42 protein-coding genes (2 of these 42 running past the window's edge) are annotated in these 57671 nt (G+C 66.0%); 13 read left to right on the forward strand and 29 right to left on the reverse strand.

Annotated features, from left to right (window positions below; all coding sequences use genetic code 11):
* Positions 1 to 167 carry the final stretch of an MFS transporter gene (locus ACW170_RS13035; RefSeq protein WP_492087072.1) on the forward strand. Its footprint begins 1186 nt before the window's first position, so the window shows 167 of its 1353 coding nt (coding positions 1187–1353); the start codon falls outside the window, past its left edge; the stop codon is at positions 165 to 167.
* Positions 168 to 315: 148 nt separating this feature from the next.
* On the opposite strand, the gene ACW170_RS13040 is transcribed toward ACW170_RS13035, so the two are convergent.
* Positions 316 to 2865, reverse strand: coding sequence for a glycoside hydrolase family 3 protein (locus ACW170_RS13040; protein ID WP_492087073.1), 2550 nt, complete (start codon positions 2863 to 2865; stop codon positions 316 to 318).
* 281 nt (positions 2866 to 3146) lie between these two features.
* Here ACW170_RS13040 and ACW170_RS13045 point away from each other — a divergent pair, with 281 nt between their 5' ends.
* On the forward strand, positions 3147 to 5420 hold the full coding sequence (locus ACW170_RS13045) for a WD40/YVTN/BNR-like repeat-containing protein (protein WP_492087074.1): 2274 nt from the start codon (positions 3147 to 3149) through the stop codon (positions 5418 to 5420).
* Complete coding sequence (locus ACW170_RS13050) at positions 5417 to 7036, forward strand: alpha-L-fucosidase (protein WP_492087075.1); 1620 nt, start codon at positions 5417 to 5419, stop codon at positions 7034 to 7036. The genes ACW170_RS13045 and ACW170_RS13050 overlap by 4 nt, the downstream gene beginning before the upstream one ends.
* A 15-nt stretch (positions 7037 to 7051) precedes the next feature.
* Here the strand turns inward: ACW170_RS13050 and ACW170_RS13055 are convergent, their stop codons facing one another.
* The 4 genes from ACW170_RS13055 to ACW170_RS13070 all read right to left on the reverse strand — a co-directional run bounded on the left by ACW170_RS13055 (position 7052) and on the right by ACW170_RS13070 (position 16842).
* A complete protein-coding gene (locus ACW170_RS13055) occupies positions 7052 to 9001 on the reverse strand; it encodes a sialate O-acetylesterase (protein ID WP_492087076.1) in 1950 nt (649 codons plus the stop codon).
* 241 nt (positions 9002 to 9242) lie between these two features.
* The gene (locus ACW170_RS13060) at positions 9243 to 12173 is read right to left on the reverse strand and encodes a TIM-barrel domain-containing protein (protein WP_492087077.1); all 2931 of its coding nucleotides are present in this window, start codon (positions 12171 to 12173) and stop codon (positions 9243 to 9245) included.
* A gap of 29 nt (positions 12174 to 12202) precedes the next feature.
* Positions 12203 to 13849 carry a DUF5597 domain-containing protein gene (locus ACW170_RS13065; protein WP_492087078.1) on the reverse strand — a complete coding sequence of 549 codons (1647 nt, stop codon included), beginning with the start codon at positions 13847 to 13849 and terminating at the stop codon, positions 12203 to 12205.
* Between the two features lie 74 nt (positions 13850 to 13923).
* Positions 13924 to 16842, reverse strand: coding sequence for a TonB-dependent receptor (locus ACW170_RS13070; protein WP_492087079.1), 2919 nt, complete (start codon positions 16840 to 16842; stop codon positions 13924 to 13926).
* Between the two features lie 237 nt (positions 16843 to 17079).
* Here ACW170_RS13070 and ACW170_RS13075 point away from each other — a divergent pair, with 237 nt between their 5' ends.
* Entirely contained in the window at positions 17080 to 18591 is a 1512-nt protein-coding gene (locus tag ACW170_RS13075) for a tryptophan halogenase family protein (protein ID WP_492087080.1), read from the forward strand.
* The gene (locus tag ACW170_RS13080) at positions 18591 to 20102 is read left to right on the forward strand and encodes a tryptophan halogenase family protein (protein ID WP_492087081.1); all 1512 of its coding nucleotides are present in this window, start codon (positions 18591 to 18593) and stop codon (positions 20100 to 20102) included. The genes ACW170_RS13075 and ACW170_RS13080 overlap by 1 nt, the downstream gene beginning before the upstream one ends.
* Before the next feature lie 38 nt (positions 20103 to 20140).
* Here ACW170_RS13080 and ACW170_RS13085 read toward each other — a convergent pair whose 3' ends face one another.
* From ACW170_RS13085 to ACW170_RS13095, 3 genes are all read right to left on the reverse strand, one after another.
* Complete coding sequence (locus tag ACW170_RS13085; RefSeq protein ID WP_492087082.1) at positions 20141 to 21943, reverse strand: IlvD/Edd family dehydratase; 1803 nt, start codon at positions 21941 to 21943, stop codon at positions 20141 to 20143.
* Position 21944: 1 nt separating this feature from the next.
* Positions 21945 to 22694, reverse strand: a complete 750-nt coding sequence (locus tag ACW170_RS13090) for an SDR family NAD(P)-dependent oxidoreductase (RefSeq protein ID WP_492087083.1) — start codon at positions 22692 to 22694, stop codon at positions 21945 to 21947.
* A 131-nt stretch (positions 22695 to 22825) separates the two neighbouring features.
* On the reverse strand, positions 22826 to 23599 hold the full coding sequence (locus ACW170_RS13095; protein WP_492087084.1) for an IclR family transcriptional regulator: 774 nt from the start codon (positions 23597 to 23599) through the stop codon (positions 22826 to 22828).
* A 201-nt stretch (positions 23600 to 23800) separates the two neighbouring features.
* Here ACW170_RS13095 and ACW170_RS13100 point away from each other — a divergent pair, with 201 nt between their 5' ends.
* From ACW170_RS13100 to pelA, 6 genes are all read left to right on the forward strand, one after another.
* Positions 23801 to 25375 (forward strand): sodium/sugar symporter, encoded by a 1575-nt coding sequence (locus tag ACW170_RS13100; protein ID WP_492087085.1) that lies wholly within the window; start codon positions 23801 to 23803, stop codon positions 25373 to 25375.
* A gap of 1 nt (position 25376) precedes the next feature.
* Positions 25377 to 26282 carry a 2-dehydro-3-deoxygalactonokinase gene (locus ACW170_RS13105; protein ID WP_492087086.1) on the forward strand — a complete coding sequence of 302 codons (906 nt, stop codon included), beginning with the start codon at positions 25377 to 25379 and terminating at the stop codon, positions 26280 to 26282.
* A complete protein-coding gene (locus tag ACW170_RS13110) occupies positions 26279 to 26917 on the forward strand; it encodes a 2-dehydro-3-deoxy-6-phosphogalactonate aldolase (RefSeq protein ID WP_492087087.1) in 639 nt (212 codons plus the stop codon). Before ACW170_RS13105 ends, ACW170_RS13110 begins: the two co-directional genes overlap by 4 nt.
* Positions 26918 to 27063: 146 nt before the next feature.
* Positions 27064 to 28692, forward strand: coding sequence for a family 43 glycosylhydrolase (locus tag ACW170_RS13115; RefSeq protein WP_492087088.1), 1629 nt, complete (start codon positions 27064 to 27066; stop codon positions 28690 to 28692).
* 240 nt (positions 28693 to 28932) lie between these two features.
* Positions 28933 to 32334, forward strand: coding sequence for a TonB-dependent receptor domain-containing protein (locus tag ACW170_RS13120; RefSeq protein WP_492087089.1), 3402 nt, complete (start codon positions 28933 to 28935; stop codon positions 32332 to 32334).
* An 89-nt stretch (positions 32335 to 32423) separates the two neighbouring features.
* A complete protein-coding gene (gene pelA / locus ACW170_RS13125; protein ID WP_492087090.1) occupies positions 32424 to 33503 on the forward strand; it encodes a pectate lyase in 1080 nt (359 codons plus the stop codon).
* On the opposite strand, the gene ACW170_RS13130 is transcribed toward pelA, so the two are convergent.
* The 13 genes from ACW170_RS13130 to ACW170_RS13190 form a co-directional block, all read right to left on the reverse strand.
* Positions 33500 to 34381, reverse strand: coding sequence for an aldose 1-epimerase (locus tag ACW170_RS13130; RefSeq protein WP_492087091.1), 882 nt, complete (start codon positions 34379 to 34381; stop codon positions 33500 to 33502). The two genes, pelA and ACW170_RS13130, sit on opposite strands and share 4 nt — an antisense overlap.
* Positions 34378 to 35229, reverse strand: coding sequence for an SMP-30/gluconolactonase/LRE family protein (locus ACW170_RS13135; RefSeq protein WP_492087092.1), 852 nt, complete (start codon positions 35227 to 35229; stop codon positions 34378 to 34380). The genes ACW170_RS13130 and ACW170_RS13135 overlap by 4 nt, the downstream gene beginning before the upstream one ends.
* A 3-nt stretch (positions 35230 to 35232) precedes the next feature.
* Positions 35233 to 36675 carry an aldehyde dehydrogenase family protein gene (locus ACW170_RS13140; protein WP_492087094.1) on the reverse strand — a complete coding sequence of 481 codons (1443 nt, stop codon included), beginning with the start codon at positions 36673 to 36675 and terminating at the stop codon, positions 35233 to 35235.
* Positions 36676 to 36755: 80 nt separating this feature from the next.
* Positions 36756 to 38189, reverse strand: coding sequence for a sugar porter family MFS transporter (locus ACW170_RS13145; protein ID WP_492087095.1), 1434 nt, complete (start codon positions 38187 to 38189; stop codon positions 36756 to 36758).
* A gap of 56 nt (positions 38190 to 38245) precedes the next feature.
* On the reverse strand, positions 38246 to 39004 hold the full coding sequence (gene xylB, locus ACW170_RS13150) for a D-xylose 1-dehydrogenase (RefSeq protein ID WP_492087096.1): 759 nt from the start codon (positions 39002 to 39004) through the stop codon (positions 38246 to 38248).
* A complete protein-coding gene (locus ACW170_RS13155; protein ID WP_492087097.1) occupies positions 39001 to 40155 on the reverse strand; it encodes a fumarylacetoacetate hydrolase family protein in 1155 nt (384 codons plus the stop codon). The genes xylB and ACW170_RS13155 overlap by 4 nt, the downstream gene beginning before the upstream one ends.
* Positions 40156 to 40219: 64 nt before the next feature.
* The gene (locus tag ACW170_RS13160) at positions 40220 to 41233 is read right to left on the reverse strand and encodes a LacI family DNA-binding transcriptional regulator (RefSeq protein WP_492087098.1); all 1014 of its coding nucleotides are present in this window, start codon (positions 41231 to 41233) and stop codon (positions 40220 to 40222) included.
* 67 nt (positions 41234 to 41300) lie between these two features.
* On the reverse strand, positions 41301 to 42455 hold the full coding sequence (gene rodA / locus ACW170_RS13165; protein ID WP_492087099.1) for a rod shape-determining protein RodA: 1155 nt from the start codon (positions 42453 to 42455) through the stop codon (positions 41301 to 41303).
* Complete coding sequence (mrdA, locus tag ACW170_RS13170) at positions 42455 to 44455, reverse strand: penicillin-binding protein 2 (RefSeq protein WP_492087100.1); 2001 nt, start codon at positions 44453 to 44455, stop codon at positions 42455 to 42457. The genes rodA and mrdA overlap by 1 nt, the downstream gene beginning before the upstream one ends.
* Positions 44452 to 44970 (reverse strand): hypothetical protein, encoded by a 519-nt coding sequence (locus ACW170_RS13175; RefSeq protein WP_492087102.1) that lies wholly within the window; start codon positions 44968 to 44970, stop codon positions 44452 to 44454. Before ACW170_RS13175 ends, mrdA begins: the two co-directional genes overlap by 4 nt.
* A complete protein-coding gene (gene mreC, locus ACW170_RS13180) occupies positions 44967 to 46061 on the reverse strand; it encodes a rod shape-determining protein MreC (protein WP_492087103.1) in 1095 nt (364 codons plus the stop codon). Before mreC ends, ACW170_RS13175 begins: the two co-directional genes overlap by 4 nt.
* A 149-nt stretch (positions 46062 to 46210) precedes the next feature.
* A complete protein-coding gene (locus ACW170_RS13185) occupies positions 46211 to 47251 on the reverse strand; it encodes a rod shape-determining protein (protein ID WP_008260883.1) in 1041 nt (346 codons plus the stop codon).
* Between the two features lie 282 nt (positions 47252 to 47533).
* On the reverse strand, positions 47534 to 48247 hold the full coding sequence (locus ACW170_RS13190) for a TVP38/TMEM64 family protein (RefSeq protein WP_492087104.1): 714 nt from the start codon (positions 48245 to 48247) through the stop codon (positions 47534 to 47536).
* 124 nt (positions 48248 to 48371) lie between these two features.
* Between ACW170_RS13190 and ACW170_RS13195 the strand changes: the two genes are divergently transcribed.
* Together ACW170_RS13195 and ACW170_RS13200 are read left to right on the forward strand one after the other, a co-directional pair.
* Positions 48372 to 49577 (forward strand): pyridoxal phosphate-dependent aminotransferase, encoded by a 1206-nt coding sequence (locus ACW170_RS13195; RefSeq protein WP_492087105.1) that lies wholly within the window; start codon positions 48372 to 48374, stop codon positions 49575 to 49577.
* Positions 49578 to 49681: 104 nt separating this feature from the next.
* Positions 49682 to 50728 (forward strand): alpha/beta hydrolase, encoded by a 1047-nt coding sequence (locus tag ACW170_RS13200; RefSeq protein WP_492087106.1) that lies wholly within the window; start codon positions 49682 to 49684, stop codon positions 50726 to 50728.
* A gap of 71 nt (positions 50729 to 50799) precedes the next feature.
* On the opposite strand, the gene ACW170_RS13205 is transcribed toward ACW170_RS13200, so the two are convergent.
* The 8 genes from ACW170_RS13205 to serS all read right to left on the reverse strand — a co-directional run.
* Positions 50800 to 51183, reverse strand: coding sequence for a hypothetical protein (locus tag ACW170_RS13205; RefSeq protein WP_492087107.1), 384 nt, complete (start codon positions 51181 to 51183; stop codon positions 50800 to 50802).
* A 36-nt stretch (positions 51184 to 51219) separates the two neighbouring features.
* A complete protein-coding gene (gene secF / locus ACW170_RS13210) occupies positions 51220 to 52209 on the reverse strand; it encodes a protein translocase subunit SecF (protein ID WP_492087108.1) in 990 nt (329 codons plus the stop codon).
* The gene (gene secD, locus ACW170_RS13215; RefSeq protein WP_492087109.1) at positions 52209 to 53801 is read right to left on the reverse strand and encodes a protein translocase subunit SecD; all 1593 of its coding nucleotides are present in this window, start codon (positions 53799 to 53801) and stop codon (positions 52209 to 52211) included. The genes secF and secD overlap by 1 nt, the downstream gene beginning before the upstream one ends.
* 34 nt (positions 53802 to 53835) lie before the next feature.
* A complete protein-coding gene (gene yajC / locus ACW170_RS13220; RefSeq protein WP_271166406.1) occupies positions 53836 to 54153 on the reverse strand; it encodes a preprotein translocase subunit YajC in 318 nt (105 codons plus the stop codon).
* Positions 54154 to 54333: 180 nt separating this feature from the next.
* Positions 54334 to 55380 carry a peptidoglycan DD-metalloendopeptidase family protein gene (locus ACW170_RS13225; RefSeq protein WP_492087110.1) on the reverse strand — a complete coding sequence of 349 codons (1047 nt, stop codon included), beginning with the start codon at positions 55378 to 55380 and terminating at the stop codon, positions 54334 to 54336.
* A 192-nt stretch (positions 55381 to 55572) separates the two neighbouring features.
* Positions 55573 to 56217: a protein-L-isoaspartate(D-aspartate) O-methyltransferase gene (locus tag ACW170_RS13230; RefSeq protein ID WP_492087111.1), complete on the reverse strand. Its 645-nt coding sequence runs from the start codon at positions 56215 to 56217 to the stop codon at positions 55573 to 55575.
* Positions 56214 to 57005 (reverse strand): 5'/3'-nucleotidase SurE, encoded by a 792-nt coding sequence (gene surE, locus ACW170_RS13235; protein WP_492087112.1) that lies wholly within the window; start codon positions 57003 to 57005, stop codon positions 56214 to 56216. Before surE ends, ACW170_RS13230 begins: the two co-directional genes overlap by 4 nt.
* Before the next feature lie 126 nt (positions 57006 to 57131).
* Positions 57132 to 57671, reverse strand: the 3' portion of a protein-coding gene (serS, locus tag ACW170_RS13240; RefSeq protein ID WP_492087113.1) for a serine--tRNA ligase. The gene runs 858 nt beyond the window's last position; the window shows 540 of its 1398 coding nt (coding positions 859–1398); its start codon lies off the right edge, out of view; the stop codon is at positions 57132 to 57134.

Genomic DNA, 57671 nt, shown 5'->3' on the forward strand with positions numbered 1-57671 from the left:
GCGCGGGCTTCGCCCCCCTCGTCGCCCTGTGGATCTCCAGCCAGTTCGGCTTGATCGCCGCCGGCGCCTATCTCTTGTCCGGCGCCGTCCTGACCCTTGTCGCCCTGTGGCTGAACCGGGAACTGGCGCGCAGCGCCTCGGATAGGACCCGCGTCGCCAAGACCTGACACGGGCTTCGTCCTGACCATCCGCCCCCGGTCTCGCCGCCAGCGAGGCCGGGGCTTTTCTTTGTCCCGATCACAATGAAAGACGAGCCGTGCTTGGCGCACGACCCGTCTCGGCCTCGTAAGTTTAGCGAGGCTCACGCCATGCCAATCACCCCGCGGGGCAGATGGCGTCGCCCTCGTTGGACCCCAGCTGAATGTCCTCGACCGTCACGCCAAATCCGCCGGCGGCGCTCAGCCCCCAGGGTTGATCGACAGCCGCCAGGTTCGCCCCAGCGTCGCGAAGGCACGAAAGCCGGACCTTCAAGACGCCCCACTGGCCGAGCGGCGCCGCATTGAACAGGGCGGTCACATCCACCCTGCCCTCGCCCAGGGTAAGCATGACGGGGCCCGACGGCCGCGCATCAACGCGATAACGGAAGACAAGAGCCATTTCTCCATTGGCCTGACGGGTCAGGTCCACCGGCTTGGCGGCAATCAAAGCATGGCCGCCGACCGAGCCGAACGTCAGGGCGCGGGCCGACTCCTGAGCTGCGCCGTCGGCGGACCGAACACTGACGCCCCCGCGCGGGCTGGAGCCGCTGCTCTCGTTTCCGAGGCGGAATTCACCGCCTGCGTCGCGCAGCATCAGCGACCAGGGCGCAACGAAACGGCCATCGACGAAATAGCGATCGATGCTGCCGATCTCGCCCGCAACCCCGCTCTCTTCCGACAGCGGGCCCACACGTCCGCCCTGAGCATAAGTCAGGCCGTAACCGTAGGCGAACTGGGGATCATAGCCGGGCTGCCCGACGTTCAGCGGTTCGCCCTTGGCGTTCTTGGGCCAGCTGAACGACAGCTTGCCATTGAAGTCGGTGCGAGGCTTGCCCGCAGCGTCGCCGATCAGGACGTCGGCCACGCCGCCGCCTTCCGTGCCCGGCAGCCAGGCGGCGACAAAGGCGTCAGAGGCGTTGATCTCAGGATTGGTCCACATCGGACGGCCGGACAGGAAGACCGACACGGTCGGAATCCCAGCAGCCTTGAGGCGCTTCAGCGTTTCCAGCGGCTCGGTCGGCAGGAAGTCCAGCGTATCGACGTCGCCCTGAAACTCGGCATAGGGGGTCTCGCCGAAGACGACGATGGCGACATCGGGCTTTTGCGTGAAGGCGCCGTCAGGGCTGAGCGTCGCCTGACCACCGCCCGCGGCGACCGCCTCTTGAATGCCGCCCCAGATCGACTGGCCGTTGGGGAAGTCGGCGTTGGTGTTGCCCGTCCCCTGCCAGGTCAGGGTCCAGCCCCCAGACGCCTGGCCGATGTCATCCGCATGACCGGCCACCAGAACCCGCGCGCCGGATCTGATCGGCAGGACTGAGCCTTCGTTCTTCAGCAGGACCAGCGACTTGCGCACCGCCTCGCGCGCAATGGCGCGGTGGGCCGGAGAGCCCAGCTCGTTCAGTCGGCCCTCAACCGGCCGGCTATCGACGAACAGGCCGGTCTTGACCTTGACCCGCAGAATCCGGCGCACCGCCTCATCCAGTCGCGCCATTGGAATCTCGCCCGACCGCACCTGGGCCAGGGTGTTCTGATAGAGCGGCTTCCAGCTGTCGGGCGCCATGAACATGTCGATCCCGGCATTGAAGGCCAGGGCGCAGCTTTCGTTCGAACAGCCCGGCAATTGCCCATGGGCGTTCCAGTCGGACACGACAAAACCGTCAAAGCCCAGGGGCCCACGGAGCACGTCGGTCAGGATGGTCTCATTGCCGGAGTGTTTGACGCCATTCCAGCTGGAGAAGCTGGCCATGATCGAAAGCACGCCTGCGTCGATCGCCTGGGGATAGCCGGACAGGTGGGTGTCGATCAGTTCCTGTTCAATCCCCAGGAAGTCGCCCTGGTCCTTGCCTTCTGCGGTGCCGCCGTCGGCAAGGAAATGTTTGGCCGATCCGGCGATATGGCCCGGCGTCAGCGGATGATCGGCGGAAAGCGAGCCTTGCAGGCCCAGGGTCATCGGCCCTGCATAGCTCTGGGCGATCTCGGGGTTTTCACCATAACCTTCATAGGCGCGGCCCCAGCGGTCGTCCTGCGGCACAGCCAGGGTCGGACCGAAGGTCCAGTCCGCGCCGGTCACGGCGACTTCCAGCGCCGTCGCCGCGCCGATGCGCCGGATCAGATCGGGGTCCCGCATGGTGCCCAGGCCGCTGTTGTGCGGGAAGATGGTCGCGCCGACGATGTTGTTGTGCCCGTGAACGGCGTCGATGCCGTAGATCATCGGGATCTTGGCGCCCGGACGCTGGGCCACCGCCTCGCGGAAGGCCTTGGCCAACTCGACCCACTTCTGGGCCGAGGCGCGCTCGTCTCCGCCAGGAGAGGAGTTGCCGCCAGCCAGGATCGACCCCAGCGGATAGGTCAGCAGGTCCTCGGGCTTGATCGAGGCGATGTCTGCCTGGATCGTCTGACCGACCTTCTCCTCCAGCGTCATCTTCGCCATCAGTTCGGTGACGAAGGCCTCGGTGGCGGCGTCCGTCATGGCGGCGGGGGATGCGGCATGTGGCCACAGCTCGGGATGGGCGCGGCTGGCGTCGGTGACGATGGTATCCGACGGCTTCACATAGTTGATCGGCGTCGATTGCGAGGTCGTCGTCGCGCAAGCGCCCGACGCCAGAGCAAGGCTCAACGCCATGATCGACACGGCGTTGCGGCGAGAATTCAGGAAGCGCGAGGTCATATCGAGTCCGTCCATTCGGCGGGCGAGAAACTGGGCGCGAAAAGTCCGGTGCGGTCCTTAGACCGCACCGGAAGTTCGCTCAGGGTGCAAAAGATCAGGCGTCTCAGACGCGCGAGGCGGGGCGAAATCCATTGGAACTCTAGCCTCACTCCCGCACGTCGTTGACCGACGTTGATTTTCACCAGCGCAACTTGATGCACCCATGACAATGCTGTCAACTGGAATAAGTTAGCGCTACCACAAACGGGCCGACAGATGTCCGACTTCAAGGGAGAAACGGCATGAAGAACGGAATCACGAGGCGCGCGGCCGGCGTCCTGACTCTAGGACTTGCAACCGCTTTCCCCTCCATGACGGCAATCGCGCAATCCGAACCGAAGGCCGAGACCTACAGGTGGCGCAATGTGAAGGTCGGCGCCGGCGGCTTCATACCCGGCATCGTGTTCAGCCGTGTCGAGCAAGGCCTGGCCTACGCTCGGTCGGACATGGGCGGAGCCTATCGTTTCGACGCCGCCGCTGGACAGTGGCGGCCGTTACAGGATTCCAGTCCCCTGTCCGCCGATTTCGGCGTCGAAAGCATAGCCGCTGACCCCGTCGATGCGGACGTGGTCCATATGGCCGTAGGGGTCCATCGGGGCGATCCAGGCGCGATTCTGCGTTCTAATGATCGGGGCGAAACCTGGTCACGGGTCGAGGTTCCCTTCCGAATGGGCGGCAATGAGGACGGGAGAGGACTCGGCGAGCGGCTGGCGATCGATCCGAACGATAACCGGATCCTCTATTTCGGCTCGCGCCACGACGGTTTGCAGACGTCGAGCGACGGCGGGCGGACCTGGAGCAAGGTCGACAGCTTCCCACTGAAAGGCCTGGGTCTACCGACCGGACGTGAGACGCACGGCGGTCTCAGCTTCGTGATCTTCGATCCCCGCACGGGGTCCGAGGGACAGCGGTCCCAGACCCTGTTCGTCGGCGTCGCCGATCCGCACGAGCACGCGCTTTATCGCTCCGACGATGCGGGCCAAACCTGGCGGCCGGTCGAGGGCGGGCCCCGCGCCGAACTGTCGGCGGCCAAGGCTGAGCTCGATGACCGAGGGGTGCTGTACGTCACCTGCACCCTTGGGATAGGCCCCAACGGCGTCACTGACGGCGCAGTTTGGCGGCTGGACACGAACACCCGCGAATGGACCGACATCACCCCGCCTCGCCCTCTCGGCGGTTTCATGGGGGTGGCGGTGGACCGCAAGCGGCCGGGCGTGCTGATGGTTTCAACCCTGAACCGGTGGCGGCCCGGCGATACGATCTGGCGCAGCACCGACGACGGCAAGACCTGGATCAGCCTTCGGGAGGCCGCCCGTCACGACGTCAGCGCCACCCCTTATCTGAACTGGGGCAACGACAAGCCTGACTTCGGCTGGTGGATCGCCGCCCTGGCGCTGGATCCGTTCGACAGCGACCGGCTGGTCTATGCGACCGGGGCCACCGTCTATGAAACGCGCAATTTGTCGGCGGCCGACGCCGAGCGGCCGACTGACTGGGCCCCCTGGGTCGAGGGCATTGAGCAGACGGCGGTGATCACCCTGATCAGCCCGCCGGTCGGGCCGCAGCTTCTGACAGGATTCGGCGACATCTCCGGCTTCGCCCACGAGGACCTGGCCCGGTCGCCGGATTTGCAGTTCACCACCCCCGTCTTCGCCAACACCAACCAGATCGACTACGCCGGCATGGCGCCCAATGTGGTGGTGCGCAGCGGCACGCCGCACGAAGGCGTCGGCTCCGAAGGCCACGACGGCTCCACCCTGGCCTGGTCAGCCGATGCGGGGCGCAGCTGGAAACCCCTGGGTCGCCCCCGTCCGGTCTCCGGCGCAGCTGCGGCGTCACCGGACAATCCGCGCATGGACCTGTACCGCGACGCGCCCATCACCGTCTCGGCGGACGGATCGGCCTTCGTGCTGGCGACGCCGCAAGCCGCCTGGTCGGACGACCGGGGCGCGACCTGGCGACCTTGCCTCGGTCTGCCGCCGCTTCTGCGTCCGGTCGCGGACCGCAAGGACCCTGGACTGTTCTACGCCCTGGATTTCCGAACCGGCGAATGGCTGGTCAGCGTGGACCAGGCGCGCAGTTTTGCGCCCGTGCCGTCGCGCGGCCTGCCCGACGTCTCGGCTGACCGGCCGACCTGGCGCGAGCAGGCCTTCCCGCTGAAGGCTACACCCGGCCATGACGGCGACCTGTGGTTCGTCTCCCGCTCCGGGCTTTACAACAGCCGGGACGGCGGCCAGAATTTCGCAAGGATCGACGGAGGACTGGCGGTGGAGATGCTGGACTTCGGCAAGCCCCCCGAAGGTTCAGCCTATCCTGCCCTGTTCGCCATAGGGACACAGGGCGCGACCCGGGGCGTCTTCCGCTCTGACGACCGAGGCCGGTCGTGGGTCAGGGTCAATGACGACCGCCACGAATATGGTCGCCGCTATCGCGCAATAGCCGGCGATCCCAGAGTGTTTGGCCGCGTCTATGTGGCCACGGACGGACGCGGCGTCGTCTATGGAGAACCGGCATGAACCTGTCACGACGCGGACTTTTGGGAGCGGGCGCCTCAGCCTACATGCTGGGCGCCTGCGCCACGACGTCCGTCCAAGTCACGTCGGGTCCGTTCAAGCCCACCTGGGACAGCTTGATTGACGGCTACAAGACCCCTGACTGGTTCCGCGACGCCAAGTTCGGGATCTGGTCGCACTGGGGGCCGCAGTGCGTGCCCGAGTTCGGCGACTGGTACGGCCGCCAGATGTATATCCAGGGCAACCCCTTCTACGAGCACCACGTCGCCACCTACGACCACCCCAGCCGGTTCGGCTTCATGGAGTTCATCAACCAGTGGAAAGCCGACCAGTGGGATCCCGAGGGTCTGCTGGATCTCTATCAGGCAGCGGGCGCCCGCTACATCATGTCGATGGCCAACCACCACGACAATCTGGACCTGTTCGATAGCGCCCACCACGACTGGAACGTCATGCGGGTCGGCCCCAAACGCGACATCGTCGGGACGTGGGAGAAGGCGGTTCGGGCGCGAGGACTTCGGTTCGCCGTGTCAAACCACGCGGCCCACGCCTGGCACTGGTGGCAGACGGCCTATGGCTATGACGCCGAGGGGCCGATGAAGGGCGTCCGCTACGACGCCGCCCGCCTGACAAAAGCCGACGGCGCCGGCAAATGGTGGGACGGGCTGGACCCGCAAGAGCTCTACACCGGCCCGACCTTCGCCCCACCCGACGGGATCGGCTCCATCGCCGAGATGAATGCCTGGCACGACGCCCGCGACGGCCAGTGGATCGAGACCCCGCCGGCGAACAACCCGGCCTTCGTCCGGTCCTGGGTGGCGCGCCAACGCGACCTGATTACGAAATACCGGCCGGACATGGTCTATTTCGACAACTATGAACTGCCGCTGGGGCGGTACGGGCTGGAGGCGACGGCCGAGTTCTACAACGCCTCCCTTCAATGGCGCGGCGAACTGCCGGTCGTGAACGGAAAGCGCCTGGATGAACGCAAGCGCAAGGGCATTGTCGAGACGGTGGAGCGCGGCTTCTCGGACAGTCTGAAGCCCGAGCCGTGGCAGACCGACACCTGTATCGGCGACTGGCACTACAACCGCGCCCGCTACACCAGCCACTACTATGTGCCTGCCCACAGCGTGATCCAGCGCCTTGTCGATGTGGTGTCGAAGAACGGCAATCTGATGCTGAACATCCCGCAGCGCGGCGACGGATCCATCGACAGCGACGAACGCCAGATCCTGACTGACATCGCCGCCTGGATGAGGGTCAACGGCGAGGCCATCTTCGACACCCGCCCCTGGCGGATCTACGGCGAAGGACCGACGACGGTGGTGGCCGGCATGCACGGCGAAGGCGCGGCGCGTCCCTGGACCGGCCAGGACATCCGCTTCACCACCAAGGAGCAGACCCTGTACGCCTTCGCCCTCGACTGGCCGCAAGACGGCCAGATGCAGATCCACGCCCTGACGCCCCAAGCGGGACGAGTCGAGGCGGTCGATATGCTGGGCGGCCCCGCCCTGCCCTTCCGGCGAACAGATCAGGGCCTGGTCATCGACCTGCCGGAGGCGCGACCGGTGGCCGTTGCGCCGGCGGTGCGTTTGCGGGGAGCGGGTCTCGTCTGAACTCGCCCCCCCAAATCAGCGGATCGTCGCCTCGAACGGGACCGCCGGCAGCCCTGCCGGTCCATAGAGGTTGCACACCGGGCTGTCGGCCCAGCACAGGCGCACCTTGACGTCCGTCGGCTGGGCCGTGGTCAGCACCACTTGATCGCCAGCCAAGGTAGCATCGACAAAGCGGCAAGCGCCGTCTGAGTCGCATAGCTCGAACCCAATCGGACGATTGAAGCCATAGGCGGTCAAGGCCGCGCCCACCGCATAGCGGACGTGAACCCCGTCTGTCGCCCGATCCACCGAAATCGGCTGCGGCGACACAGGCTGAACCGTCCCGTCCAGACGCCGCGCCTCCAGCGCCAGCCGACGCCCGACCTCGAGCTTGTTGGTCGGGTGAATATCGTAGCGGTCGCCGATATCGACGGCGACCGCCAGACCCGACAGCGGATCGGCGTTGACCACCGTGCGCTGGCTTTCACGCAGGGCGGCCCAAAAGGAGTTGGTCGGCTGACCGGCGGCGGGGCCGAAATTGGCCAGTTGGACCACCAACATCCGCATCTCGGGATTCTGGAACTGCCTGCGCCAGTCGGCGAACAGGGCCGGCAGCAGGCGGCGGTAGCCGACGTAATCGCCGACGTTCGACTCGCCCTGATACCAGGCCATGCCCTTCACGCCGTAGGCGCCCAAAGGCGCAATCATGCCGTTATAGAGGGTCGTGGTGCCGCTGCCTCCGATCCACGGCGTGCGCGGCGGATTGGGCAGGTCGCCCAGGGGTGCGGCGACGCGGTGACGCCAGCCCGAAGACAGGGCGACCGTGCTTCCATCCGCAAATACGAGCCGCTTGTTCGCGGCCGGTCCCCAGGCGCCGCCGCCGCCGTTAGTGTCCAGCACCCCGACCGCGATCAGATTATGCCCCGCCTTCAACGTTCCCGCCGGAACGACGTAGGTACGCGGCGTGTCCCAGCCCTGCTGACCGCCCACATATTTGCCGTTGATCCAGGTCACGTCCGCATCGTCAACCGGACCCAGTTCGATCGTCGCGGCTTGACGGGCCTGGGCGGCGGTCAGTTCGACCGTTTTGCGCAGCCAGACGACGCCGTCAAAGGTGGCGAGACCGGGAACGGTAGACTCCCAGAACCCTTCGGCGGGGATCGACGCCCAGTCGGCGTCGGTCGTGCGCGCCAGGTTCCAACCCTGCTTGGTGCCGGGATCATTGGCCGCCCACCAGGCCTGAGTGATTTGCCGCCAGAGGGCGTCGCCCTGGGATGGGTCGCGGGCGTAGGCGTCCAGCGCTTCCAGCGCCTGTTCATGACCGCCCAGGGTCGTCACGGCGTCCCGGCTCAGCCAGTCCTCGATGATCGACCCGCCCCACGAGGCGGCGATCAGGCCGACCGGGACATTCTCGGACCGACGCAAATCGCGTCCCATGAAATAGCAGGCGGCAGAGAAATCACGGACGCTGGCGGGATCGGTCGTGCGCCATTGACCGACCGGGTGCGGCGCAGACGACGGCGCGGGCAGGCTGGAGCGGCCCACAAGGAAGAGACGCAGATTGGGGTCGTTAGCGGCGCCGATTTCAGTGTCGGCATTGGTCGCCTGACGGACGGCGAACTCCATGTTTGACTGGCCCGAGCAAAGCCAGACATCGCCGACCATGAGGTCCGAGACCGTCTGGGTCGCGCCCGAGCTCTGGGCGGTCAGGACATAGGGTCCGCCGGCGCTCAAGGTCGGCAGGGTGGCGCGCCAGACGCCGTCAGCGCCGGCGGTCGCCTGGACCTGAGTTTGGCTGAGACCGACGGAGACGACCGCGCCGGGCGCGGCCTGGCCCCAGACCGCGATCGGACGGCCCCGTTGCAGGACGGCGTGATCCTGAAACATCGGGTCCAGCAAGGGGGCCGCAGGCGTCTGGCCCTGGGCCTGAGCGGCGCCGACGGCCAGAACGGTCGCAGCGACGGCGGACAGCAAAAACGAGCGCATCGGCGCCTCCCCTTCACCCCGCCGGGGCGGGCGTTTCAAAATTGCACTGCACGGCGAAAATCGGTGCAATGTGCAATCAAGTGCAATCAGGCTCGATCCCCGGCCGGCCCGGCGAAGACGGAATGAGGCGTATATCACCGTCGGCAACCGTGCTGGGTCAGCTCGCACAAGAACTTAAAATCATCCGCCAAAACAACGGACCGGCATCGACATTGCGCACGATGTCGATGCCCTCCGTCTTCTAGCGACGCACCTCGACCGCCCGGCCGGAATACTGGATCGTCCTGGCCGGGGCTGCGTCGAAGTTACCGACATCGGCGCCGGGCCCGCTGACGAAGCGGACATTGATCGTCCGGTTCATCGGCATGCCCGGATAGGCGCCCGAGCGAGCGCCGATGGTCAGGACGCCGCGCGCGTCGTCCCAGGTCATCGGAATGGTCAAGAACTCGCCCCGCTCGTAGCCGTAGTCCTGGCCATCGTCCTCATAGAGGGAGAAGGTCCCGTTCGCCCCGGTATAAACGATCAGGGTCAGCGGGCCGTCCAGCTTTTCGGACGTATAGGTGATGGCCGGCCCCGTGGGCAGGATCGAGCCCGCACGGACGAATACCGGGATCTTGCCCAGAGCGGCCGCAACGGAGGCGGTTTGACCGCCCGCAAAGGTCTGACCCGTCTTCAGGTCGTACCAGTCGGCGCCGGCGGGGAAATAGACCGACCGGCTGCGCGCCTTGTACTCGGTGACGGGCGCCACCATCACCGACGGGCCGAACATGTACTGGTCGGCGATGTCCCGCGCCTTGCGGTCGGACGGGAAGTCCATGACCAGGCCGCGCATGATGGTGCCGTCGCGCAGATAGGTGTCCCCGGCGAGACTGTAGATATAGGGCATCAGCCGGTAGCGGGTGCGCATCTGCTCGGCATAGGCGGTGTAATAGTCCGTGCCCGGGTTGGCCAGATTGTACACTTCACGCAGTGGGTATTCACCGTGCGAGCGGAAGATCGGCGACCAGGCGCCGAACTGGAACCAGCGCAGTTGAAGCTCGTCCCACTCGGCCTTGTCCTCGGGCTTCATGCCGGCCGGGTTCGAATAGCGGGCCTCGACCGAGAAGCCGCCGATGTCGTGGGTCCAGTTGGCGATCCCCGACAGGCCGGCGTTGACGCCCGCCGAGATCTGATCCTGCAGATTGTCCCAACGCGCCACGACATCGCCGGACCACAGGATCGAACCAGTGCGTTGCAGGCCGCCCCAGGCCGAACGGGTCAGGATGGTGGTGCGTTGACCACCCTGCTCCGCGCGGAAGTTGCGATAGACGTTCTCGGCGTTCACCAGCGGATAGGAGTTGAAGACATAGGCGCCCGGTCCGGCCGCCGTCGGTCCCATCCGCAGGGTCCGCTCGGGGATGTCGAGGTTGGAGTGCATGTCCGGCTCGACCGAGTCCAGCCACCAGCCGTCAAAGCCCATGTCCTTGAAGCTGTCGGACATCTGCTTCCAGTACAGGTCGCGGGCGGCCGGGAGATAGGGGTCGTAGAAGCTGTTGGCGTAGCCGGGGCCGACCCAGTCGCGCGCGCCGACATCGACGTTGCGCGTGTACATGCCGCCGATGGCGTCCAGCTGCTTGTAGTGTTCGGTCGTCGGATAGAATTTCGGCCAGACCGAGATGATGATGTCGGCGTTCATGTCGTGAACGTCCTTCACCATCTGGATCGGGTTCGGATAACGCGCCGGGTCGAACTGGTGCGAGCCCCAGGCGTTTTCGGGCCAGTAGAACCAGTCCTGAACCACCATGTCGATCGGCAGGCCCAGCTCGCGATAGCGACGCACAGCGCCGACCACCTCTTCCTGGGTGTTGTAGCGCTGGCGGCTCTGCCAGAAGCCATAGGCCGAGCGGGGCAGCATCACCGACTTGCCGGTCAGGCCACGATAGTTGGAGATGACGCCGTCGAAGTCGTCGCCGCCGACATAGAAGTAGTCGATGGCCGTACCGACTTCCGAGGCCAGGCTCAGCGCGCCCTGGTCGGCCGCCGGCAGCGGGTCCATATGGCGCAGCGAGATATAGCCGTCTTCCGGGGTCCATTCGATCTTGATCGGCACGCGCGTGTTGGCCGCCATCTGGACCTGGAAATCATGGTCGAAGGGGTTCCAGTTCTGGCGCCAGTTCTGCTCGACCACCTTGCCGTCGATCGTCACCTTCACATAGCCGGACGAATAGAGGCGGAACTTGTGCAGGCCGGCGGTCGCGGTCTCAATCGAGCCTTCCCAGACGACGCTGACGCCGGCCTGGCCGGGCTTGCCCATGTCGCCGGTCTGGACCGGGGCGCCGGGCTGAGCCTTCAGGCCTTCGGGCCAGCGCTGCTGGTCGCGGATGAACTCATAATTGATCTCCCCTTCCGGCCGGCTGACCTTCAGCACGCCGTCCTGGTAATAGCGGGCGGTCAGGCCGCCGAAGGCGCCGCCCTCGTCACGAACGATCAGCCGATCCGACAACATCCCATAGGGGCGCGGGTCGCCGAAGCGGGTGATGGCGTTCGTTTCCCACAACAGGCCGTAGTTGCGGCTAGAGACAACGAAGGGCACGCCCACGTCCATATTGTGCTGGGCCAGCAGAACGTCCTGGCCCTTGTGGTTCATCACGCCCTGCTGGTGCTGGCCCAGTCCGTAGAAGGCCTCGTCGGCGGGGCTTTCCCACACCTGACGCGTGGCCAGGAAGCGGTGGTCGCCCTTCTGGTCCTCAACCGTGACAGGGGTGAGTTCGCGGCTGCCGGGGCGCTCCTTCAGGACCTCCTGGCCGTTCTCGTCGAGGAAGCGGACGGCGCCGGTGGTGCGCGACACTTCCGCCGTGGCCTCGGCCGTCTTCAGCACGACCAGATCGCCGTGAGTCTCGACCTCGAACGGGGTCGTGGTCGAAGGTTGCGCCGTGACCATCAGGCTGGCCGGCAGGTCCAGGTCGGCGTCTTCAGTGGCGGTGACGCGGATGGTTTCGGGGCCGTAAACCTCAAGGCGCACGCGGCGCGCGGCGCCCTCGGTCGGGGCTATGACGACGCCGGCGGGGATGCGTTCAAAGGCGGCTTGCTGGATCGCGCCGGCCGAGGCGCTGTCCATCAGGGTCGAACAGGCTCCCAGAGGAGCGATCATCAGGGTGGCCAGCATCAGCCGGCGGGCGAGGGTCGAGGTCATGGGGGCTCTCGCTTCTATCAGGGGTGCGTTCAGTAGGTGGCGGTGACGACGCGCAACAGCTGCGGTCGGTCGGTGAAGTTCAGGCCGTAGTCGGTTTGGTCGCCGTTCCAGATGCGTTCGAAGACCCATTTCCCGGCGTCGTCGAAACGGCCTTCTTCATAGCGCACGACCATGCGGCGCTTGCCGTCGGTCACGGGCTTGGGGGCGAAGTCGATGCGGGCGCGATAGCCGGTGACAATAAACTCGCCCGGTGCGATCTCGGCGACCAGAGCGCCGCCATTGGGCTTTTCGGCCCCCGGCACATCGGCCAGCGGACCCAGCCAGGTCCAGTCCGGCTGACCGAACTGCCAGCGGCGATAGCCGACCGTGGCGGTCCAGTCGCCCAGATCCAGGGTCTGCGACGCGCGATCATCCGGCTCGGCCACGCCCCAGACCTTGCCGTCGAAGGCGGCCTGGGCCCACACCCGCTGCCACGGCGCGATCAGCCGATAAGCATCCCGGAACGGCGTCAACGTCTTCTCGTCCACCGCAGGCGCGCCGAGCGGATAGTTGGCGTAACCGGTGTAGTCGATGCCAAAGGGCGAGTAGCCGATCCCGCCACGGCCCAGGACCGAGAACAGATAGCGGGCATAGGGGGCGTCATTGCCCGTCTCGGCCACAAACAAGGCGTTGTCGAGCCGCGCGTAGCGATCCAGATGGCCTTCATAGGTGTGGGAATCGCGGTTGTAGATGTCCGGGCTCAGCATCTCGATCGACGGGGCGGCCGCCTTCCAGACATCGATCACCGGCCAGACCGGACCGCCCGAGGCGTAGTTGGTCGGGGCGACGCGCTCATGCGGGTCAGGCAGGGCCGCATTGACGTACATGGGCAGCGGATATTCGCGCTTGCCTGCCTCAGCCACCGTATTGACGTAGGCGGCGATGGACCAGGCGTGGAAGAATTCTTCCGCCTCGTCGCCGAACACCGCGGACCAGGTTCCAGGCGCCCTGCCCGTCCGGTCCAGCAGGGCCTGGGGCACGGGGCCGTCGAAGGCGGCCTGGGCGGCGGGGGAATAGTCACGCACCGATCCGTAGGTGCCGGTCTCGTTTTCCGGCTGGACCATGATGACGGTGCGCTGGCGCTCGTCGATCTGGCGGATGTGACGCATCAGGGCGGCGAAGGCGCGGGCGTCGGCGGCCATGGTCTCCTCGCCATAGGGCGACATGGCGTAGGATTCGGCGCCGTCCTTCTGGATCAGATGCGGGAAGCGCGCGGGGTTCAGCTTGACCCAGGCCGGCGCATATTTGGGCGAGGTGTTCTTCCAGGTGGCGAACCACAGGATAACCAGACGCACGTCGTTGCGACGCGCCTCCTGCACCAGATGATCGACGAAGGAAAAGTCGAAACGCCCCTCCTCCGGCTCCAGCTGTTCCCAGGCGATGGGAACCTGAACCGTATTGGCGCCGACATAGCGGATCGCGGGCCAGGCCTCGGCCAGGGGCGCCGGATAGTTGGTCGAATTGTTGACCTGGGCGCCGAGGATGGTGAAGGGCGCGCCATCGACTATGAGCGCATGCCGTCCGTCCTGTTGGACGAGCCGAGGGATTGGCGACTGCGCCTGGACCGGCGCCGCCGCCACGACTGCGACGGCCGCGAACGATAGGGCCGTGCTCAAACCGCGTGCGAAAAAACCCATCGCCGCCTCCCAACGTCGATAAGAAAACAGTCGGGGCGCCGGCGGCTGCCGACGCCCCGTTACTCAGGTCCGGATCAGAAGGCGGCGCGCAGCACCACAGCGATCCGGCGATCGGTGTCCACCCAGTTGTAAGGCGCCTTGCGGCTCTCGCCGCCCACCTTCAGCACGGTTCGCTCGTTAAGGATATTGGTCGACTGGACGCCGATCTTCACATCCGGGGTCAGGCTGTAGAAGATGGAGCCGTCCAGTTGACCGAAGTCGCTGGACCAAACGGGCGCGTTGATGTTGGCCGCCGAGGTCGTCATCAGGTACTCCTCGCGCCAGTTGTAGGCGAGGCGCGCCGAGATACCGTACTTCTCGTAAAGGACCGCAAGATTATAGCTGGTCTTGGAAAGACCTTCGAGCGGCAGTTCTTCGCCGGCGGCGCCGTTCTGGATCGGATCCAGGATATTTTGACTGGTGTTGCGACCGCCGCTGCTGTCCACATAGGTGAAGTTGGCCTGAACCCCCAAGCCACTGAGCGGACCGGGCAGGAAGTCGTAGAACTGGGAATAGGCCAGTTCAAAGCCGTCGATCTTGCCCTCGTCACCATTGGTGTAGCGGGTCATAAGGAAGTCATAGGAGACCCCCCCGTTGGTGTAGGTCTCGGTGGAGCTGCCGGAGAAGATGAAGTCTTCCAGATCCTTGTGGAAGGCGGCGAAGGTCAGGCTGCCGGTCGGCGCGAAGTACCACTCCAGGCTGAAATCGTAGTTGGTCGCCTTCAGAGGCTCCAGGTTCGGATTGCCGCCGGTGCCCGTGAAGGGCGTCGTCGGGTTCAGCGTATAGCCGTCAGCCTCAAAGTTGATCGACAGGTTGGTGAAGGGCTGCAACTGGTACATTTCCGGTCGCAGGATAGCGCGCGACACGGCGACGCGCGCCTGAAGGGTTTCGGTCAGGAAGGCCCGCAGGTTCAGGCTGGGGAGTACATTCGTGTACTCCTTGCTGATGTTCGCCCCCGCGTCCAAGGCGCCACCGGACACGAACTGAACCGCTTCACTAAAGTCTGTGCAGTCAGCGCCCGTCGGGCAGACCCCCGTGATCGACGGTACGGTGACCACTTGGTTGGTTTCGGTCTTGGTCTTGACGACGCGGACACCGAAGTTGCCGTCGAAGGCGCGACCGAAGAAGCCCGTGTCATTGCCGAAACGGCTATAGATATAGGCAGCTTCGGTCTTCTCCTGAAGATCAGTAACCCCGCCGTTGCCGCTGCCCAGACGATAGCTGTCGTAGTCGTCGCTGAGCGGCGCCCAGCCCCAACCGGCGCTCTGGGTGGTCTTCAAGATGTCATCGGCGTGGGCGGTGCCCTGATTCAGCAGGCCGGCAGTCGGGAACCAGGCGACGCCAGGAACCGAAGTATCCCCACGGAAGAAGTTGTCGAACGTGTACAAGAAGGAGGAATCCAGCAGACGCGGATCCTGCGCCCCCCCCACAGCTCCAGCATCGTCTAGATAGACCGTATTAGCGTTGAACAGCCAATACTGGTTCGACAGCAGCCCCCAGTTATAGCCCGTCTGGCGGTTGGTGTAGTTCTTGTCCGTCATACGAAAGCCGAACTCGACCGAGCGGAAGAAGTCGTTGTTCTCAAAGTCGTAGCGCGCATCGAGACGGCCGGCCATTTCGTCGGCCTCGTTGTCCTCGATGTGGTCCATCGCGGCCGCCCACCAGTAGCTCGACTTGTCTTCCATCGACCCGCCCGTGGAGGTGATGGTCGGCAGGTCGCCGTCGATGGTGAACTGCAGATCGGGACGATCTTCCAACTGGGTGAAGGCCGTCATCGAATAGATTTCGGCCGTCGACTTGACGTACTGGAGGTCGCCGCTGAACGACCAGGCGCCGCCGGGGGTATATTTGAAGTTCAGTGCGACATCGCCGGTCTTCTTGGTGTCGTCGCCGATACGGGTGTCGGTGTTGTAGTTGGCGTCGAAGACCGTGCCCGCAACGAACACGCCATCCTCGTTGTAGGAGTAGGTCGAGTTGGGCGTCAGGATGCTTTCGCTGCCCATCGCATACTCGACGTTATAAGTCTCGGCCTGCGAACCCAGGGCCTGCAGGGTGAACAGCCACTGGTCGTTCGGGCGCCATTGCGCCGCCAGCGCGACCGCCGTGCGCTTCTGTTCCCAGTCGATGGTGCGCCAGCCCATATTCTTGGGAATATAGACCGTTTCATTGGCTTGGCCCGTGCCGTCGGCGCTGTCGGCCGTCAGGACCACCGGGTCATAACGGTCGGCCGAGATGCTGTCGGTGCGGTTGCCCACGTTCGAGATACTGACGTTGGCCAGCAGGCCAAACTCGCCGATCCGCGTGTCCCAGCGGTCGGAGCCGATGATGCTGCCTGACCAGAAACCCTTTTCCGAGAGGTCGCCGTAGTTGTAGTCCGCGTTGATCGCCAGCAGGGGCTCGCTGTTATCAAACGGAACGCGTGTGCGCAGATTGATCGTGCCGGCGATGCCCCCTTCGATCATGTTGGCTGCGACGTTCTTGTACACGTCCACGCCGGACAACAGGTCAGCGGACACGTCTTCGAAGCTTAGCCCCCGGCCGCTGGAGGCCGAGAAGATGTCGCGGCCGTTGGTCTCGGACCGCACGCCCGACAGGCCGCGCACAAAGACGCCGCCGCCTTCGGCCGCCAGACGGGCGGGGTCGCGTGCGGAGTTGGTGCGTTGCAGGGTGATGCCGGGAATACGTTGCAGCGCCTCGGACACCGAACGGTCCGGCAGGGCGCCGATGTCTACGGCCGTCACCGAATCGACGATGACTTCAGAGTTCTTTTTGATCGCCTGAGCCGACCGCAACTGAGCGCGGATACCGGTGACGACGACTTCATCGACCGTGGCGGCGTCGTCAGATTGGGCAGCTTCCTGCGCTATGGACGTCGTCGGCGCCATGGCGGCGACGACGACAAGCGAAGCGCCGCACAGAAGCGCGACACGGCGAACGTGATTTTGACGAGACATTTGCCTCAAACCTTCCTGCTGGTCGCGCCCGTCGCTTATCAGCGTCGTGGGACGACATCCCTCCCGAAGTTGAGGTCCGCCGCTCTAGGACGACGTGACCACCTTTCAAGGATGCACAGCTTTTCATGCGTTGAAAAGCATTTTCTGATAGCGCTACCATTAATGCTCCCCTCCGAGCTTTGCTTTACGGTGGACGGCAATCAGGACCGGCGCAAAGTCGGCATGGAGGGAGAGGTAATGAGCGACACGTCAGGAGAGGTGCGCCACATCGCCATCGTCGGCGGCGGCACCGCCGGCTGGATGGCCGCCGCCGCCCTGGCGCGCGCCTTCACCCGCCCATCGGGTCTTGCCGTCGAAATCACCCTGGTCGAATCGGAAGCCATAGGAACCGTGGGCGTCGGCGAAGCGACCATCCCGCCGATCCGTCAGTTCATCCGCATGCTGGGACTGGCTGAAGATGATTTCATCCGGTCCACGGCCGCCACCGCCAAGCTGGGCATCGCGTTCAAGGACTGGAGCAGCCCCGGATCCGACTATTTCCATGGCTTCGGCGACTATGGCCCGACCGTCGCCGGACAGGCCTGGCGGCAATACCTGTTCCGTCTGAAGGCGGCAGGCCGGATACAGGGCCTGGAGCCCTGGTCGGTGCCGACCGCCATGTCGCGCGCCAACCGGTTCGCCCCGCCGGCGGACGACCCCCGCTCCGTTCTCTCCCACTATTCCTACGCCTTCCAGTTCGACGCCGGCCTGTTCGCGCGTCGTCTGCGGACCCTGGCGGAAGGTCTTGGCGTGATGCGCTGCGAAGGTCGGATCGTGGATGTCGTTCAAAGCCCGGACACAGGACATGTCGCGGCCGTACAGTTGGAAGATGGCCGGCAGGTCGGGGCCGACCTTTTCATCGACTGTTCGGGTTTCCGGGGTCTGTTGATCGAACAGACGATGAAGGCGGGATACGAGGACTGGAGCCACTGGCTTCCTTGTGACCGGGCCATCGCCCTGCCCTGCGCGGCAACCCGCCCGGCAGAGCCGTTCACGACGGCTCGCGCCCGTTCGGCCGGTTGGCAATGGCGTATTCCGCTGCAGCACCGGGTCGGCAACGGCTATGTCTATTCCAGCGCTCACATCGACGATCAGGCGGCGTTGGACGACCTGATCGGTCAGATGGAATCGCCGCCCCTGGCTGAGCCCAACCGACTGAGGTTCGTCACCGGACGTCGGCGGGAAGTCTGGAAGGGCAATGTCGTCTCCCTCGGACTGGCCTCGGGATTTCTGGAGCCGCTGGAGTCGACCAGTATCAATCTGATCCAGAACGGCATCGGCCGGCTGCTCGAGATGTTCCCAGATCGCAGTTTCGATCCCTTGCTGGTCCGCGAGTACAACCGTCGTTCGGCGCTAGAGCTCGAGCGGATCCGCGACTTCATCGTCCTGCACTATCACCTGGCGCAACGGACGGACGGCGATCTTTGGCGTCACTGCCGCGAGACCGCGCCGCCCGACAGTCTGATGCACAAGATCGAACTGTTCCGCGCGCGCGGCGACATCCCCTTACTGGAAGACGAGTCCTTCCGCGAGGACAGCTGGACCGCCGTCTTCACCGGCCTGGGCGTCTGGCCTCGGCGTACGACGCCTCTGGTCGGGCTGGACAAGCTTGACGACGTCCAACGACAGGCCGCGCGCTTCGCGGACCTGATCGGTCAGGCCGTCTCCAGCCTGCCCCCCCACTCAGACCATTTCACCGGTTACGCCTGATGGTCCCGGCGCCGGTTCAACGCATCCTGATCGTCGGCGGCGGCGCCGCCGGATGGATGGCGGCGGCCGCCCTGTCGCACATACTGGGCAGGGCGGTTCGGATCGATCTTGTCGAGTCAGAGGCCGTCGGCACGGTCGGCGTCGGCGAGGCCACAATCCCGCCGATCAAGCTTTTCAACCAGCTTCTAGGCATCGACGAGAACACCTTCATCCGCGAGACCCAAGCCACGTTCAAACTGGGCATCGCCTTCCAGGATTGGTTTCGCCAAGGGCACAGCTATTTCCATCCCTTCGGCGCCTATGGCGCGCCGCTCGGCGTGGCGGCCTTTCACCAGTACTGGTTGAGGGCTAGCGCGAGCGGCGATGTCGGCGGCTTGGGTGAATATTCGCCCACCGAAATGGCGGCGCGACTGGGGCGGTTCGCCCGTCCGGAGGACACGCCAAACGCGCCGTTGGCGCGGATGACCTACGCCTTCCATTTCGACGCCGGTCTCTATGCGCGTTTTTTGCGGGGTCAATCGGAAGCGCGCGGGGTGACCCGCTACGAAGGCCGTATCGCCGACGTAAAATTACGGGACAGCGACGGCTTCATCCAGTCCGTCAAACTTGAGGACGGGCGCGAACTGGCGGCCGACTTCTTCATCGATTGCTCCGGTTTCCGAGGCCTGCTGATCGAGGGCGCGCTTAAGACCGGCTACGAGGACTGGACACACTGGCTGCCTGCGGACCGCGCCGTAGCCATGCCTTGCGCCCGCGTGGCGCCGCCAACGCCTTACACCCAGTCCACGGCCCTGTCGGCAGGCTGGCGCTGGCGGATCCCGCTTCAGCACCGGACCGGCAACGGCTATGTCTATTCGAGCGCCTTCCTGTCCGACGATGAAGCCGAGACGACGCTTCGGGCGTCGCTGGACGGACTTGCGGCGGGCGAGCCCAACTTCCTTCGGTTCACAACCGGCCGCCGGCGCAAGACCTGGAACAAGAACTGTTTGTCCCTGGGTCTGGCCTCGGGCTTCATAGAGCCGCTGGAATCGACCAGCATCCACTTGATCCAGTCGGGCCTGTCCAAGCTCTTGCTCAGCTTCCCCGACACCGGCTTCGCGCAGGCGGACATCGATAACTACAACCGGCTGATGCAGACCGAATTCGAACGGGTCCGCGACTTCATCATCCTGCACTACCATGCGACCGAGCGGGACGACGCCGCGCTGTGGCGCCAGGTGCGCAACATGGCCGTGCCGGACAGCCTGACACAAAAGATTGAGCTGTTCCGGAGTCGCGGGCGGGTCTTCCGCTACGATGATGAGTTGTTCCAGGAGGCCAGTTGGATCGCCGTCCTGATGGGCCAGGGCGTAATCCCTGGTCGCTGCGACCCCCTGACCGAAACCGTGCCTCAAGAGCAGGTTCGGCTCCGACTGAACGAGATCAGATCGGCGATCCGGCGCGCAGTCGAACAGATGCCGACCCACGACGATTATATCGCGGCCCGATGCCGGGCGGGTCCGGCGGGCTGAGTTTCACCTCAACCCGCCTGAACTGATGCAGCTCAACCTCAATGGTTGTCGCGCGGCAGGCCGAACTTGTCGACGATGCGGTGGTATTTGATCGCGGGCTCAAGCACGGCGCCCGTCTCCAGCTGACCGACCGTGGCGCGTTGAATCTCCTGCCAAGGCGTTTGGGAGGCCGGGTACTTGTAGCCGCCCGTCGCTTCGAACGCCTTACGGCGCTCGGCCAATTCTTCGTCGGAGATCAGGATGTCGGCGCGACCGGTGTTCAGGTCGATCCGCACCCGGTCGCCGGTCTTCAGCAGGGCGATGTTCCCGCCCGCCGCCGCCTCGGGCGATGCGTTCAGGATCGACGGCGAACCGGAGGTCCCCGACTGACGTCCGTCACCGATACAGGCCAGGGCGCTAACGCCCTTCTTGATCAGATAGGACGGCGGCCGCATGTTCACGACCTCGGCCGCGCCAGGATAGCCGACCGGGCCGGCGCCGCGCATGAACAGCAGGGTCTGTTCTGTAATGCCCAGGCTCTCGTCGTCGATCCGGTGGTGATAGTCCTCGGGCCCGTCGAACACGACGGCCGGGCCTTCGAAGGCGTTCAGGTCGTCAGGGTTTGACAGATAGCGCTCGCGGAACTCGGGCGAGATCACGCTCAGCTTCATGATGGCCGAGTTGAACAGATTGCCGGTGAAGACGACGAAGCCCGCGTCGGTCTTCATCGGAGCGTCGAAGCTCTTGATCACGTCCGGCAGAACGATCTCCGCGTCGCGGCAGTTGTCGCCGATCGACTTGCCGGTGACGGTCAGGGCGTTCTCGTTGATCAGCCCCTGTTTCATCAGTTCGGACACGACCGCCGGCACGCCGCCGGCATGGAAATAGTCCTCGCCCAGATAGTCGCCGGCGGGTTGCAGGTTCACCAGCAGCGGCACGTGAAGCCCCTCGGTCTGCCAATCCTGCAGCGGCACATCGACGTGGGCGTGGCGGGCCAGGGCGGTCAGATGGATGGGGGCGTTGGTCGAGCCGCCGATGGCGGAGTTGACGACGATGGCGTTGTGGAAGGCCTCCTTCGTCAGGATGTCCGACGGCTTCAGATCTTCGCGCACCATTTCGACGATGCGCAGACCGGTCTCATAGGCGACCTGGGCGCGCTCGCGGTAGGGCGCCGGAATGGCGGCCGAGCCGGGCAGCGACATGCCCAGGGCCTCGGCCAGCGAGTTCATCGTCGTCGCCGTGCCCATGGTGTTGCAGTAGCCGACCGAAGGGGCCGAGGACGCCACCAGTTCGATGAAGCCGTCATAGTCGATCTCGCCGGCCGCCATCATCTGGCGCGCCTTCCAGATGATCGTGCCCGAGCCGGTGCGCTCGCCCTTGTGCCAGCCGTTCAGCATCGGGCCGACGGACAGGGCGATGGCGGGGATGTCCACGGTCGCCGCCGCCATCAAGCAGGCGGGCGTGGTCTTATCGCAGCCGATAGTCAGCACGACCCCATCCAGCGGATAGCCGTATAGGCTCTCGACCAGCCCCAGATAGGCCAGGTTGCGGTCCAGACCGGCGGTCGGACGCTTGCCGGTTTCCTGGATCGGATGGACCGGAAATTCCATGGCGATGCCGCCCGCCTCGCGGATGCCCTCGCGCACGCGCTCAGCCAGCACCAGATGGTGGCGGTTGCACGGCGACAGGTCCGACCCGGTCTGGGCGATACCGATGATGGGCTTATTGGACTGAAGCTCTTTTCGCGTCAGGCCATAGTTCAGATAACGCTCCAGATAGAGGGCCGTCATGTCCGGGTTCTCCGGATTGTCGAACCAGGCGCGGCTGCGGAGCATCTTATTGGGCTTCGAGGTATCGGTCATTTCAGGTCCAGCCGCCATCGACGACATAGTGTTGATTGGTGATCGCCCCCGCCTCGTCCGAACACATGAAGACGACCATCTTGGCGATGTCGTCCGGCACGAGCCGGCGCTTGAGGCACTGGTTGGCGTAGATTTCCTTTTCGGTCTCCGGCGTGACCCACAGCTCGAGCTGGCGTTCGGTCATGATCCAGCCGGGCGCCACGGCGTTCACCCGAACGCCGAAGGGGCCGAAGTCGCGGGCCAGCGAACGGGTCAGACCGATCACCGCAGACTTGCACGCCGTATAGGCCGGCATCCCGCCCTGCCCGATGATCCAGGAGGTGGAGCCCAGGTTGACGATGGCGCCCTTGCCGCTCGCCTTCATGTCGGGCAGCACGGCCTGGGCGGCGAAGAACTGATGCTTCAGGTTCACGGCCATCCGGCCGTCCCAATATTCCTCGGTCACGTCCAGGGTCGCATGGCGTTCGTCATGGGCGGCGTTATTGACCAGGATATCGATTGGGCCGAACGCGGCGCGCACCTCGGCCACCGCCGCCTTCAGCGCCGGGATATTGGTCAGGTCACAGGCGACGAACAGCGTGTCCGCCCCCAGCTCGGCCTGAAGCTTGGCCCCCCGTTGCACATCGATGTCGAGAAAGCCCACTCGGGCGCCCTGGGCGTGAAAGGCGCGGACAATGCCTTCGCCGATGCCGCCGGCGCCGCCGGTGACGATGACGGTCCTGCCTTTGAGGTCAGTGTAGATGGCGGCCATGATTCGAAGCGCGCCTCCTCGACGCCCGCCGTTCTATCGGCGGCTATTGGTCTTTCACAAATGAAAGTCGTTACCGTCAACGAAAATGACGACTGGCTTTGCTCCTGTCAACGGCCGAAACTCGTCGGAGATCAAGCTTGTGAGACGGCGCTCATCTGATCGGAAATCGCCCCGGCCGCCTGGACCAGCAGGGTCGCCGCCTGGTCCTTGGTGCAGACCATCGACGCCTGCTCGATAAAGGGCGTGATCAGGGTGGCGATGACGCCGTCCGACCCCATGATCGGCGCGACCAGATCGGTGACGCCGACCACGAAATCGCTAGCGCGCTCGACATGAGCGCCTCGGGTCATGGCCATGGCCCGCTCCGCGAACTCGATCACATCCGCCTCTCCAAACAGAGAAACCAAGCTATCGTGCAAGTGTTTGCGCGCCCGCGGATTGGACCGGGAATAGAACATCAGGCCAGACGTCGCGTGCAGAATGCTGCGGCGATAGCCGATCCGTACCGAATAGCCGAGGTCGCCCGGGCTCTCGATTCGGGCGATCACAACGATCTGGTCGCCGGACGGGACGACGAGGTGGCAGGACTGTAAAGTGTTCGACGCCAAATCACGCATAGCGGGCATGGCCACATCGACCAGCGATTTGATCGGCGCCTGAGTCATGCCGAGCGTGAAGAGGCGGTTAGTCAGGCGATAGCCGTCCGGCGACTGTTCAATATAACCGCGAAACTCCAGCACCTGGATCATACGGAACAGCTCGCTGACCGAACGTCCCAGCGTCGCCGACATCTGCGACGGCGTCATCGGCTCGCCCTGAGCCGACAGCAGTTCCAGAACGTCCAGCCCCTTCTCCAGCGCGGGCGCTCTATATTTGCGGTCGTCAGTCGGGTCTTGATCGGTCATGAGAATCCTGCGGCAAGATCCAGAGGCTAACGGGGCGTCACCTTTGAGTGAAGCCGCGAGCGCGCCGACCTTAGCATTGTTGCGGGTAAAATCTCCCCGCATATATAAAAATATCGTTGCGGCGGATGGACGCCTCCCCTAGGCTTTGCGGGAAGCCCGGACCAAGGGCCGCCCGCACCAAGGGCTGTAGGGGAAATGCACATGACGCTTGCGGGCATCGATCTGGCCATTCTGGCGATCTACGCCGTCTTCATCTTCGGCCTGGCCCAGTGGGTCTCTCGCAGCAAGGCCGGCGAGCAGAAGACCTCCACCGACTATTTCATGGCGTCCAAGAGCCTGCCCTGGTGGGCCATCGGCGCCTCGCTGATCGCCGCCAACATCTCGGCCGAACAGATCATCGGCATGAGCGGCTCGGGCTATGTGATTGGCTTGGGCATCGCCTCCTACGAATGGATGGCGGCCCTGACCCTGCTGATCGTCGGCAAGTTCTTCCTGCCCATCTTCCTGCGCAACGACATCGTCACCATGCCGCAGTTCCTGCAGCAGCGGTACGGACCGACGATCCGCAACGTGATGGCCGTCTTCTGGCTGCTGCTCTACGTCTTCGTCAACGTGACCTCGATCCTGTGGCTGGGCGCCATCGCCGTCCACACCGTGACCGGGTTCAACCAGGACTACGCCATCGTCGCCATCGGCGTCTTCGCCCTGGCCTATCAGCTGTGGGGCGGTCTGAAGGCCGTGGCCCTGACCGACATCGTCCAGGTGGCCCTGCTGGTCTGCGGCGGCCTGATCATCGGCTTCATCGCCCTGTCCACCATCGGCGGCGCGGGCGGCGCCCTCGCCGGCTTCAACACCCTGCTGACCGAGTTCCCGGACAAGTTCGACATGATCCTGTCCAAGGACAGCCCCCACTATCAGGAACTGCCGGGCATCGCCGTTCTGCTGGGCGGCCTGTGGGTCATGAACATCAGCTACTGGGGCTTCAACCAGTACATCATCCAGCGCGCCCTGGCCGCCAAGTCGCTGCACGAAGCCCAGAAGGGCATCGCCTTCGCCGCGTATCTGAAGCTGCTGATGCCGGTGATCGTGGTCCTGCCGGGCATGGCCGCCCTGATCCTGGCGCCGAACCTGTCGGCGCCGGACCAGGCCTATCCCTCGATGATGAACCTGCTGCCGGTCGGGCTGAAGGGTCTGGTCTTCGCCGCCCTGATCGCCGCCATCATCGCCTCGCTGGCGTCCAAGGTGAACTCGATCTCGACCATCTTCACCCTGGACCTCTACGCCAAGATCAGGAAGGACGTGCCCGAGCATCAGTTGGTCACCGTCGGCCGCATCGCCGCCGTCGTCGCCGTGATCATCGGCATCCTGACCGCCCGTCCGCTTCTGGGCGGCTTCGACCAGGCCTTCCAGTTCATCCAGGAGTTCACGGGCTTCTTCACGCCGGGCATCGTCGTCATCTTCATGCTGGGCCTGTTCTGGAAGCGCGCGTCTGAAGCCGGCGCCCTGACCGCCGCCATCGGCTCGGTGGTGCTGTCGGCCATCTTCTGGTGGCTGCAGGAAACCGGTCAGTTCATCTTCCCCTTCATGAACCGGGTCGGCGTCGTCTTCGTCGTCTCCCTGATCGCAGCCGTCATCGTCTCCCTGCTGGTCCCGGCCAAGCCGGACGCCATGAAGATCAAGCTGGACCAGATCAGCTACAAGACGTCGCTGGGCTTCAACCTGGCCGCCGTCGGCGTGGTCTGCTTCCTGATCCTGGTCTATTCGATCTGGTGGTAAGGTGAGCTTGACGACAGGTCTGATCGGACCAGGCCTTATCGGCATTGACTGGGGCACCAGCAATCTGCGCGCCATCCGGATCGCCGAAGGCGGGCGGGTTCTGGACAGTCGTTCGGACCCGCGCGGCGCGGGCGGCCTGACGCCTGACCAGTTCCACGACGTCCTTCAGGACGTCGCCGGCGACTGGTTGGATGAAGGCCTGCCTGTCCTGGTCAGCGGCATGGCCGGCGCACGCGGCCGTTGGCGAGAAATGGCCTATCTGCCCTGCCCCGCCGGCGTCACGGATCTGGCCGGCGCCGTCGCTTCGCCGGATGACGCGCCTCTGGTCCGCCTAGTACCCGGCGTCGCGGCGTTTGAAGACGGCCGCCTGCAAGACGTGATGCGCGGCGAAGAGACCCAGGTCCTGGGTCTGGACCTTCAGGACGACGCCGTAGTGGTCGGTCCCGGCACCCACAGCAAATGGGTCCGCACCGCCCAGGCCCGGATCACCGGTTTCCGCACCTTCATGACCGGCGAGTTGTTCGCCGCCATCCGCAAAGGCACGATCTTGGGCGCCGACATGGGCGATCCGGGCGTGGATGACGACGCCTTCGCCGCCGGCGTGGCGCGGGCGCTGCACGACCCGGCCGTGACCGCCAACCTATTCTCGGTGCGGGTCGAAGGTCTCGCGGGGCGGCTCTCGGCCGCGGCCGCCGCCGACTATCTGTCCGGCCTGCTGATCGGGGCCGAGATCACCGCCCAGGTCGACGCTCGCGACCGTCCGATCATCCTGATCGGCGCCGAGCCCCTGTGTCGCCGCTACGCCGCCGCTCTGGCCCTGGGCGATTTCCAAGACGTCCGCATCGCGGACGGCGCCGCCGCCACGGCCCTCGGCCTGTGGCGCATTCACGAGGCTGTATCCCGATGATTACCCCCACCGTCGAAAGCCTGGACGCCCTGCCGCTGATCGCCATCCTGCGCGGGCTGACGCCTGACGAGGCGGTCGCGGTCGGGGAAGCCATCGTCGCTGCCGGCTTCCGCTGCCTGGAAGTGCCGCTGAACTCACCCGATCCGCTGGAGAGCATCCGCCGTCTGCGCGCAGCCCTGGACGGCCGCGCCCTGGTCGGCGCCGGCACGGTCCTGACCGTCGCCGCCGCGCGCGAGGTCGCGCAGGCCGGCGGTCAGCTGATCATCTCGCCCAACACCAATACCGACGTGATCCGCGAGACCAAGGCGCTGGACCTGCTGTCCCTGCCCGGCTTCTTCACTCCGTCCGAAGCCTTTGCAGCCCTAGAAGCCGGCGCCGACGCCCTGAAACTGTTTCCGGCCGAGGTCGCGGGAACGCCGGGTCTGAAGGCCGTCCGCGCCGTCCTGCCCGCCGCCACCCGCGTCTATCCCGTGGGCGGCGTCGATCCCGACAGCATGGCTCAGTGGTTGGCCGCCGGCGCTTCCGGCTTCGGCATCGGCTCCGCCGTGTTCAAGCCCGGCCAGTCTGCTGAAGAGGTCGGCCGCAACGCCGCCGCCTTCGTCTCGGCCTGGACCGCCGCCGCCCCGGCGCGCTGAGCAAGGCCTGGCCCGCCCTATCCAAAACGTCCACTCCGTCCGATCACCTTGGGCAGGATGTCGCGCTTTTTCAAATTGACACCGGTGACACAGCCCGGCTCCTATGTCGCTCGCTTCGGCCAATAAGAGCAGACGAGGAAACGACCATGAGATTCATCGACCGCCGGGCCGCCTTGGCCGGCCTGCTGGGCGGCGTCGCGGCCTCGGCCCTGCCCGTTCGCGCCGCCTTCGCCCAGACCCATGAGGAAGCCGCGCCCCTGGGGCGGGAATGGGCGCACATGAAATGGCGTCGCGGCGTCGAGGGCCAGCGGATGGCCGACCTCGGCGACGGCACATTCCTCAATCCCATCGTCGCCGGCGACCACCCGGATCCGTCGATCCTGAAGGACGGCGAAGACTACTATATGACCTTCTCGTCGTTCGAGTCGGTGCCGGGCATACACATCTGGCATTCGCGCGACCTGGTGAACTGGCGGCCGGTGACCGCGGCCCTGACCACCAATATCGGCTCGGTCTGGGCGCCGGAGCTGATCAAGCACGAGGGGCGCTTCTACTGCTACATTCCCGCCCGTTTTCCCGAATACCGCTCCAACTATGTCATCTGGGCTGACCGGATCGAAGGGCCGTGGAGCGAGCCGATCGATCTGAAACTTCCGGCGCACATCGATCCGGGCCACATCGTCGGCGAAGACGGCAAACGCTATCTGTTCCTGAGCGGCGGCGACCGAGTGAAGCTGACCGATGATGGCCTGGCCCTTGATGGGCCGGTGGACAAGGGCGTCTACAAGGCGTGGCGCTATCCCGACGATTGGATCGTTGAAGGCTTCGCCCAGGAAGGACCCAAGCTGCTGAAACGCGGCGAGTATTTCTACATGATCACCGCCATCGGCGGCACCGCCGGACCGCCCACCGGCCATATGGTCATCGCCGCCCGGTCGAAATCGATCAATGGCCCCTGGGAAGACTGCCCCCATAACCCGATCGTACGCACCCGGTCTGGTGCGGAAAAATGGTGGTCGCGCGGCCACGCCACCCTAGTGGAAGGGCCGACCGCCGGCGACTGGTGGATGGTCTATCACGGCTATGAGAACGCCTATTGGAGCCTGGGCCGTCAGACGCTTTTGGATCCCATTGAATGGACCGAAGACGGCTGGTTCCACGCCAAGGGCGGCGATCTGTCGCAGCCAATTCCCAAGCCCAAGGGTGGCCAGGCCGTACCTCACGGCATGGCCTTGTCGGATGATTTCTCCACCGACAAGTTCGGCCTTCAGTGGAGCTTCTACGACCCGCAGCCCAACGAAAAGGACCGCTTGCGTCGCCAGAACGGCGTGCTGCACATGCGGGCCAAGGGCAAGGCGCCCGTCGATTGCTCACCCCTGACCTTCGTCCAGGGCGAGCAGGCGTATCAGATCGAATGCGAGATCGAGATCGACTCGGGGGCCGTGGCGGGTCTTATCCTGTTCTATGACCGCGCCTTATATGCCGGCCTCGGATTCGACGCCCAGAGGTTCGTCACCCACCAGTACGGAATCGAACGCGGACGCCCGGCGAATCCGCACGGCCGACGCATGTTCATCCGCCTGACCAACGCCTACCAGAACCTCTATTTCGACACCTCGCCCGACGGCCAGACTTGGTCCCGGTTCGACCGAGGCATGGAAGTTTCCGGTTATAATCAGAATGTTCGCGGCGGCTTCATGATGCTGCGTCCCGGTCTCTACGCGGCAGGAGACGGTGAGGCGCGCTTCCGCAATTTCAAGTTCAAAGCCTTGTAACAGCAACCCACGGCGGAGGGCCGCCCGGCCCTACCGCCGTTGGCGCGTCCAACACTGCGGGATCCGAAAGCAAAATTTGGGGCTGGCGCTCGCCTTATTTTAGCCATATGACACCGGTGACATTGCAAGACGGTCGTTGGATCGTAGTGAAATGAAGCAGGCTGTCCCCCGGTGAGCGAGGGACGGGGATATCGGCATCCGGCCCGTCAGAGGCTGGAGCGGATGAAACGGAGGGAACGGATGCAAAACCAAACCATAGGACATTTGCGCGCGGCGGCCTCGCCGGCGGCGATCTTGATGGGGGCGATGCTGTTCGCCGCCCCTGCTTTTGCTCAGGAGACTGAGCAGGCCGCGACGGTCGATGAAGTCGTCGTTACCGGCATCCGCGCCTCGCTGGCCAGCGCGCTCAGCGAGAAGCGCCGCTCCAACACCATCGTCGATGTGATCAATGCCGAGGACATCGCGGACTTCCCGGACGCCAACCTGGCGGAATCCCTGCAGCGGATCCCCGGCGTCTCGATCGACCGTGAGAACGGCGAAGGCAATTCGATCTCGGTGCGCGGTCTGGGCGGCGACTTCACACGGGTTCGGCTGAACGGCCTCGAAACCCTGTCGACTTCGGGCGCCAGCAGCGCCGACGGCGCCCTGCGCCGGGATCGGGGCTTCCAGTTCAACACCTTCGCGTCGGAACTGTTCAACTCGCTGAAGGTGCAGAAGTCCGCCGACGCCCAGACCGACGAAGGCTCTCTGGGAGCGACGGTCGATCTGATCTCGGGCCGTCCGTTCAACTTTTCCGAGCGTCGTCTCGCCCTGACCCTTCAGGACGCCTATTACGAGAACGGCGGCAACCACAGCCCCCGCGTCGCCCTGCTGGCGTCGGACCGCTGGACCAGCAAGATCGGCGAGTTCGGCCTGCTGGGCTCTCTCGCCTACAATGAACGCAAGCAGGTGATCGACAGCTATCAGCGTCAAGTCGGGTCCATGGACTACGCCTATCGCGGCGCGACGTTCAACAACGTCGGGTCCAACTCAGCCGGTGATCATCAGGGTTTCGCCCTGCCCATCGGAACTCCGCTTTCGGCCCTGCCCCGCGTGACCAATCCAGAGGCCCTCGGTTATCTGATCGGGTCGGACCCCGAGGCCTACGCCCTGATCAACGGCGGCGGCACGCGCGGATCCCTGGTCCGCATTCCCGCCCTGGCGACGCTCAACCACCGCGAGGTCGAACAGGACCGTCTGGGCGTGACCCTGTCGGGCCAATGGCGACCGACGGATCGTACGACGATCAACTTCGACAATCTCTATTCGGAGATGACCCAGACCTCGACCAACTACCAGATCGGACCGGTCGGGCTGAACCGCAACAACACCAACGGCAACCGCACACTGACGTCGTTCAGCTATTTCACTGAACCCACGGCCAGTTCTGGCAACAACAGCTATCGCAACCGGCGAAGCGTCTATGCCAACTGCACGGCTCAGGCCGCGACGGAGTTCCGCGACGCCATCGACTGCGGCCAGTCTCTCTATGGCAGCACGCCGCTGTTTACCACTGCGCCAGGCGCGACGAGCCAGACCTTGAACGCCGGAACCGGCAGCTTCAATCCGAACAACCTTGAGGTCTACGACTACTACAACCAGCCGGCTTCGGTCGGTTATATCGCCCATCCGGACTATCTGGCGCGGCGGGGCGCGTTTATTGGGCGGCCGTCGGTGCGGTTGATGGATGCGGGGCTTAGCGCGACCGGGGCTAACGCCAACTATCTGGTGTTGGGCAATGTCGACATGCGTTCGGCGGTGGACCAGGGATCCTACACCACGAAGTTCCGTCAGAACTCGATCAATATCGAGCATGACTTCAGCGATCGTTTCAGCATGTCGCTGCTGATCGGCGACTCGGAATCGACCAACGAGAACACCGGCCTGCTGGCGGACTTCATCCGTCTGGACTCCGGCCAGGGCGTCGCCGGCAACGACTATTTCGTCTATGACGACCGCGCGGGCGGCGACATGCCGTTCATCGACTTCGGTTTCGATGTGGCCGACCCGAACAACTGGGATTTCGTCAAGGGCTACTCCGCTCTACGCGCGTTCCGCACCGTCACCGAGAACGGCTATCAGACGGCCAAGGCCGACTTCCGCTGGGACTATAACGATCAGGTCACCTTCCGCTTCGGCATCGGCAAGCGGAAGTTCGACTTCTACTATACGCGTTTCGAACGGCTGGTCTCCGACACCATGAACCCCAGCCTGCTGGAAGGGGTGAATACGGGCCTGGCCCAGGCGACCACGGTCGGGGACATGGGTCAGGCGGTGAGTTGGGGCGATGGTCTGGATGTGCCGGACGGCATGCCGACCTCCTTCTTCGCGCCGAACCTGCAGGCCTTCCAGAACCGCTTCGGCTTCGACTGCGATTGCATCAACGAGTGGGGCGACTGGCGTCTGTCGGATCTGCGCAACGGCGGGGTCAACACCTTCTGGGTCGATGAGGAAAGCCTGTCCTACTACGGCCAGATGGACTTCGACCTGCCGCTGCCGATCGGCACGCTGCGCGGCAACGCCGGCCTGCGCCGCGCCGAGACCAGCGTGGAGTCGCGCGGCCGTTCGCCCAGCGGCCGCCCCATCACCAACGACAACGAATACAACGACACCCTGCCGTCGCTGAACCTGGCGTGGGAGCCCAACGACAAGCTGATCTTCCGCTTCGCGGCCTCCAAGGTCATGGCCCGACCGCAGATGACGGCGCTTCAACCCGGCGTCACCGCCTTCACCGTGCCTGTCGGCGTAGCCGGCGCCGCAGCCGAGTTTGACGGCTCCAACGCCCAGATCACTCTGGGCAACACCAAGCTGAAGCCGTTCCGCGCGACCAATCTCGACTTCAACGTCGAATGGTATTTCGCCAAGGACGCCCTGCTGTCGGTCGCCTATTTCCACAAGGAGATCGAGAGCTTCCCGCAGGTCGTGCTGCGCGAAGGCAAGCTGAGCGACATCTTCGACGCGGAACAGATCGCCAATCTGCGCGCCGCCTATGACGGCCTGGTCGATCTCGCATCGGACAGCCGCCGCGCCTATATCGACGCGGATCAGCCCTTCGTGCTGCGCCAGTATGACGATGCGCCCGGCGGAACCCTGTCCGGGTTCGAGATCGCCTATCAGCAGAACTTCACCTTCCTGCCGGCGCCCTTCGACGGCTTCGGGCTTCAGGCCAACTACACCAACATCGAGTCCGAGCTGGAATATATCCTGGACCCGGCGCGCAATCTGACGGGCACCGCGCCCTTCCTGGGGGCTTCGCCGGAATCCTTCAACGCGACCGTCTTCTACGAAGTCCCGCGCTGGAGCGCTCGTGTCTCGGCCGCCTATCGCGCCGCCTATCAGACCACCTATCCGCTGGCGGCGGGCGGCTGCGATCCGGGTCAGTGCGACGCCCCGCTGATCAACGACTTCATAGGCTCGAACGAAACCCTGAACGTCGACGCGGCCTTCACCTACAAGCTGACGGATAATGTCACGATCACGGCCGAAGCCCTGAACCTGACGAACCAGACCGACGAGCGCTGGGCCTATCAGGACGACCCGCTGGTCAACAGCTACGGCAGCACCGGCCGCCAGTATTTCGTCGGCGCCCGCTTCATCTTCTAAGCTCGTCACCTTCTCCCAAAGGAACGAACCTGAAGGGGCGCCGGAGCATCGGCGCCCCTTAATTTTTGAGTGAAGTCGGAAAGAGTCTCATGAGCCCGCGTCGTCTGATCCTGACATCGACCATCGCCCTGATCCTGTGCTCGACCGCACCGGCCCCCGTTTTTGCCGCACCTCAGACGGACGCACCCGCCTGGGGGTCGCAGGTGGTGCGGCGGCCGGCGGATTGGTACGGGTCCGACGCTGCACGGGACATGGCCGCGAGGGTGGTCCTGCACCAGTCGTCCGAAGGCGGATGGCCCAAGAACACCGACCTGTTCGCCCCTCCCCGCCCAGACGCCGATCCGGGCCTGACCAACACCATCGATAACGACGGCACCACCCTGCCGCTCGACTTTCTAGCGCGTGTCATAAGCGCGGGCGACGAGACCACGCGGCCCGCTTTCGAGCGGGGTTTGGACTATCTGCTGGAGGCGCAACGGCCGAACGGCGGATGGCCCCAGTTCTATCCGCTGCGGGGCGGCTATTACGACCAGATCACCTATAATGACGACGCCATGGTCCGCGTCCTGCGCCTGTTGCAGGGCGTCGCCGCCGGTCAACCGCCCTACGCCTTCGTCGACGCCGCGCGCCGCGCCCGCGCGGCCCAAGCGGTTGAGGCGGGAACGGCCCTGATCCTGAAGACCCAGGTGCGTCGCAACGGTCGCCTGACCGCCTGGTGCGCCCAGCATGACGCCGCGACATTGGAACCCGCCTGGGCCCGCCGGTTCGAACCCCCGTCGCTGTCCGGCAATGAAAGCGTCGGCGTCGTTCGCTTTCTGATGAGCATCGACCGCCCCTCGCCCGAAGTGATCGCTGCGGTCGAGGGCGCCTTGGACTGGTTCCAGGCTGTGGCCCTGCCGGACCTCCGCGTCGAGAACATCCAGACCGACGGCAAGCCGGATCGCCGCATCGTGGCGGCGCCGGGCGAAGGTCCGCTGTGGGCCCGCTTCTATGACCTGAGGACGGACGCGCCGATCTTCATGGGCCGGGAGTCCATCGCTCGCGCCAGCCTGGCCGAGATCGAGCAGGAGCGCCGCGCCGGCTACCACTATGTCGGGACCTGGCCCGCCGCCTTGATCAATGTTGATTATCCAGCATGGCGGACCCGGCTGGGCCTGCCCACGCCTTAGAGGGCTTCGGCCGTAACGGTCATGATCAAGCTCAGGCTTTCGCCTGGCAGCAGCCGCGCCAGACCGCCCTGCTCGCCTGCCGGCGCATTCAGCACGTCCGGCCGATGGGTCACAGGCTCCACACAGAAGAAGTCCGCGCCAACGGGCGCATAGACCTGCGCCCAGTCTGCGCCAGGCCCGCCGCGCATGATCACGCGCCGGCCCCCGCCTTCCATGACCGCCTCGCCGTTCCAGCCGGCATAGGCGTGATCGACGAAAGGAGCCTCGGCCAAGGCCAGACCGCCGCTCCAGTCCGTCACAGCAGCGGGCGCCGCCAGCCGCTCAGGGATTTCACGCGCGTCGGTCAGCCAGACCCCCGTCGCCGAAAGGCTGAGGCGACTGTCGGCAGACTTGTGGAAATAGGGGTGCAGACCCAGGCCGGCCGGCATGACCGCATCCCCGGTGTTGGTCATCGACAGGACGATCTCGAGACCGTCTTCGGACAGTCGAACGGTCTGCCGCGCCAGCCAGGGCCAGGGCCAACCCGCGCCGTCAGTATCGACGTCACCCGGCCACTGAAGGCTCATCTCGACGCGGTCCTCCGATGCGGTCTCGACCGCCCAGGGGTTCAGCCAGCCGTCGCCGTGCAGAGCGTGGGGTGCGAACCGTTCGAGCGCCGTCAGACGCACGTCCCGGCCCTCGAAACCGAACCGGGCGTCGGCGATCCGGTTGGCGTAGGGGACCAGGGGGAAACAGGCCGTCTCCAGCATGTCGGTCGCCCCTTCGGGCGTCGGTCGGAACACAGGCTGTCCCCGCCAGTCCAGGCTCAGGATCGCCCCGCCCTGCTCCGGCGCCACGGTCGCGCGCCAGTCCCCGGCCGTCAGCATCAGCAGGCTCACAGGCGGATCTTGTTCTGGGGCAGGCCCGGCGTCTCGACCCGAACACGATACAGGCCGCCCAGGGTCGGCTGTTCGCCGCGCTTGTCGGCATTCCCCAGCCAGGCCGTGGTCATATAGACATCGCGCAGATCCTCGCCGCCGAAGGCCGCCTTGGTCACGGTCTGGACCGGAACCTCGATCTTGCCGATCCGCTGGCCGTCGGGAGCGAACTTCGCCACGCCCCAGCCGTTAAACAGGCCGACGTGCAGGACGCCTTCGGAATCCATGCTGGGTCCATCGGCGTAACCGTCCTCGGTGACGGCGAAGACCCGCCGGTTCGACAGCACTCCGTCCGCATGGTCGAAGGCGAGGACCGTCTTGGCCAGGGTGTCGTGGTGATACAGAATCCGGCCGTCCGGGCTCAGGCACGGCCCATTGGTCACGCCGTAGCCGTCGTCATGCCGGGTCAGCTCGCCCTGGAACCAGCGATAGAGGGCGCCGGTCTGGACCTCTTCGCTGTCGTCCATCGACCCGAACCACAGCGAGCCGTCCGGCGCGACAAAGCCGTCGTTCAGTCGGTTCTGCGGCCGGTCTTCCTCAACCGGCTGGATCAGGGTGAAGACGCCCGTCTCGGGGTCGAAGCGGTGCAACCCGCCCCGAACCCCGCAGATCAGCGACCCGTCGTCCGCCGGAAGGGCGAAACCGGTCTGGTCCGGCGTATCCCACGAAACGGTCTCGCCGCTCGCGGGCGTATAGCGGTGCAGCTTGCGACCCTTGATGTCGACGAACCACACCGCCTTGCGCTCGGCGTCCCAGACGGGGCCTTCGCCCAGCTCCGCCTGGATGTCCCAGACCAGTTCAACGCTCATAAATCAGCTCGCCGAGTAGGAGGTCTTGATCTGGGTGTAGAATTCCACCGCAGCAAAGCCCTGTTCCCGGGAGCCATAGCTCGACTTCTTCGATCCGCCGAACGGCACGTGATAATCGACCCCGGCGGTGGCCAGATTGACCATGGTCATGCCGGCGCGGGCGTTCTTCTGGAAGTCGCGCGCGTATTTCAGCGACTGGGTGACGATGCCCGCCGACAGGCCGAATTCGACGCCGTTGGCGACGGCGAGAGCCTCTTCATAGGAGGCGACGCGGATGGTCGAGGCGACGGGGCCGAAGACCTCTTCGTTATTGATCCGGGCGTCGGCGACCGTGTCGGCGATCAGGGTCGGCTGGACGTACCAGCCCGGCTTGTCGAGGTTCAGACGCTCGCCGCCGGTGACGATGCGGCCGCCGGCCTCCTTGGCGATGTCGATGTACTTGTACGAGGTTTCGCGCTGGGCTTCGCTGACTGCCGGGCCCATCTGGGTGTTGGAGTCCAGGGCGTCGCCGACGCGCAGGGCCGCAACCTTCTCGCCCAGCGCCTTCACGAAGCGGTCGTGGATGCCGTCCTGAACGATCAGGCGGCTGGAGGCGGTGCAACGCTGGCCGGTGGCGAAGAAGCTGCCGTCCAGGGCGATGGCGACGGCGCGGTCCAGGTCGGCGTCATCCAGCACGATCAGCGGATTCTTGCCGCCCATCTCCAGCTGGACCCGGGCCTGACGCTTCATCGCGCCCTCGGCGACGCCGGCGCCCACGGCCTGCGAGCCGGTAAAGCTGATGCCGTCCACGCCCGGATGGGCCACGATGGCGCGGCCGACGTCGCCGTCGCCGATGACCATATTGACCACGCCCTTGGGCAGGCCGGCCTCATGCAGGACGGCGATCAGGGCCTCGGCCGTGGCCGGGGTGGGGCCGGCGGGCTTGATGACGACCGTGTTGCCGAAGGCGATGGCCGGGGCGATCTTCCAGGCCGGAATGGCGATGGGGAAGTTCCACGGGGTGATCAGACCGAACACGCCGACGGCCTGGCGATAGGTCTGGATCTCGACGCCCGGACGGGTCGAGGCCAGGTTCTGGCCGTGGACGCGCAGCGCCTCGCCGGCGAAATACTTAAGGATGCGGGCGGCGCGCATGGTCTCGCCGATGCCCTCGGGCAGGGTTTTGCCCTCTTCGCGGGCCAGCAGGCGGCCGATCTCGGCGGCGCGCGCCATGATCAACGACCCGGCCTTGTCCAGCACATCGAAACGGACTTCCGGCGAAGCGTCGGACCAGCCGGGGAAGGCGGCGCGGGCGGCGGCGACGGCCTGATCGACCTCGGCCGCTCCGCCCTTGGGCGTGCGGGCCACGACGTCGCGCGTGTCGGACGGGTTCAGGCTCTCGCCGGCGAACGCGCCGGAGACCTTTTCGCCGCCGATCCAGTGCGAGAGTTCAAGCGTGTCGGTCATGGGATGTCCTTTTCATAAGGCTGACGGGCGGCGGGGGAGCGCCGCCCGTCTCGGGGAGATAGGTATCGAGGGGCGGGAAATCAGCCCGTCATGTCTTCCAGTTCGCGACCACGCGTCTCTTTCACCCAGGCCTGGACCAGGAAGAAGGAGATCAGGGCGCTGACCGAATAGAAGCCGTAGGTGACGACCAGACCCAGCGTCGCGGCCATCCAGGGGAAACTGACCGAGATGGCGAAGTTGGCGATCCATTGGGCGAAGCCGGCGACGGCCAGGGCCGAACCGCGCATCTGGTTCGGGAACATTTCGCCCAGCATGACCCACATGACCGGGCCCCAGCTGAAGTTGAAGAAGACCACATAGGCGTTGGCCGCGATCAGGGCGGTCAGGCCGGTGTTGTCGTCCAAGTGCAGCGAACCATCGATCAGGGCCGCGCGCGAGAAGCACCAGGCCACGACCGCCAGGGTCACGAACATGCCGGCCGAACCGATCAGCAACAGCGGCTTGCGGCCGATCTTGTCGATGACCGAAATGGCCGCCAGACAGGCCGCGATCGACAGAACGCCGGACAGGATGTTGATCTGAAGCGCGTCGTTCTCGGAAAAGCCGACCGACTGCCACAGCACGGCGCCGTAGTAGAAGACGATGTTGATGCCGACCAGTTGCTGGAAAACGGCCAGGATCAGTCCAGCCCAGACGATGGGGCGCACGGTTCGCGTGGTCGGGTCCAGCAGGTCCGAGAACTTGGGCTTGTGGTCGGCGGCCAGGGAGGCGCGGATTTCCTGAACCTTGCGCGCGCCGGCGCCGGCGCCGAACAGCTTGGACAGCACGGCCTCGGCCTGGGCGTCCTTCTTCTTGACCACCAGATAACGCGGGCTTTCCGGAATCACCAGCAGGGCCAGCAGATAGACGGCGGCCGGGATGACCTGCAGCCAGAACATCCAACGCCAGGCGGGGAAGCCCAGCCAGAAGTCAGCGGTCGATCCGCCGGCGGTGCGGGCCAGCACATAGTTGGCCACGAAGGCCCCGGTCAGACCGGTGATGATCATGATCTGCTGCACCGACGACAGCCGGCCGCGGATCGAGGCCGGGGTGACTTCGGAGATATAGGCCGGCGACAGCACCGAGGCCGCGCCGACGCCCAGCCCGCCGATGAAGCGGGCGATGATGAAGTGGGCCGAGGTGTCGGCTGCGCCGGCCCAGAAGGCCGAGATGATGAACAGGACCGCCGAGATCTGCATCACCGTGCGGCGACCGATGGCGTCGGCCAGGCGGCCGGCGATGAAGGCGCCGACGGCGCAACCCAGCAGGATGGCGCCGACATTGAACCCGGTGCCGAGCGCCGACAGGTTGAAGGCCGCCTCCAGCCCGTCCTGGGTGCCGTTGATGACGCCGGAATCATAGCCGAACATGAAGCCGCCGATGGTGGCGACCGCCACAATCAGGGCGATGAAGGCCATGTTGACGCGGTCATCCCCCGCGATATCCGGGCCAGAGCCCCCCGTTGGTCCTGCCATTTCGATCTACTCCCAAAGAGCCCGTCTGACGCGGGCGTTGAACGTCGCAGGAAAGCCTATCGCCAGCCTGCGTCCACGAAATACTCGTGGCCTGTAATCAAACGTGCGTCGTCCGAGGCCAGGAACAGGCCCAGTGCGGCGACGTCCTCGGGCTGAAGCCGACCGGGCAGACACTGGGCCGCGACGATCTCGGCCTCGCCCTCGGGCGTGTACCATTTCATCTGGCGCGGGGTCTGGACATTGCCCGGCACGATACAGACCACCCGTACCCCGTCCTTGCCCAGTTCGCGGGCCAAGGCGCGGGTCATGCCCTCGATGCCGGCCTTGGCCGTCTCGTACAGCGACAGGTCGGGCAGACCCAGGTGCCAGCTGATCGAGCCGAGGTTTATGATCACCCCCCGCCCCTTCTCGCGCATCCCGGCCGCGACCGACTGGGCCGCGAAATAGAGGTGCCGCAGGTTCACCGCGATCCGATTGTCCCAATAGGCGGGCGTGACCTCGGTCAGCGTATGGCGGTCGTCGTTTGCGGCGTTGTTGATCAGGATGTCGATCGGACCATGGGCCGCGATCACATCGGCCAGACAGGTCTGCAGCGCTGCGACGTCGATCAGGTCGCAGGGATGAAACACGGGGGCCGGCGACAGCTCGGCCAGCGAGGCTTCCAGCGCGCGGGACTCGGTTTCGGCGATGTCGAGAAACACGACGCGGGCGCCCTGGCGCGCGAAGGCCTCGGTAAAACCGGCGCCGATGCCGGAACCGCCGCCGGTGACGACAACCAGACGGTCCTTCAGCGACGGATAGACGGCGCGACTCATACAGAGACTCCCAGCAGGCCGCGACCGGCCAGATTACGCATCAACTCGACCACCCCGAACCGCCAGGCCGGGGCCTGGTCGCAGGTGGCCACGATATTCTCGAGCACGCCCAGTTTCTCGGACGAGACGCGGACCCGATCGCCGATCTTGTGGGTGAAGCCCTTGCCCGGCGCGTCACGGTCGTCGATCGGCGCGAACATGGTGCCCAGATACAGGGCGAAGCCATCGGGATATTGGTGGGCGCTCAGGGTCTGGCGCACCAGCTCCTCGGGATCGCGACTGATCAGCCGCATCGAGCTTTCGCCGGTCATGACGAAGCCGTCCTGCCCCTCGACCTCCAGCCGCACGGTCGCGGCGCGAACATCGTCCATACCGAAGCCGTCGTCGAACAGGCGGATGAAGGGGCCGATGGCGGCGGAGGCGTTGTTGTCCTTGGCCTTGCCCAGCAGCAGGGCCGAACGCCCTTCGATGTCGCGCAGATTGACGTCATTGCCCAGGCTGGCCCCGACGGGCCGGCCCGCCGGATCGCAGATGACCACAACCTCGGGCTCGGGGTTGTTCCAAGCCGAATCCGCGCGAACGCCCACTTCAGCGCCCCAGCCGACCGAGGCCAGCACGGGGGCCTTGGTGAAGATCTCGGCATAGGGGCCGATAGCGACCTCAAGATACTGGGACCACAGCCCCTCGGCGATCATTTGCGCCTTGACCGCTTCGGCCTGTTCAGAGCCCGGCCGCAGATCCTTCAGGTCGCCGCCGATCCGATCCAGAATGGACTGACGCACCGCATTGGCGGCGTCGGCGTCGCCGCGCGCCCGCTCCTCGATCACCCGCTCCAGGGCCGAGACCGCAAAGGTGACGCCCGACGCCTTGATGCACTGCAGGTCCAGCGGCGACAGCAAGATAATGTCCGCCTCGCCTGCCGCGTCCCAGGTCGTGGCGAACGACAGTTGATCCAGCGCCCCCAGATCGACGCCTTCGATTCGGTCCAACTCGTCGCGAGACGCGGCCTCAGCGGTCGTGGCGACCTGACCGGAGATGTCATAGAGGCGCCCGCCCCTGGCCAGAACCGGCGAAGGGCCCGCCGGGGTCATGATCCGTCCCAGCAGGCGCGCATCGCGCCAGTCCGCCGGCAGGTGTGAGGCTAGGTTCAAAATCGTCTCCCCTTCCACGCTCTATGACGTGGTAGCGCTACCATCTTGCATCGCAAACGCCCTGTCAATCGGAAGGCGGCGACGTGCTCTCGCGAAGGATCATTTCATGGGCGACGGGGCCGGAATTCTCGCCGCCGCGACCCAGGATGATGGCGGCGCGGCGGGCCATGGCGGCGACCGGCTGGCGGATCGTGGTCAGGCCGGGCCAGACGCTGGCGGCCAGATAGGTGTCGTCGAAACCCACCACCGAGACGTCGCGTGGCGTCGACAGGCCCGCCGCATGGACGGCCGCCAGAGCCCCGGCGGCCATGTCGTCATTGCTGGCGAAAATGGCGGTCGGGCGACGCGCCTGGGCCAGCAGCCGGCGTCCGGCCTCGAACCCGGACCGATAGGTGAAGTCGCCCGGTTCGACCTGTAGCACCGCGCCTTCGACGTCATTGATGGCGGCCAGCGCCCCGCGACGACGGTCCTCGCTCGCGCTCTGGTCTTCCCGCCCCAGGATGAAGCCGATCACGCGATGGCCCATGTCCAGCAGGTGTTTCGTCATCTGGTGGGCGGCGCCGACGTCGTCCACCTTCAGCGAGACCAGATCCTCGCTGGCGGCGGGCGCGGCGAGGACCACGGCCTTCATCCGGCTCTTGGCGATGGCGTCCAGGGTGGCCTGTGATTCGCCCAGCGGCGGCGGCACGATCACCCCCTGCGCGCCGCCCGCGCTCAACCTCTGCACCGCCTCGCGCTCCTCCTCCGGCGCCCCGGCCTGCGACGGCTCGATCAGCAGCAGCAGGCCGACCGACCGCGCCCCTTCCAGGGCGCCGGACAGGACCTCGGCCAGATAGGCGTTGGACGGGTTGGCGTACAAAAGCCCGATCCGCCCTGCCCCCGCCCGCGCCAGAATGCGCGCGGCAGGATCGGGCACATAGCCGGTCTCGCGGATGATCTCCTCGACCTTGGTCCGCGTCGCCTCGCGCACGCGGGCGTCGCCATTGACCACGCGCGAGACGGTCATCGGCGATACGCCGGCCAGGCGGGCGATGTCGCCCATGGTGCGATTGCGGCCCTGGCCGGTCTTGGAAGTCATCGGCGCGACACGACCACAGCTTGGGCGCACATGTCCAGCACCCGGACGAAGGTCGGCGCGTACGCCATCAGATCAGACCATGCCCCTTCGGCAGTTCGGCGTATCGGTGGACTCGCGTCGCCATCACCAGACCGAAGCCGATCATCACCGTCAGCATCACGGTGCCGCCGTTCGACAGCAGCGGCATAGGCACCCCGACGACCGGCGCCAGACCCATGACCATGGCCCCGTTGATCAGCACATACATGGCGAAGGTGGCGATGACGCCCGACGCCGCCAATCGTCCAAAATGACTATGAGACAGAGAGGCTATTCGAAGTGAAATCAATATGATCGCCGCATAGGCGGTCAGCAGGAAGAAGGTGCCGACAAAGCCGAACTCCTCGGCAAAGGCGGCGAAGATGAAGTCGGTGTGCCGCTCGGGCAGGAACTCCAGCTGGCTCTGGCTGCCCAGGCCGTAGCCCTTGCCCAGCAGGCCGCCGGATCCCATGGCGATCTTCGACTGGACGATCTGATACCCCTTGTCGGCCATATCGGCCTCGGGGTTCAGGAAGGTCAGCACCCGGTGCCGCTGATAGTCGTGCATGCCGAACATCACATAGGGCGGCACGGCGACGATGCCGATCGCGGCGACGGCGGCGATGATCTTCCAGTTCAGGCCCGCCATGAACATGATCGCCGCGCCGGTCAGACCGATCAGCATGGCCGACCCCAAGTCGGGTTGGTGCGCCACCAGAATAAACGGCAGGCCGATGATGCCGACGGGGATGATCAGCTTCCAGTGGAAGCTGGCCTCCTTGGCCGACGCTCCGTGGTACCAACGCGCCAGGGCCAGAACGACGCCGATTTTCATGATCTCGGACGGTTGGATACGGGTGACGCCCAGGTCCAGCCAGCGGGTGGCGCCCAGGGCGGTATAGCCCAGCGGGGTCTCGACCAGGGCCAGCAGGAACAGGGCCACGCCGTAGATGGGATAGGCCAGAGCGAACCAGTACCGGATGTTGATCATGGACAGGCCCAGCATCAGCACCAGACAGACGCCGAACCGGATCAGATGCTTCGCCGCCCAGGGCGACCAGGATCCTCCCGCCACGGAATAGAGCATCAGCCCGCCCGCCCCAGCGACGGCGCAGATAAGCAGCAGCAGACGCCAGTCGATCTGGCTGATCTTGGTCGAAACGCGCTCGCGCTCGCCGGGACGGGACAGGGCGGAAGCGGTCATCAGAGCGGCTCGTTCGGAGAAACAGGCGGCTCGACGGCGAGGGGCTGCGGCGTGGCCTCAGCCACGACCGGCGGCTCGTCCAGGGGAGTCGGCTCAACCGGCTCCGGCTCCGGCGCCGGCGGCCGCTCCATGCGCGCACGCATTTCCGGATCCTTCAGCAGCGCCACCTTCATCACCTCGCGCGCCCGCGGCGCCCCGGCGGTCCCGCCGCCCAGGCCTCCGTGCTGCACGATCACGGACACCGCATAGCGCGGATTGTCGGCAGGCGCGAAGGCGATGAACAGGTTGTGGTCCTTCTGGCCCCAGGGTCGGCCCGCGCCCTTGCGCGAGCCCGCGCCATAGTTCTGCACCTGAGCCGTGCCGGTCTTGCCGGCCATACGAATATCGCCCAGACCCAGTTGGCTGTTTCTGAAGCCGGTGCCGCCGATGTCCGTCACGGCCTCCATGCCCTCGCGCATCACCTGCCCGAAGGCGGGGTCATAGGGAAGGTCTGCGAAGGTTCGGTCAGCGCCCTGCTCGACGCCTCCGATCGACTTGATCAGTCGCGGCATGACGGCCTTGCGACCATTGGCCAGCCGTGAGGCATAAACGGCCAGTTGCAAGGCGTTGACCGTCAGGGCCCCTTGCCCGATCCCGTAGCTGGGCGTTTCCCCCGGATACCATTTGCCGTCGCCCCGGACGGGATTTTCGCGTCGCCACTTGCGGTCGGGAACCAGGCCGGGCTTCTGGCCCGGTACGCCGATGTCAAAGGTCTGGCCGAAGCCCATTTCCCGCGCCGTCTCGGCGATGGCGTCCGGCCCCATCTCCACGGCCAGCGTCATGAAGTAGACGTTGCAGGAGTTCTTGATCGCTTCCCGCATGTCCTGCGAGCCGTGACGTCCCAGACAGGCGAACCGGCGTCCCAAATAATAGGCGCCGTTGCAGACGATACGTCGGTTCGGATCGCCTCCCCGCTTCAGAGCCGTGAGGCCGACGACGGGCTTGAAGGTCGAGCCCGGAGCGAAGGTTCCCGCCAGCGCCTTGTCCGTCAGCGGGCGACGCTCATAGTCGCGCAACGCCGCATAGGTCTTGGACGGCACGCCGCCGACAAACAGGTTTGGATCGAACGAGGGCGCGGACGTCATCGCCAGGATATCGCCATTGCGCACGTCCATCACGACGCAGGCGCCGGCCTCTTCGCCGAACACTTCCAGCGCCCTGTTCTGGACATCGGCGTCCAAAGTCAGGACCACCTCCTGGCCCGGCACGGCAGGCCGTGACCCGCCGACATCTTCGGCCACCACCCGGCCACGGGCGTCCACCTCGACGCGATTGCCGCCCGGCTCTCCGCGCAGCGCCTCGTCCAGCGACCGCTCCACCCCCTGGCGGCCAATGCGGAAACTGGGGTTGAACAGCAGCGGCGGCGGCGTCTCGCCCTTGTCACGGATCGCCTTGATGTCGCGGTCATTGACCTTGGCGACATAGCCGATGACATGGGCGAACGAACCGCCGAAGGGATAGTAGCGGGCGTCGTTCATGTCGGCCATGACGCCGGGCAGCTCGTTGGCGTACAGATTGACCTTGGCGAACTCTTCCCAGGTCAGGTCGCTCTTGACCGGGACCGGGTTGAACTTGGACGAGGCGTTAACGTCGCGGATGATGGCGCGGCGCCGCTCAAGCGTGTCGGGCAGCAGACGGCCCAGCAGGTCCAGCGTCTGGTCCAGATCCTTGGTTTCGTCGCGGACCACCAGCACCCGGAAACTGGGCCGGTTGCCGGCGATGACCACGCCGTTGCGGTCCTTGATCAGGCCGCGCGGCGGCGGGACCATGCGGAAGTTGAACTGGTTTTGCGACGACAGGGTCGCATATTCCTGGGCCTGAACGACCTGAAGCTGGGCCAGCCGCCCCACCAGGGCCGTCACGCCCAGGGCGGTCAGGCCGCCGAACACGAAGGCGCGGCGCAGGAAAGAGCCCTGGCGCTCGTTGACGTCGGCGAAGAAGATGGAGGGTTCGCCGCTCATCGGAAGCGCGTGTCCCCGTCGTCGAACCGTTCCAGCATCCAGTCCGCGATCGGATACAGGATCAGGGTGGGCGTGACCTGGCCGATCAGCGACAGGATCGACGGCGGATTGGTCGCCCGGATCGCCACGATCACATAGGCCGTCAGGAAGGCGCCCAGGGTGCAGGCCGCATACCAGGCGAAACGGATCAATCCCTCATGCCCCGCCAACAGATTGCGCGACAACAGGATCACCGCATAGAACCCCATCAGGCACAGCGACCACAGCCCCAGAGGCCCGCCCCAGAACAGGTCCAGGAACAGGCCCAGCACGAACAGCACCGCCGGCGCCGTCATCGACGGGCGGATCAGCGGCCAGGCGAAGGCCAGCACCATGGGGAACACAGGCTCGGGCAAGGTCAGGCCGAACAGTTCGACAGGGGTGGCGAAGACGATGGTGGCGGCGACCGCCGCCAGGGCCGGATAGACGATCCACTGCAGGGGCCCGACGACGCGGACCGCGACCGGCCGTCTCACGTCGCGCCCCCCGGGGTCGGCGCGGGCCCCGGCGGCGTCTGGGGCGCTGTCTCGGCGGAGCGAACCGGTGCTGGACGCGCCGCAGCCGGCGCCGCTGTAGCGGCGCGCACACGGGCCGCCTGGGTCTCTGCCGCCGCCTGCCGACGCGCAGCCGCATCGCCGATGGCGCCGACTTGCGCCTCGCTGGGCGGCGGGGCGGTGGTCAAGCCGGCCAGAGGCGGAGCGTTCAGCGCGTTCGGATCGATCAGCTGACCGAAGTCCTGGAACAGCAGCACCCGGACATAGTCGATGGCGCCGCGATCACTGAACAGCTTGACGCGCCAGCTGCCGTCGATGCCCTTGGCGGCGATGCCGATCGGGATGCCGCGCGGCAGGCCGCCGCCGTCGCCGGAACTCAGGATACGGTCGCCCGCCTGCACTGATCCGGCGCCGCGCACGAACTCCAGCCGGGGATTGCCGCTGCCGTCGCCGGTCAGCAGGGCCCGAGCGTCGGTGCGGTCCACCAGCACCGGCGTACGCGACGCCACGTCGGTCAGCAGGACCATGCGGCTGACCCCGCCCGTCACGCCGGTCACGCGGCCGACCAGGCCATGTTCGTTGATGACCGGATTGCCGATCCGCACGCCCTTGCCCGCACCGACGTCGATCAGTTTAGCGTTCTTGAACGGACCCCGGCTCTCGGAGATCGCCCGCGCCGTCAACATGGGGACGGCCGGCTCGGTCCGCAGATCCAGCATGGCCTCGTATCGGCCGTTGATGTTCTTCAGAGCGATGGCCTGGTCCCGCCACGGCTGCAGCTCGGCCAGTTCGGCCTTAAGGCGCCGGTTCTCGGACACGGCGAAGAAATAGCCGCCGACATAGTCCGTCACCGCCCCGACCCAGCGCACCGGCGCGGCCAGAACTCCACTGACCGGGCCCGTCACCGTTTCCGTCGCGCCCCGCACAGCATTATAGCCAGCGGCGCCGTCAGGCGCCGTGCGGTCGCTGACCAGCAGAAGACCCGCCCCGACCATGCCCACGACAGCGACCACCGCGGCGGTCCAGGCCAGCGGCACCTTCAGGTTCTCAAAGGGGCCGTCGCGAAACGCCACGGGCGACCTTCCACACAAGGGGTTGGAATCGGCAAGGGACCCCTGCCGTCTGCCTGCCTATCGCAAAATCGGGGCCGGAATGGAACCGTCGATCACGCAGGCCCGAAAGGATTTGCAGCCAGGTTCTCACCCGGCTGCAGACGAATTGATCAGAGCGCCGAGTCGAGCACGCCCTTCATCCAGCGCGGATGTTCCAGAACGCGGCCGCAGCCGATGGCGACGCACGACAGCGGATCGTCAGCTACCGAAACCGGAAGGCCGGTATGGTCGCGGATCTCGATGTCCAGGCCGCGCAGCAGGGCGCCGCCGCCCGTCAGCATGATGCCCTTGTCGGCGATGTCGGCGGCCAGTTCCGGCGGGGTGGCTTCCAGCGCGACCTTCACGGCCTCGATGATCTGGGTCACCGGCTCGGCCAGGGCTTCGGCGGCCTGGCGTTCCGAGATACGCACCTCGCGCGGCACGCCCTGCATCAGGTCACGACCCTTGACCTCGATCGACAGGCCTTCGCCGTCGGCCGGAATACGGGCGGTGCCGATGTCCTTCTTGATGCGTTCGGCGGTCGTCTCGCCGATCAGCAGATTATGGTTGCGACGCATGTAGCTGATGATGCTGTCGTCCATCTTGTCGCCGCCGACGCGGACCGAACGCGAATAGACGATGCCCGACAGCGACAGGACGGCGACTTCCGTGGTGCCGCCGCCGATGTCGACGACCATCGAGCCGGTCGGTTCGTGGATCGGCAGGCCGGCGCCGATCGCGGCGGCCATCGGCTCGTCGATCAGGCCCACGCGGCGGGCCGAAGCGTTAAGGCAGGAGTCGTTGATGGCGCGACGCTCGACCGCCGTGGCGCCGGACGGCACGCAGACGATGATCTTCGGATTCACGAAGCCCTTGCGGTTATGCACCTTGCGAATGAAGTGCTTGATCATCTCTTCGGCGACTTCGAAGTCGGCGATGACGCCGTCGCGCATCGGGCGGATGGCTTCCATATGGCCCGGGGTGCGGCCCAGCATCTGTTTGGCCTCTATGCCCACGGCGTGGACGATCTTGCGTCCGCCGACATTACGCAGGGCCACGACCGAAGGCTCGTTCAGGACGATGCCCTTGCCCTTCATGTAGATCAGGGTGTTGGCGGTGCCCAGGTCCATCGCGATGTCGTTGGAGATCGCGCCGAAAAGGGAAAAGCTCATGGGAATCGATACCGTTGTTCTTTGACCGAGGGCGTCAGTTTCGCAGTTGACCTGGCGACGCCCCGCTGCCCTGACATCCCCTTGCCGGACAGCTTCCTGATCGTCTTCGCCATGCCTACCGCTGGCTCGTGTGCCCGTATGAAACAGGGAATACAACCCCCTTCGCGTGACGGACCCCAGTTCACCCCCAGCCCTGTATAAGCTTGGCCCTTGAGGCCGTTCACGATAGCGTCATGAGGGGGACGAACGGCCTGTGAAACATGCTGCCTTCGCGCCCGCAATTCAGTCGCCGCGTGCGACCTCGCGGCGTCTGACCCATTCGCGCACGCCCAGCATCAGCCCCAACCAGGCCAGGGCGACCCCCGCCAATATGGCCGAGGTCCAGATCCCGTCACCGCTGACCGCCGTCATGAAGGATCCGCCGAAGAAGGCCACCAGGGCCGTCTTGGGCAGCACACCTAGGGCGCACCCGGCCAGGAAGCCGGGGAAGGACGCCCGCGCCGCGCCGAACGCCATATTGACGACGATGAAGGGCGCCGAGGGCACATTGCGGATCATGAAACTGGCGTAGAAGGCGTTCTGGCCCACGAACCGGGTCAGCCGCCCGACCGTCTTGCCCCCGTGCCGCTCCAGCAGCCGCGCCGTCGGCCCGCGCCCCATCCAGTAGGTGACCGCGGCAGAGGCGACCGTGGCGAGCCAGCTGTACAGAAAACCGAACCACGGCCCGAAGGCCACGACGCACGCGGCGATCAAGATGAACTGCGGCGCCCCGAAGAAGGCCGCGACCGTGAACACGATCACCGCCGCCGGCAGCCCCCACGGCCCATGCCGGAACCCGCCCAGCCAGGCTTCAAGCCGCACCTCGGCGTCCAGCCCCATCTGGCTCTTGCCCAAGGCGAACAGGGCGACCATCGCGCCCAGCAACACGACCGTCGCCAGCACGGCGCGCCAGCGCCGCGCCTCCATATTGGACAGGAAATCGAGGATCCAGCGCATCAGACGGGCCGCTTATCACCGTGACCGGCGATTAGCGAGCGTCGGCGGATTGTCCCGGACGGCGACCGCGCGTAAGGAACCCCGCCTTCCCCGGCACGAACCTTCCAAGATCGACGGGATACCCATGTCCAGCCTGCAATCTTCCGCCCTCGCCCGCGTCAAGCCTTCGGCCACCATCGCCGTGACCGCCCAGGCCCGGAAGCTTAAAGCCGAGGGCCGCGACGTGATCGGCCTCGGCGCCGGAGAGCCGGACTTCGACACCCCCGAGAATATCAAACAGGCCGCCATCGACGCGATCAACCGCGGCGAAACCAAATACACCGACGCCGACGGCATGCCCGAGCTGAAGAAGGCCATCGTGGCCAAGTTCGCGCGCGAGAACGGCCTGACCTACGACGTGTCGCAGATCCACGTCGCCCCCGGCGGCAAGCCGGTCATCTTCAACGCCCTGGTCGCCACCCTGAACCCCGGCGACGAGGTCATCGTGCCCGCCCCCTACTGGGTCTCCTACCCCGACATGGTGCTGCTGGCCGGCGGCGAGCCTGTCACCGTGATCGGCGAGGAGAAGGACGGCTTCAAGCTGCGTCCCGAGGTGCTGGAGGCCGCCATCACGCCCCGCACCAAGTGGCTGATCCTGAACAGCCCGTCCAACCCCACGGGCGCCGCCTACACCCAGGCGGAGCTGCTGGCTCTGGCCGACGTCCTGCGTCGCCACCCGCACGTCTGGGTGCTGACCGACGACATGTACGAGCACCTCGTCTACGGCGACTTCGAATACTTCACCATCGCCCAGGTCGCGCCCGACCTGATCGACCGCACCCTGACGGTCAACGGCGTGTCCAAGGCCTATGCCATGACCGGCTGGCGCATCGGCTACGCCGGCGGTCCCAAGCCCTTGATCGACCTGATGCGCAAGGTGGCCAGCCAGACCACCTCCAACCCCACCAGCATCAGCCAGTGGGCGGCGGTCGAGGCCCTGAACGGAACCCAGGACTTCATCCCCGAGCGCAAGGCCGCCTTCGAGAAGCGTCGCGACCTGGTCGTCTCGATGCTGAACCAGGCGACGGGTATCACCTGCGCAACGCCCGAAGGCGCCTTCTACGTCTATCCGTCCATCACCGGCCTGATCGGCAAGACGACGGAAGCGGGCGTAGTCATCGACGGCGACTCGACCTTCGCCGCCGAGTTGCTGAACGCCGAAGGCGTGGCCGTGGTCCAGGGCGAGGCCTTCGGTCTGTCGCCCTATTTCCGCATCAGCTACGCCACCTCCGACGCCGTGCTGGAAGAAGCCTGCACCCGCATCCAGCGCTTCGCGGCCTCGCTGCGCTGACAATTTCGGGCGGGGGCCTCGCCTCCGCCCGACATGCAGCACACTCGACGCTTGCATGATGACAGCCCTGCCGTTCAGATGACCGTCTGAACAAGGGAGACGTCATGCTCGCACTCTTTGCTGCTTTGGCCTTAGCGACTTCGGTGGAACCCGCCCCCGAGCCCTTCTCGGTCGCATCCGCCGACGGTTATGTTCTTCAAGGGGTGACCGACCGGCCGGACGCAGTCCCTATCGGCGCCGTCATCCTGGTGGCGGGCACCGGCGCTTTCGACCGCGACATGAGGTTTGGCCGATCCGGCACGCCGCGCGACGCCGTCTTCAAGGATCTCGGTCAGAGGTTCGCGGCGCGTGGCCTGACCGCAGTTCGATACGACCGGCGCGGCGTGACCTTCAACGCGCCGCCCGCCTCGGCCGTGGACGCCCTGGCCATTCCCGGCGTTACGGCCGAGAACCTGAGCCTGGACGCGGAAGCCGTCTTGGCCTGGGCCCGCTCTCCCGCCGGTCTGAACGCCAAGTGCATTGTGATCTTCGCCCATTCCGAGGGTGCAGTTCACGTCGCCGGCGTCGCGGACGGCGGCCGGCAGTCCGCACCCGACCTGATCATCGGCATGGGCGCCCCGCTGGAAAGCAAGGTCTCAGCCGTCAAATGGCAATCCACCGGTCGGGATGCGGATTCGCTTCTGATGATGGACGAGGATGGCGACGGCGTCGTCACCAACGACGAAGTCCGCAAGACTTGGCAGACCACGCCCTCCGGCGTCTTCGGTCGACTGGAGCCCTTCCTTCAGCCCGACGGCGCCTGGAGCGCCGAAGAGATCGCCTCGGTTCGGACGGTGCAGACGACCTTGTACGAGCAGGGCAAGACAGCCGCCCTGGCCCAGGCCGACGACGTCCCCTACCCCAATGCCCAGACGCCCGCCTTTAGCTACGGCTGGTGGAAGTCCTGGTTCACGGACGACCGCCCTATCGCGACCCGTTTCGCCGCTTGGAACGCCCCGATGAGCCTGCATTACGGCAGCCTGGACTCGCAGGTTCGCGAGGATCGCCAGCGCCAGGCCGCGTCCGGCGTCCTTGCCCCCGAGCGGACGCGGTTCGTCACGCATCCGGGTCGGGGCCATACGCTGGGTCCAGAGGTTCTGCTCGGACGATAGACGAGGCCATCGCCGACCAGATCGCCGCCGAGGCCGAGGCTGCTTGCCGCTGACGCCCGGTTTGGCGCGGCTCAGAACACCGTCACCTTCGCCGGTGTCGCCGGGTCGCGCGTGCCTGCCGCCGTCGCCACGCCGTTCTTGACCAGGGCGATGCCGACCGATCCTTCGCCGCCGGTCTTGGTCAAGGTGCAGCGGCCGTTGTCGCCGGGCAGGCGTCCATGGCGGTCGCCCCGCCCCTGCTGCGTCATGATGTTCATCCAGCGGTCCCGCTCATAGGGACTGATCCAGACCGTCACTGGTCGAAATCGACAGACCAAGGTCCAGGACGCCCCCTGCGGCGCGGCGACCGACCAGGGCAGGCCCTGATAGGCGTCCTTGCCCACATGGGTCTGGGCCTCGGCGGCGATGCTAGGCCCGAGCGCCAGAATCGCCGCAAGCAAAAGCCTTCGCCCCATCACACCCTCCCCCGTTTCCGGGAGAGGATGCCGCAGTCAGGGCCGGCTGGCCATGCCCAGCTTGATCGGCTTGGCGTCCTCGGCCAGGGCGCCGCGCTTGACGCCCCACAGCAGGATGATCGGCGCGCCGACATAGATGGACGAATAGGTGCCGATGATGATGCCGAACATCAGGGCGATCGAGAAGCCGAACAGGGCCTCGCCCCCGAACACGGCCAGGGCCGCCAGCACCATGACGGCGGTCACGCCGGTGATGATGGTCCGCGACAGGGTCTCGTTCAGCGACAGGTCGATCACCTCGCCCAGGGGCATGGTCTTGTACTTGCGCAGGTTCTCGCGAAGACGGTCGAACACCACCACGGTGTCGTTCATCGAATAACCGATGACGGTCAGGATGGCGGCGACCATGTTCAGGCTGAACTCCAGCCGGAACAGCACGATCAAACCGAAGGTCAGCACCACGTCGTGCAACAGGCCGATCACGGCGCCGAAGCCGAACTGCGGCTCGAACCGGAACCAGATGTAGAGGAACATCAGGCCGATGGCGACGGCCAGGGCCAGCAGGCCCGAGGTGAACAGTTCGCCCGAGACCTTGGAGCCGACGACGCTGACGCCCGAATACTGGACCTCGCCCACGGTCTGGCTGATGGCGGTCTCGACGTGGTTGACCACCTGGGTCTGGTCGCGGCCTTCCGGCACCTGGAAGCGCAGGATGGCGGTTGAGCCATCATCAATATTGGTGTCGCGGCGGGCGATGCCCTGCACCTGGACGTCGCCCAGATTCAGGCCGTTCACCGCCTCACGCACATTGTCTAGCTGGATCACCTGACCGGCCGGCTTGGACACCTCCATCGAGGCGCCGCCCCGGAAGTCGATGCCCATGTTCAGGCCGGGAATGAAGCACGCCACGATTGAGGCGACGCACAGAACCACCGACAGCACCGCGGCGAACCGGGCGTATTTGACGAAATGAAAATTCGTCTTCTGCGGCAGCAGTTTGATGAGGGGCCATCCACGCATCGCCATCACTCCGCTATCGGCAGTTTTTTGGGCTTGGCGGTCTTGAGCCAGTAGGCCAGCAGCACCTGGGCCACCAGAACCGACGAGAACACCGAGGTGAAGACGCCGATGCTCAGCGTCCAGGCGAAGCCGCGCACCGGGCCGGCGCCGAAGACGAACATGATCGCCGCCGCCACCAGGGTGGTGACGTTTGCGTCCAGGATCGTGCCCCAGGCCTTGTTGAACCCGGCGTCCATGCTGGCGATCACGCTGCGGCCCGACCGGGCCTCGTCGCGCATCCGCTCATAGATCAGAACGTTCGCATCCACGGCCACGGCGAAGGTCAGGATCAGACCGGCGATGCCCGGCAGGGTCAGGGTCGCCTGGGTCAGCGACATGGCCGCCACGATCAGCACCCCGTTCAGGATCAGCCCCAGCACCGACACGCCCCCGAACAGGAAGCCGTAGGCCAGGATCATGAAGACTACGATGATGCCGAAGCCCACGGCGGTGGACAGGGCGCCCGCCGCCACGGCGTCCGCGCCCAGTTCAGCCGTCACCGTACGGCGTTCCTCGACGTTCAGCGGCGCCGGCAGGGCGCCCCCGTTCAGCAGGTTCACCAGGGTGGCGGCTTCCTGGATCGAGAAGCTGCCGGTGATCTGGCCCGACCCCGTCGTGATCGCGCTCTGGATCGTCGGGGCCGAAATGACCTTGCCGTCCAGGATGATGGCGAAGGGCTTGCCCAGATTGGACGCAGTCGCCTCACCGAACCGGCGTGCGCCGGCGCCGTCGAAGCGGAAGTCGATGGCCGGGCGGCCGCTCTCGTCCGCGCCGACGCCGGCCCGGGTCAGGTTCTCGCCCGAGACCAACACGCGCTTCTTAACCAGATAGGGCGTGCCCTGCTCGTCCATCAGCAGTTCGGCGTCGGGCGGCACGCGGCCGGCCATGGCGTCGGTGATCGAATTCTCGCTGTCCACCATCTGGAAGGTCAGCTGGGCCGTCTGGCCGATCACTTCTTCCAGCTTGCGCGGATCACTCTCGCCCGGCGCCTGGACCACGATCCGGTCGGCGCCCTGGCGGGTGATGGAGGGTTCACGCGTGCCCAGGCTGTCGATCCGGCGGCGCACCACCTCGATCGACTGATCCACGGCGGTCGATCCCATGCCTGCCAGGGCCGTGTCCGTATAGGCGAAACGGATGCGGTCGCCACCCACGCGGGTCGCGGTCCGTTCGACCTGACCCGACGGTCCCGCCGCCCCGGCCAGCTGGCGCAGGGCTTCGAAGGCCGCCGTCTGCTGGCCAGGATTGGCCAGGGTCACGATCACCCCGCCGGCTTCACGCTGGAAGCCGTTGGTGGCGACGCCCTCGCCGTTCAGCGTGACGCGCACATCCTCGATCAGGTTGGTGATGCGCTTCTCGCGCATCGCCGCCACATCGACCTCCAGCAGCAGGTACGATCCGCCCTGCAGGTCCAGCCCCAGGTTCAGGGCGTTCTTCGGCAGCCAACCGGGCATGGCCTCCCGCTGAGCCGGACTCAGCAGGTTGGGGAAGGCCAGCAGGCAGCCCAGGATCGCCGAAACGACGACGAGAATGACTTTCCAGCGCGACAGCTGAATCATGAGGACAGTCCAGGTTCAGCGATACGCTTGGGTCTCAGGCCTTGGAATCGTTGGCGGCGATGGCGGTGCGGTTGCGCACTTCGGCGATCATCGTCTTGACGACGCGCACGTTGACGCTGGGGGCGATCTCGACATTGACCTCACCCTCTTCAACGCGGGTCACCTTGCCGATGGTGCCGCTGGACAGCACGACGGTGTCGCCGCGCTTCACGGCGGCGATGGCGGCCGCATGTTCCTTGGCGCGCTTCTGCTGCGGACGGATCAGCAGGAAGTAGAACAGGATGAAGATGGCGACGATCGGCAGGAACTGCATGATCACGGCCATCATGCCGCCGTCAGCTGGGGCGCCCATGGGTAGTCTCCGAACATAAGAGGGGCGGCCCTCGTCGGCGCCCCATTAAAACGAGGCGCGGAACCTAGGGCCGCGCTTCGCGGATTGCAACGCGGCTAGAGCCTGATCGTCGTGGGCGAAAGCGCACAGCGCCCAAGTGCGGCTAAGACCCACGGCGTGAATCAGGCTCCTGAACGGCCGTCAGCGCGGCAATACGGTCAGCGGATCGACCGCGACGGGGTCGTCGCCGCGCATCTGGCGGGTCTCGAAATGGATCGACGGGCGACCATCGCCGGCCGTCAGGCCCACGGTGCCGATCTGCTGGCCGGCGCGCACGTCGTCGCCGTCCTTGACCGTGGCCGAACCCAGATGACCGTAAACCGTGCGCCAGCCGCCGTTGTGGACCACCAGGACCGTCAGCCCCTGCCCCACCAGGTCGTCGCCCACATAGGCCACCCGCCCGCCGGCGGCCGCCACGACCGAGGCGCCGGCCGAGGCGCCGATATTGATCCCATTATTGCGCTCGCCCATCCCCACCGGGCCGAACCGCCGCAGGACATCGCCCCGCACCGGCCATTGCAAGGCGATGGGACCGCCCGCGATCGGCGTTGTCGACGGCGCGGCGCTGACCGGCGGACGAGCGGGGGTCTCAACCGGCCGTGTCTGGGCCGGCAGGGCCGCATTGCCCGAGGGCGGCGGCGGCGGCGGCGGAACCACGCCGGTGTTCGGCACCAGCACCCCGGCCGGCGACGGCCCGGTGGCGTAGGGATCGCGCCCTGTGTCCACGGCGGAGTCAGGCAGGATGATTCTCTGACCGCTGCTGATCGCTCCACGCGGCCCCAGGCCGTTCAGGTCGATCAGGGTCTGCACCGGCGTCTGGAATCGCCGCCCGACGCCCGAGATGGTGTCGCCCGGCTGGATCACATAGGCCGCGCCCGGCATGACCACGGTGGACGGCGAAGCCGGAGCGGGCGTTGCCGGATAGGTCGGCGCAGCCGAAACCGGCGGCGGCAGGGCCCCGCCCTCCACCGCCCCGACCGGGGCCGTAACGGGCGGCTGATAGGGCTGGCCGGGCTGTCCATACGGGCCCTGCTGAGCTGGCGGCTGGCCCCCCTGCCCCGCCGTCTGCCCGACCGGCGTGGGTCGCGTCGAATACTGCGGCTCGGACGGATAGGTCATACAGGCCGCCGCACTCAGCGACGCCCCCGCGATCACAGTCGCTCTCATCCAGCCCGAAATCACCGCCACCGGCCGCTCCTCACATAGTTAAATCCGCCCGCCCGGTGTGCCCGCTCGCGCCGCCCAAGCCAAGCCCGCAATCATCGCCAAAGTTGGGCGGGAAGGTTAACGGCGAGACGGCGTGACTCGTGAGAGGTGAATCGTGAGGTGAATCGAGGGGCGACATTCAGTCACGACTCACGAGTCACCACTCACGCCTACCTACCCCTCCTTCGCCGTCCCCTCGACCAGAGGCACGAACCGGACTTCCGTCAGGCTCTCGCGGTGGAACGACCCGTCGCCCTGGCCCACATAGCGGTGCAGCATCTGCACCGAGGTGCGCCCCACGGGCGCCACCAGCACCCCGTTCGGCTTCAGCTGTTTCAACAGTTCGGTCGGCTCGCCCGGCGAGGCGGCCGTCACCATGATCCGATCGAAGGGCGCCTGTTCGATCCAGCCCAGGCCGCCGTCGCCGTGTTTGGTGATGACATTGTCGATCTCCAGCGTCCGCAGCTTGGCCTCGGCCTCGACCAGCAGGCTGCGATACCGCTCCACCGAATAGACATAGCGGGCCAGCCGGCTCAGCACCGCGCACTGGTATCCGCTGCCGGTGCCGATCTCCAGCACCCGGTGGCGGGGCTGGACGTCCAGGGCCTGGGTCATCAAGCCGACGATATAGGGCTGGCTGATCGTCTGGGCGCAGTCGATGGGCAGGGCCTGGTCTTCCCAGGCCTGGTCCAGGAATTTCTCGTGCACGAAGACCGCGCGGTCGATGCTCTCCATCGCGGCCAGCACCCGGGGGTCCGTCACCCCCTGCTGGCGCAGCGACAGGATCAGCCGTCCGGCGCGGTCGTCGTGCAGGTTCATGCGGCCTTCACCGCCTTTGGCGGCGCCCCGCCCAGCACCTTCTTCAGGTCATGGACGCTGGCCATATGGGTCAGGTCGATGTGCAGCGGCGTGACCGAGATCCGCCCCGCCTCAATGGCCCTCAGGTCGGTGCCCTCGGCATGCTCCTGCTTCTCGCCGCGGAAGCTCATCCAGTAATAGTCGCGTCCGCGCAGGTCGGTGCGCCGCACCGCATGCATCTCGCCCACGTCGCGGAAGCCTTGCGTCGTCACCTCGATCTGCTCGACCCGTTCGGGCGGCAGATTGGGGAAGTTCAGGTTCATCACCACCCCGTTGGCCCATTTCTGGTCCAGCAGCTTGCTGATGATGGCCGGCGCAAAGGCCTCGGCCGTCTCCCAATGGGCGACCACCTCGTCGTGGAACCGTTCCAGACTCTGGCTCAACGCGATGGAGCGGATGCCGAAGGCCATGCCCTGCAGGGCGCCCGCCACCGTGCCGGAATAGCTGACGTCCTCACCGATATTATGCCCCCGGTTCACGCCGGACAGCACCAGATCCGGCCGCTCCGGCATCAGGTCATTGACCGCCAGCACGACGCAATCGGTCGGCGTCCCCGTCACCGCGAACCGTTTCTCGCCCAGCTTATGCACCCGCAACGGCTCGCTCAGGGTGATCCCCCGCCCCTTGGCCGACTGTTCGACGGCGGGCGCGCACACCCAGATGTCGTCGCTCAGCGTCCGCGCGATCCGCTCAAGGGATTCAAGACCTTCCGCCTCGATCCCGTCGTCGTTTGTCAGGAGGATTCTCATGCCATCTCCCCCCCTTGGGGGGAGACAGGCGCGCGAAGCGCGCCAGAGGGGGGCAAGGCGGAACAGTCGCGGGGGCGGCAGGCCCCCTCCACCGCTTCGCGGTCCCCCTCCCCCAATGGGGGAGGATTAAGCGCCCACATGGGTCAAACCTCCCATATACCGCTGCAACACCGTCGGCACCGCGATCCGCCCGTCCTCCTGCTGGTAGTTTTCCATGATCGCCACCAGCGTCCGGCCGACCGCCAGCCCCGACCCGTTCAGCGTATGGACGAACTCGGTCTTCTTCTCGCCGGCCCGCTTGAACCGCGCATCCATGCGCCGCGCCTGGAAGTCCCCGCAGTTCGAGCAACTGCTGATCTCGCGATAGGTCCCTTGGCTGGGCAGCCAGACCTCCAGGTCGAAGGTCTTCTGGGCCGAAAAGCCCATGTCGCCCTTGCACAGCAGCATCCGCCGGAACGGCAGTTCCAGCGCCTTCAGCACCGCCTCGGCGCAGGCCGTCATCCGCTCGTGCTCGGCGTCGGAGTCTTCCGGCCGCGCGATCGACACCATCTCGACCTTGGAGAACTGGTGCTGGCGGATCAGCCCGCGCGTATCCCGCCCCGCCGACCCGGCTTCAGCGCGGAAACAGGGCGTCAGCGCCGTCATCCGCATCGGCGTGGCGAGGTC

Source organism: Brevundimonas sp. FV2ps16 (assembly GCF_058681075.1).

Bases quoted from the DNA above. Each gene is read 5' to 3' on its own strand.
- ACW170_RS13085 (WP_492087082.1), bottom strand. From the start codon at position 21,943: ATGACCGATACCTCGAAGCCCAATAAGATGCTCCGCAGCCGCGCCTGG.
- ACW170_RS13200 (WP_492087106.1), top strand. From the start codon at position 49,682: ATGCTCGCACTCTTTGCTGCTTTGGCCTTAGCGACTTCGGTGGAACCC.
- ACW170_RS13135 (WP_492087092.1), bottom strand. From the start codon at position 35,229: ATGAGCGTTGAACTGGTCTGGGACATCCAGGCGGAGCTGGGCGAAGGC.
- ACW170_RS13090 (WP_492087083.1), bottom strand. From the start codon at position 22,694: ATGGCCGCCATCTACACTGACCTCAAAGGCAGGACCGTCATCGTCACC.
- ACW170_RS13055 (WP_492087076.1), bottom strand. From the start codon at position 9,001: ATGCGCTCGTTTTTGCTGTCCGCCGTCGCTGCGACCGTTCTGGCCGTC.
- ACW170_RS13160 (WP_492087098.1), bottom strand. From the start codon at position 41,233: ATGACTTCCAAGACCGGCCAGGGCCGCAATCGCACCATGGGCGACATC.
- ACW170_RS13145 (WP_492087095.1), bottom strand. From the start codon at position 38,189: ATGGCAGGACCAACGGGGGGCTCTGGCCCGGATATCGCGGGGGATGAC.
- ACW170_RS13230 (WP_492087111.1), bottom strand. From the start codon at position 56,217: ATGAACCTGCACGACGACCGCGCCGGACGGCTGATCCTGTCGCTGCGC.
- ACW170_RS13140 (WP_492087094.1), bottom strand. From the start codon at position 36,675: ATGACCGACACGCTTGAACTCTCGCACTGGATCGGCGGCGAAAAGGTC.
- ACW170_RS13120 (WP_492087089.1), top strand. From the start codon at position 28,933: ATGCAAAACCAAACCATAGGACATTTGCGCGCGGCGGCCTCGCCGGCG.
- ACW170_RS13115 (WP_492087088.1), top strand. From the start codon at position 27,064: ATGAGATTCATCGACCGCCGGGCCGCCTTGGCCGGCCTGCTGGGCGGC.
- ACW170_RS13045 (WP_492087074.1), top strand. From the start codon at position 3,147: ATGAAGAACGGAATCACGAGGCGCGCGGCCGGCGTCCTGACTCTAGGA.
- xylB (WP_492087096.1), bottom strand. From the start codon at position 39,004: ATGAGTCGCGCCGTCTATCCGTCGCTGAAGGACCGTCTGGTTGTCGTC.
- surE (WP_492087112.1), bottom strand. From the start codon at position 57,005: ATGAGAATCCTCCTGACAAACGACGACGGGATCGAGGCGGAAGGTCTT.
- ACW170_RS13110 (WP_492087087.1), top strand. From the start codon at position 26,279: ATGATTACCCCCACCGTCGAAAGCCTGGACGCCCTGCCGCTGATCGCC.
- ACW170_RS13185 (WP_008260883.1), bottom strand. From the start codon at position 47,251: ATGAGCTTTTCCCTTTTCGGCGCGATCTCCAACGACATCGCGATGGAC.
- pelA (WP_492087090.1), top strand. From the start codon at position 32,424: ATGAGCCCGCGTCGTCTGATCCTGACATCGACCATCGCCCTGATCCTG.
- ACW170_RS13050 (WP_492087075.1), top strand. From the start codon at position 5,417: ATGAACCTGTCACGACGCGGACTTTTGGGAGCGGGCGCCTCAGCCTAC.
- mrdA (WP_492087100.1), bottom strand. From the start codon at position 44,455: ATGAGCGGCGAACCCTCCATCTTCTTCGCCGACGTCAACGAGCGCCAG.
- ACW170_RS13190 (WP_492087104.1), bottom strand. From the start codon at position 48,247: ATGCGCTGGATCCTCGATTTCCTGTCCAATATGGAGGCGCGGCGCTGG.
- ACW170_RS13080 (WP_492087081.1), top strand. From the start codon at position 18,591: ATGGTCCCGGCGCCGGTTCAACGCATCCTGATCGTCGGCGGCGGCGCC.
- ACW170_RS13075 (WP_492087080.1), top strand. From the start codon at position 17,080: ATGAGCGACACGTCAGGAGAGGTGCGCCACATCGCCATCGTCGGCGGC.
- yajC (WP_271166406.1), bottom strand. From the start codon at position 54,153: ATGGGCGCCCCAGCTGACGGCGGCATGATGGCCGTGATCATGCAGTTC.
- ACW170_RS13100 (WP_492087085.1), top strand. From the start codon at position 23,801: ATGACGCTTGCGGGCATCGATCTGGCCATTCTGGCGATCTACGCCGTC.
- ACW170_RS13195 (WP_492087105.1), top strand. From the start codon at position 48,372: ATGTCCAGCCTGCAATCTTCCGCCCTCGCCCGCGTCAAGCCTTCGGCC.
- secF (WP_492087108.1), bottom strand. From the start codon at position 52,209: ATGGCGATGCGTGGATGGCCCCTCATCAAACTGCTGCCGCAGAAGACG.
- rodA (WP_492087099.1), bottom strand. From the start codon at position 42,455: ATGACCGCTTCCGCCCTGTCCCGTCCCGGCGAGCGCGAGCGCGTTTCG.
- ACW170_RS13040 (WP_492087073.1), bottom strand. From the start codon at position 2,865: ATGACCTCGCGCTTCCTGAATTCTCGCCGCAACGCCGTGTCGATCATG.
- ACW170_RS13205 (WP_492087107.1), bottom strand. From the start codon at position 51,183: ATGGGGCGAAGGCTTTTGCTTGCGGCGATTCTGGCGCTCGGGCCTAGC.
- ACW170_RS13095 (WP_492087084.1), bottom strand. From the start codon at position 23,599: ATGACCGATCAAGACCCGACTGACGACCGCAAATATAGAGCGCCCGCG.
- ACW170_RS13070 (WP_492087079.1), bottom strand. From the start codon at position 16,842: ATGTCTCGTCAAAATCACGTTCGCCGTGTCGCGCTTCTGTGCGGCGCT.
- ACW170_RS13060 (WP_492087077.1), bottom strand. From the start codon at position 12,173: ATGACCTCGACCCTCGCCCGCCGGCTGATGCTGGCCACCCTGATGATC.
- secD (WP_492087109.1), bottom strand. From the start codon at position 53,801: ATGATTCAGCTGTCGCGCTGGAAAGTCATTCTCGTCGTCGTTTCGGCG.
- ACW170_RS13065 (WP_492087078.1), bottom strand. From the start codon at position 13,849: ATGGGTTTTTTCGCACGCGGTTTGAGCACGGCCCTATCGTTCGCGGCC.